This is a genomic window from Sporosarcina gallistercoris, assembly GCF_014836415.1.
GTDB lineage: Bacteria > Bacillota > Bacilli > Bacillales_A > Planococcaceae > Sporosarcina > Sporosarcina gallistercoris.
Map to the genome: position 1 here is coordinate 163,637 of NZ_JACSQY010000004.1, position 46,883 is coordinate 210,519.

Below are 46,883 nucleotides of genomic sequence, written 5' to 3' on the forward strand. Positions count from 1 at the left end.
AGAATGTGGAGTTCTTACTCATTCATTGCATACATCTGGCTAATGCACCACGCAGACCAGCTTCATCTTTAAAGATACTCTCTTTGATACATTTCTCTTTCCCCTTGAAAAGTGGGTGTGTAAAATGACTCGCCACTTCCTTGCGAACAGCAGTGACGAGTAATGGGTGCTTGTTAAATATCCCGCCACCCAACACGAGCGTAGTCGGATCTGCAAATAATAGGATATGATGGATTTCTTTTGCTAACGCAGATATGACCTCGCTCACGATTGATATAGCCCGCTCATCTCCCTCATAATATAAATTCATTATTTCCTTGAACGTTATATTAGGGTCATTAAATGTGACCACACCCTTTTGTTCAGTACCAGATCCAGAAACATACTTTTCAAGCGTTTGACCGTCCGAATCCGTCAACGCGAAACCAATTTCTCCTGCCATGCCATTCCCACGAATGAATTGTCCTTCATTAATCGTACAACAAGAAATTCCTGTACTCAGCGTCAAATAGACAAACGTTCCAGTTGCTGAACCATGTCCGACGTATTCTCCCCATGTCGCCATGTAGACATCATTGTCAATCAGCACCGTTGTATCTGGAAACTCTTCAATCAACTTTTCCTTTACCGGGAAATTCCGCCATGGCAAGTTATTTTGATAGATAGCAATTCCGGAATCCTCTTCAACAATTCCTGGTAGTCCTACCGCAATGGCTTTAATTTCTTTAAAGCTAATTTTATTATCCGAACATATTTTCTCGAAAGATTCCAACAACGAGTAGAATAACTTCTCTCCATCTTCTTTTTCACTTCGAATTTCATGATTTCCGATTAATGCGCTGGTTTCGTCGAATAGCGCGGTTGAGAGTTTGGTGCCACCTATATCAGCTGTAAGAAAATAGTTCATGCAGGACCTCTCCCATCTTTTAAAGCTTTACAACTTGAGTTAGATTTCGCGGTTTGTCAGGATCAAAACCTAAACTGATGGCACGGTGATATGCTATTAGTTGCAAGGCCGGGAGGTAAACTGCATGTCGGTTACGATCATTGATTGTATCGGTCAATCTAATGATTTCATTCGTTTCAAATTTATCTACTACGGGACCTACAACAAGGACATGACCGCCTAAACTTCTAATATCTTTGACAAGTTCTTGATCATATGCTGCTGTTTCTATTTGAGCTAACAGAATTACAGCTGTTGACTCATCTACAATTGAAATAGGTCCGTGTCTAAATTCAAGACTGGAGTAACTTTCGCACTCTGTTTGTGTCATTTCTTTCAATTTCAATGTCGCTTCTTTTGCCAAGCCGTTATATGAACCCGAACCAAGGAAGATGAATCTTTGCTTTGAATGGTCATCAGCTAAAGATTTTACATTATTTTCATCTGACAACGCTTCTTGAACGATTGCTGGAACTCGTTTCAGTTGTTCCAAATCCTCTACAGAATTGGCTTGTTTCGCCGAGTACAATTGCAATGCAAATAACATATTTGTGAAAGATTGGGTCATGACAACACTTTTCTCGGATATATGATCTAGTGCAATCACTTGGTCAGCTAAGTCTTCCATCGGCGTACCTGAATTACAAGTCACCGCAAGCGTCTGGATGTCGCTTTTACCTTTTACATGCTCAAGTGCAAGGATTATTTCAGACGTTGTTCCTGATCGTGAAATCCCAACGATTAAATACTTTTTCCCAGGAACAATTAGAGTAGACTCGTGCAAAAAGAGCTCTGATGCCGGGACTGCTGCTGTAAGTTGACCAGTCACTGACTGATAGATTTTAGCTGCTGAAGATGCTAAATAAAAGGATGTTCCACAACCTGTAAATAGTACTTGATCAACCGAATTCTGATCGAATTTCATTTCCCTCAACAAATCATATGTCCTTTGTAACTGATCCGCCTGACTCTTAATTTCATTATACGTATGCATATATATACCCCATTCTAATTAGATTTTTTCCAATGTGATTTTATTCATCAAAGATTCAACGATTTGTTTCTCGATATAACCTATATCTTCGTGCATGGCGTTAGAAGTTCCACATGCGATTGCCCTTTTATAAGTTGTGAACACGTCTTCTCCCATCGCACAACCGTATACGAAACCACCAACAAACGCATCGCCGCTTCCTACAGTATTCACAGGCTGAATTCCTGGAGCATTAACTTTATAATTACCGGATTTATTCATAATTATTGCACCGCTTTTCCCTAGGGTGAAACACACGTGTTCAATTCCACTTTCAATAAATCTTTTACCAGCTTCTAGCAGGTCCGATTCAGATAACACACTTTTCCCTAGGATACTGGCGATTTCCTCTTCATTTGGCTTAATTGCAAAAGGGATTGCTTTAATTCCTAATGCAAGCGCTGGTCCACTTGAATCGAGAACTGCTTTTGCTCCATTGGCATTAATGATTTCAATCATTTGAGCATACGCATTTTCTGGAACCCCCTTAGGAAGACTTCCAGATAGGACAAACCATTTTACCTCTAGCGACTTAAGGGTTAACCAATGGAGTAGAGAGGACCATTCATCCGTAGATATAACAGGTCCACTTTCGAGTAATTCTGTACCTTTACCATCTTCAAGATTTAAAACTGTTAAACAAACACGACTTTCTTCGGTAATCCGGATCAGCTCATTTGGAATAGAACGAGCATCCAAAAACTGACGAATCACATCACCGTTGTTTCCTCCTGCAAATCCCCCTACGTCCACGTCAGCCCCAGAACTTTTAACTACTTTTGCGACGTTCATACCTTTTCCGCCTGCGTCCTTCACAATAGACGCGATACGATTTACTCCCCCTACACTCAATGATTCTACCTGATAGATTTGATCGATAGCAGCATTCAGAGTAATGGTTGTAATCATGCTTGTAACATCCTAACTTTTTTTTCAACAAGCTTCGTCAATGACTCTCTTGCAGGTAGAAAATACTTTCTTGGATCGTTTTCAGCAGGATGTTCTATAAAATAGGAGCGTAACTGCTCTGCGAATAAATCCTTAAGTTCAGTTGAGAAATTGACTTTGCTTACCCCCAGTCCGATTGCCTTTCTCACACTTTCTTCAGAGACACCTGATGCTCCGTGCATGACTAGTGGAACATTGGTCGCTTGGCGGATTTGATCGAGTAAATCGAATTGCAACTTCGGTTCTTCACGATATGCACCATGGGCAGTTCCAAAAGCAGGAGCAAAAGAGTCTATCCCAGTCTCATGAACAAACCGTCCCGCCATCTCAGGATCTGTGAATACTGATTTCGTTTCATCGACCACGACATCGTCTTCTACTCCTCCTATTGTTCCAAGTTCTGCTTCCACTGGTACGCCGACCGCCTTCGAAACTTCTACAACACGTTTGACAAGTTTAATATTGTCTTCAAAAGGTAATCCTGAACCATCAATCATGACCGATGTATACCCTGCACGAAGACATTCCATGACATGTTTAAGAGACTCTCCATGATCAAGATGAAGGGCTACAGGAACAGAAGACTGCTCCGCTGCCGCATTTGCTAACGCAATTAGATAAGGCATCTCGAAATATTTGTATGTACTTGAAGTTGTCTGCAAAATTACAGGAACACCTGCAGCCTCAGCCCCCGAGATAATAGCTTTCATAATTTCTAAATTATGCACACCGAATGCACCAACAGCATATCGGTTCGCATATGCATCTTCTAAAATTTCTTTCGTTGTGACTAATGTCATAGTATAACCTCTTTTCCGTTAGTGGGTTGTCGGTACAAGTTTAAGCAAAATCTGAGACACATAGTGGAGTCTATGTGCCTTAAACTAAATCCGTATAAAATCTACATCGATCTCCCCGTACGATCGAAATGCAGAATTCTACTGGTGTATCATGTGTATCATAAGCGGTTCTTTCAAGCAGTAACGCCGGTTTGCCGACTTCCGTCTTTAAATACTCGCTCTCCTGTTCACGGATCAATACGGGTTCAAAAGCTTCTTTTGCACGCACTACAGTCACTCCATATCGAGATGCCAATAGTCCATAAAGCGACGTAACCCCGACTTCGAACAAATCTTCTTTGTTCTGTACAATCGATTTTGGCATATAGGACGCTTCTAAGATGATCGGTTCGCCGTCCGCACAACGGACTCGTTTCATCATGACGACGTTCTCATCTGCAGCTAATTGCAATCCCTCAATAACTGCAGCTGGCGGTTCCACCTCATCCACCTCTATTACAATATCACTCGGATTAAATCCTTTTTCTTTCAACACTTGGCTAAAGCTGTAAAATCCACCTAATGATTGTTCGAATTTAGGATGCGATACAAATGTACCTTTTCCTTGTATGCGGAACAGCGTACCTTCCTGCACCATCTCTTCTATTGCTTTTTTAGCAGTATTCCTGCTCACATTGAATACGGTCATTAATTGATTTTCAGAATCGATCTTATCGCCTGGCCGCCATTCTCCCGATTTAATACGTGCATCTAATCGTTGTTTGACTTGATAATATAATGGAATAATACTCCCTTGTTCTAGAGGTTTCATAGTGTTTCATCCTTTTTAAATAGTTCTTATTGTCCAATATATCATCACTTCGATGAAATTCACATCTTTTGCAATTTTCAACTATGATTTTACATATTAGTTTCCAAAAGATGACCTATTAATATAAGCGATTTCTCCATTACAAATTGTCAAACTGACATTTCCATCTTCATCTATTAATGTAAGATCTGCATCTTTCCCTTTTAGAATACTTCCCTTTCGGTCCTCAACTCCAAGACGTTTTGCTTGATTCAGTGAAGTAATTTGAGCTTGTTCTGTAAGTGACAGGCCGAGCCACTTTGCCATATTTTTTCTTGCTTCATTCATAGTAATGATGCTTCCTGCAAGTGATGAGCCATCTTCCAATGTACATTTCCCATTGCTCACTACTACATTGTTTCCGCCTAAGTCATATTTTCCTTCTGACATTCCTTTTGCACGCATCCCATCTGTAATGACTAGAATTCGCTCAATTCCTTTCAAACGAAGAACCAACTTCAACAAATCCGGATGAAAGTGAAAACCGTCTGGAATGACTTCAACGTAAACTTCCTCCCTTAAGAGTGCAGCACCAAGAACGCCTGGTTCTCGATGATGAAGTCCACTCATTCCATTAAATAAGTGCGTTGCATTTGAAATTCCAGCGTCAATCGCGACGTTTGCTTGTTTATAAGTCGCATCTGTATGTCCCATGGATCCGAGAACACCTTGTCTTTGTATCTCCTTAAGAAAACTATGTTCTTCATCAAGTTCCGGTGCAAACGTTACAATTCGTATAACGCCTTTAGCTAAACGTTGCCACTCGGTAAATAGATTAAGATTTGGAGAAATAATACACGATACAGGTTGTGCACCTTTTTGAGTAGAGTTAATGAAAGGTCCTTCAAGATGAATTCCAAGTAATTCCGGGCTAGCTACCTTCTCGTGCTCTTCCATAAATGTTGATATCGTAAGAATCGAATCACGAATTTGTTCAGATGTACCAGTCATCGTAGTTGCAAGATATGAAGTAGTACCTTCTTTCGCAAGAGTACGTGCGATTGTATCGATTGCCTGTGAAGTAGCGTCCATAAAATCTGATCCACCTGCTCCGTGTACATGAATATCAATCATACCTGGGAGTACATGGTGGTCACGACAATCGAACACTCTGATGCGACTATCAATCTTTGGACAAGTACCCATCTGTCCATAGGAGTCAATAATTCCTTCACGTATCAAGAGAAATGCATCTGGCATGATTTCATGTTCAAGTACAATTTCCACGTTGGTCAAACAAATTCCATCCACCTTATACACCTTCTTTCCTAGAACCATTCATCGGATACCGTTTTCTGTTTCAAGAGTTCCATCCATTTCGCCTTTCATCTTAAAAATTTTCGAGGACATCCACGTCAAGAACAAAATCGTGACACTTATCCCGAAAAATGGTAAAAGTCCAGGAATGATCAGGAATACTCGATAGAGCAAATACAAACCAACTATGGAACCTGCTCCTTGTAGAGGGAAGGAAATGGTTAACAATACGGATGTTGAAAAATACCGCGTAAATGGCAGTTCATAGTGTGCAAAAACTTGAAAAATGTTCATGACAATTAATGCATATAAGACCATAATCATGACCATGATTGTTAACATCGCCAAGCCTGCAGTACCTGGCATCGCGGTTACAATCCGGAAGTTAACGACGAGGAAATACCCGATTCCTATTAAGACAAGTCCAATTTTATTGGACGCAATGAATTCTTCTTTGTAAGCTTTCCAGTAAATCTTTACAAGCGTCTTGAGATCCTCTTGACCTCTCAAGCGTTTTCTCATAGTGATGAAAAGTCCTACCGTCGCGGGTGTGATTCCGACAATTACAAGACCCATTATCGTCATCCCTATCCACATTAGTTGTAGAACTGCTAGCATCGTTACGAATTCTACAAATTGATAAAGCTTAGCTTTCCATCCATGTGTGGGCATTTCCTGTCACCTCCCTTAAATGGTAAAGCTCATACAGGCAAGTTTCCTGTACAAGCTTTTCGTGCATTAATTTTCTTTCATTCGATCATATGCACCTTGAGCAATCTCCAAGTATTGGTCGACTCCCATCTTTTCAATAGTCTTCACATAGTCGTCCCATTTACTCAGATCTTGCTTTCCGGTAATGAATGCTGCTGTAGATTCTTCAACGTACGTATTGATATCTGTCATAATTGCACTTACTTGATCATTCTCTTCAACTGTAAAGTTCAAGCCTGGTAAAATATCGTCATCTTTAATGCGGAATGGTTTTACTTTTTCGGCATTCGCTCTAGAATTCTCTTTCGATTCAGCGCCTTGGAAAAATTTCTGCTTAACGATACCTGGGTAGTAACCACCTGGCCAAGTGAGATATTGACTGATAGCCTGATCCATATTCAAACCGTCCGGGTTATCTGTAATCGTATCTAGATACTTGAACTTGCCGTCTGCATCTTCTTCATAAGTGGTTCCTTCGAAGCCCATGAAGAACATTTTTGTTCCTTCATCTCCATAGAAATAGTCCATCCATCGAACCATTGCTTCTGGATTTTCCGCTTTATCCGTGATTACGAACATACCTAGATTTCCAAGACCGTTGGAAACTGTATTGTATGAGCGCTCCCCTGAAGGACCTTCTAGTACAGGCATTCCTACATACCCGTCAAGTTTCAACAACTCAGCTGGATCAATTGAGTTCAACACTCCATAATTACCTTTTGAAGAATCTGCTGTGAACTCTTGTGGAGTTACCGTGAACACATCTTTGTTAATAAGACCTTCACTATATAACTTGTTTAAATACGTCACTAATTCCTTATATTCATCTGTAGTTGGTACAAAACGGAAGTCTTCTGTCCCTTCCTTAAAGTCGAGTGTAATATTCATAGAACCTTGTTTGTTCAGTCCGAAACTTCCTCGCAAGTAAGCTATGAATTCATCAATTCCATAACCTCCACCCCATGCCATCTCGTCTTGTTGACCATTCCCGTTTGGATCATCATTCTTAATCGCTTTCAATAATTCATAAAAGTCTTCTGTTGTTTCAGGTTCTTTCATCCCCAGTTTATCCAACCATTCTTGTTTAACCCATGGCGCTTCAGCACGCAACGCTTCAAACTTCGGGTCATAGATTGTAGGGAATCCATAAATGTTACCATCTGCCATTGTGACCCCTTGTTTAACTGAAGGATATTCGTCCAGTAGCTTTTTAAAGTTCGGTGCGTATTCATCGATATAATCGTTCAGCGGAAGGAAAATTCCTTGTTGACCATATTTGATAAGGTCGGTTTTTGAAAACGCGGAAGCGAAATAGACTTCTGGATAATCTCCACTTGTCAATGTTAAGTTTCGCTTTTCAGCAAGAGCCTCCGTTTGTACTGTTGACCAATCTACTTCGATGTTTGTCATCTTTTCATATTCTTTCCACAGCATAAGATCATTCCAGTCTTGCGAAGCAAAAAACTTTGCCGCAAATCCATCCACTTGAATCTTATCGTCGACAATCGGCATCCCTTCAGCATTCACTTTGTTCGCATTTTCACTACGTTCTGCTGCTTCATCTGACTTCGTACAAGCCCCAAGAATATTTGCCGCAAGCAATAAACTTGCTGCCATTCCCATATACTTTGTTTTCCCCAAGTTCTTTTCCCCCTTATTATCCTTTTAGTGAACCTATCATGACGCCTTTCACGAAGTACTTTTGTAAGAACGGATACAGCATCAACATAGGAAGGTTTGCGACAATAAGAACTGCATATTTCAGTCCTTCTACGCTAAGCTGTTGTGCTAGGAAACTTTCAGAAGTCGTTTGAATCATATCATCCATTTGCCCTTGAATAAGTATCTGTCTTAATATCAGTTGCAATGGGAATTTTTCTTGATCCTGCAAGTAAATCAATGCTTGGAAATAAGAATTCCAATGTCCTACCGAATAGAAAAGCACCATTACCGCAATAACTGGGAAGGACAATGGCAGAACGATATTCCAAAGTATCCGGAAGTTTCCACACCCGTCAATCATGGCAGACTCTTCAAGTTCATGTGGAATGGATTGGAAAAATGTTCTCATAATTATGATATTCCAGACGGCAACCGCATTCGGGATAATCATGACCCAAAATGTATTGAGCATTCCGAGATCCTTAATTAGCAAATAAGTTGGTATTAATCCTCCGCTAAAGAATATAGTGAAGACAATGAACGCCATAATAATTCCACGTCCTTTTAAGTCCCTGCGTGACAATGGGTATGCAGCGAGAATTGTCATAACAACGTTTAAAGCTGTACCTGCCACTGTGTATTTAACAGTGTTGACAAACCCATTGATGATGTCTTTGTTCTTGAACACTTTTTCATAGGCATCTAGCGTAAACTCCTTCGGCCATAACCATAGTTCTCCTGAAATGACATATTGCGGATTACTCACGGAAGCGCTTACCACAAATAGGAGTGGATAAATGACGAGTAAAGCAACAATCGAAAGAAATACATAGTTAAAGATGATGAACGTACGATCTGTTTTAGATTCTCTCACTCATTACGCCTCCTACCATAGACTAGTCTCATTCACTTTTTTTGCTATTTGGTTAACCATGATAAGCAGAATGAAGTTGATAATTGAGTTAAATAGACCAACCGCTGCAGAGAAGCTATACTGGGCTTCCAAAATACCACTTCGGTAAACAAATGTAGAAATAACATCTGAGGTTGACATGTTTAATGAGTTTTGCATGAGATAGACTTTCTCAAATCCAACCGCCATGACCGATCCGGCATTCAGGATGAACAAAATAACGATAGTAGGCATGATTGCAGGAATGTTAATATGGAATATCCGTTGCAACCTAGATGCCCCATCAATCATCGCTGCTTCATGTTGGGCAGGATCGACTGCCGCTAACGCTGCGATATAGATAATAGAACTCCATCCCATTGTTTGCCAAACATCCGAGAATACATACAAACTCTTGAACCAGCCCGGTTCGGAGATGAAGTCAATCGGAGTTCCCCCAAAAACTTGTATGACGTTGTTGACTAGACCATCTGTTTTCAAGAACAGAAGGAGCATACCGACCACAACAACTGTAGAAAGGAAGTGAGGTGCATATATGACTGTTTGCACGAATTTCTTATAACGTAAGCTTTTTACTTCGTTTAATAACAGAGCAAGAATAATTGGAATCGGAAACGAGACTACTAATGTAAATACTCCGATTCCCACCGTATTTTTAATGAGTCGCCAGAAGTAGTAACTGTCAAAGAATCTTTCAAAATGCTTTAGTCCTACCCATGGACTACCGATAATCCCTTTTGAAGCAATAAAGTCTTTGAAAGCGATTTGCAAACCGTACAAAGGAAAATAGTGAAATATTAGGAAGTACAAAATGACAGGAGAAATTAATACGTATAGCTGCCAATTCTTTGTAACAGATTTCCGCCATCTTGCACGTGCCTTCTTTTTTGTTTCTCGACGATATTGTTGTTCATTCACTTTGTCACTCACTTCAAACTTCTCAGCAGCTTCACTGACATTCGCCATACAAACACTCCTTTCCTAATACCGTTGTCAGTTTTCAATCAGACTGGAAGTTTGCGAAACCTCTACAACCCCGCCTCCTGTTCTAATTGATTCGGTAGCTGCACACCCAACTGCAACACTCATTCTTCCTGCAAACGGTGATGTTAATGGTTCTTTGCCTCTAAGTACGAGTTCTACGAAATCTTGTGCAATTTTAGGATCTGCACCTCCATGGCTTCCTTCTTCTGGTTTCATGTCATATGTGACATCACTGAACTCATTCCATGTATTTGTCTTCCGTGTCTTCAAATATACTTTTCCATTTACATCATCGTTTTCAATTCTGCCTTTCGTTCCGATAAACGTATAATTACGCTCATAATCTGGTGTGAAATGGCACTGTAAATACGATGCTTTCACTCCACCCTCAAGTTCCATGATAAGCATGTTGTTGTCTTCTACGTCGACCTCTTTACGGAATGCACATTCGGTAAACGTATGAGGTACATATTCGGGACACGTATCTTTCAATGAACACTCAGGACACGTTAAATCATTTGGCATGTCTCCACCGAAGTAATCCAGTCCGCCTATTGCAGATACTTTTTTCGTGTATTTTCCTGTAATCCAATGGATTACATCGAGATCATGTGAACCTTTCTGCAAAAGAAGAGATGTCGTATTGTCACTGTTTGCGTGCCAATCGTGATAATAGAAGTATCCACCGAAGCCAACAAAATGACGTACCCATACAGTTTTCAGTTCACCAATTGCCCCTGAATCGATAATTCCTTTCATTGTTTGATACATGCTCATATAGCGCATATTGAAACCGACCATCAAATGTTTTCCGGATTTTTTCCAAACTTCAATTATCCGATCGCATCCTTCGACTGTAATGGCAAGCGGCTTTTCGGAATATACATGCTTACCAGCTTCTAGTGCAGCAATGACATGCTCTTCGTGTAAGTAGTCCGGTGATAATACGGCTATCGCATCGATATCCTCTCGAACTAGCAATTCCTTGTAATCCTTCGTCAAAAATATCGGCGATCCCAACCGTTCTTGGAATTTCTGCTGACGTTCCTCGTCTAAATCCGCCAATGCAACAATTTCCGATTCCCCTTCAGGTTTATGCCAGTAAAGGGCTAATCCCCCTCTTAGACCTGCACCGATGACACCAATTCTCAATTTCTCCATATTTACACCCCATTTTTAATATGTATAACTGGACTTTCGGGTATTTCCTATATTCAGGAAAACGTTTTCCTAAAGACTTCACCTAAACCAATCCCCCAGTTTCATGTTGATTGGCGGATCAGTAATGTCGAAGGTAATAACGTTTTAAGATCAAGTTGCAATTCATCTTTAATCTTGTTTAACAAAGTTTTAGCTGCGACAATCCCCATTTCATACTGAGGAATTGAAATCGTCGTTAACGCAGGAACAACGTATCGCGCCATTTCATTATTGTCGATTCCAAGGAAAGCAATGTCTTCCGGGATTTTTAAATCTAGTTCATGAGCCGCTCTCATCCCGGCTATTGCCAACAAATCACTTGCACAGAGGAGAGCAGACGGCCGATCATGTGCTTGACGGTCTAATAAGTTCTTTGTTTTGATATAGGCTTGTTCCATGCACCATCTTGAATCAATGATATAGTCGTTCTTCAATTCCAATCCGAATTCAGATAGCGATTTCTTATAACCTCTAAATCTTTTTTCGCTCTTTAACTCTCCGTCTATTTCACCTCCAATGAATCCGATCCGACGATGTCCTTTTTCAACCAAATGTTCCATCCCTTTATGGACAGCTTCTTCCCGATCATAATCAACTGTTGATATTGAATGATCGCTATAGTTGAAATCCACTCCAACTACAGGAACCAATTTCTTTATTTCTTGAAGGATTTCCTCTTCAACAGCATCGACCAGTAGAACTCCTTCAACTTCTTTCTCACGTATGATGCGATGGAAAACAGCTTCATCTTTTAAATCCGCGTGATTGAGCAATACTAATGTGTAACCTTCTTTTGCGAAGGTTTCGCTGATTCCTTTAAAAATCCTTGAAAAATAAGGATTATCATCTGCAAGTCCCGGACTTGCCAACCACGCGATTCTTCTAGTTCGCTTTACTTTCACTTCAGAGGCGTGTACTAATTGTCGTGCATGCTCATTTGGCGTATAACCTAATTCTTTAACCGCCAGCCATACTCTCTTTTTAATGTCTGCATTCACATTTCTAGTAGGATCATCTTTAATCACTCTAGAAACTGTCGTCACCGATACTCCTACATGTTCTGCAATATCTTTTAATCTCACCATGATATTTCCTCTTTTCATAGAAATCGCTTCCATATAATAATAGAGCATTCAAACTATTAAAAGAAGAAGGAAATCAAAAACAAATACCGACATAGTGTTGTTAGGTTGTAGGTACAAGTTGGATTAAATAAAAAACGTTCTGATTAATCAGAACAATATTACACTCAAAATTATATAGCTCGTTTTCTGAGTTGTCAATATGTTTTTCGAAAATTAAAAGAACAACATTCTTCTTTATATTCAACTAATCCCTTCTAAAATTCAACAAATAAAAAACTCTAAATGTCTGCTCTTCTAAACAAGAAAATTAAGGATTAGCACTATAAATAATGTAGCGAAAAGTATGATTATACCTCTCCCACATCACTAGGCGTCTAAAGTGTCTACTTTTCTTCTTTCAATTTAGTTATAAGAATGAGGCTGGTGAAGCTCAGCATCACCACAAACTCGTTTGACATGATTTTCGTATCAATCACACTTCTTAAGCAACCGCCATCTCCCAAGGCACCCTAATAAAAATTCAATTGGTGAGCGTAGAAACTATAAAATTGTTTATAAATTGACTCAGAACCATAATCTTCTTGAACCACTTGCTTCTTGTGATGGCATCCCCACCGTTATGTAAGATCTCAACATAAACAAAAGTAACGTTCGTGTTGCTGTCATTTGCAAACCATGATCTGAATCCAAAAGAACACTCAACAAACGCTGAACTGCATACAAAAACTCTCCTACGGCAATTAAGCGCAGGAGAGTTTTTGAGTTCACAGGAAAAGTGCCATGGATAAGCTGTCATAATACCGTTCGCCATCGAACGAGTCTTTGTAGAATACCCCTTCTTGCTTAAATCCAAGTTTTTCATAAAGCGCAACTGCCCGTTCATTATCTGCACGGGTGATGAGCGTAATTTTTTCAGTTTGACCATTTTCTTTAGCCCAGTCGATCAATGCGTTCATCAGCAAGCGGCCAAGCCCTTTTCCCGCGTGCGATTGGCGAATGACAATCCCGAGTGTCCCTACGTGAAGGAATCTGCGTTTCGAACTCGAATCAATCGTACCGATCCCGACAATTTCCTCCCCGTCCAGCATAAGGAGCATACAAGTTCCCTTGGATTGTTTCATATCTTCAATGGATTTCGCCAATCCCTTTGCAGTTTGAGGGTATTCATCCCGACCGAATGACAGGTAATCCGTCTCTCCGCCGACCACATTGTAAAACTCGACAATGAGCGATGCGTCTTCTTGTTTTGCATCTCGTATCGTAATCTTCTCAATTGCGTTTGTTAAAAAGTCTTGCATGGTGTTCACTCCTTCCGCTACCTAGTATACCTCAAAAACTCTTCTTTTCTCCGCTTTCCAGCTGGAGTGGAACCGGACACAAAACGTTCAGCAATCACAATGTCGTTCGATGGTAGACTTGAAAGTAAGGAGTGGATCATTGTGAAGGAACAGCATACAGAACTTTTCCAGAAAGCAGTCGATTTCATTGACCGCTGTTACGCGGAATTGGGATTCTCTGCAGACCAACAACAACAGCGACTGCAAGACATTGAAAACGAAATCAAGGAAAGCGGCACCTATACGCATACCATGGAAGAACTGTCTCACGGAGCAAAAATGGCATGGCGCAACAGCAATCGGTGCATCGGCCGTCTTCTTTGGGAAACGCTTGAAGTGTTTGATAGACGAGACGTCACTTCGGCTGACGGTGCTTTTGAAGCGTTGCAGGACCATATCCGCTACGCAACGAATGATGGCGATATCCGATCTGCCATTACCGTCTTCCCGCCACGAAAAGAGGGAAGAGATCCGATCCGTATCTGGAATCATCAGCTGATCCGTTATGCTGGATATGAAATGGATGGAACGATTATCGGTGACTCCGCTAACGTTGCTATGACAAAAAAGTGCGAGTCCCTCGGCTGGCAAGGGGCTCACACTTCTTTTGACGTCCTCCCACTAGTTATTCAAGAAGATGGACAACCTGAGCAATTATACAAAATTCCGGATAGCTTAGTGAAAGAAGTACCGATCAGCCATCCGGACATCCAGGGAATCGAGACGCTCGGCATCAAATGGCATGCCGTCCCGATTATTTCTGACATGCTGCTTGAAATTGGCGGCATCGACTATCCGATGGCACCTTTCAACGGCTGGTATATGGGAACTGAAATCGGAGCGAGGAACCTCGCTGATGAAGACCGATATAATTTGCTGCCTGCGATAGCAAAACAGATGGGGCTTGCAACGAACTCGAACCGGTCGCTCTGGATCGACAAGGCACTCGTCGAACTGAATATCGCCGTCCTGCATTCTTATCACCAAGCGGGTGTTACACTCGTCGATCATCATACAGCCGCCAAACAATTCAAGGCGTTCGAGAAAAAGGAGAACAACGCCGGACGTCCCGTCACCGGGAACTGGACCTGGCTCATTCCGCCCGTCTCTCCGGCCACAACGCACATTTTCCATAAGCCGTATCGGAATGACATCGTGACACCGAATTTCTTTCATCAGCCGAGCCCTCAGGATGGAGAATAGAAAACACTTCCTCCTGCACTTGAGCACAAAACTTTCGAGCTTCTAAATTTTTTCGTGAATGGTTGGTTGAAATAAAAAGGTGACTGGTTCTAAGACCTTGAAATCGCTTATGAACCGGTCACCTGAATTTTATGAAGGCCGAACTCATCCTTTTAAACTGAATTCCGCATTTACACTTGTACTAACTCACTAGCATGGGTAACTAGATTGCGTCCAGCATCTTTGGAAGCATAAAGCGCATAATCTGCATTGGATTGTAAAGAGCGCTCTGTATCTCCTGGCAAAAACGTCGCTGCCCCTATACTTACCGTCATACTGGGCACTCCCCAGTTTGCCCCTTCTACACGGACACGTATTTTTTCCGCGATTTTCAGAGCATCGGCCTGATCCGTATCCGGTAAGATCAATGCAAATTCTTCTCCTCCATAACGGGCAGCGATATCTTCTTTTCTGCACTCCTCTTCCAGTAATCGTCCCATCTGTTGTAAGACTTTATCGCCCACCATATGACCGTAGTTATCGTTGATGCTCTTGAAGAAATCGATATCGATCAGCAACAGAGAGAGTGATTGCAATTCACCTGAGTACGCAGCGATAGATGAAGTCAGTTTCTCCTGTAAGCTGCGTCTATTCCAAAGACCGGTCAACCCATCCGTTTCGGCTAACTTCTGTAACTTTTCGTTAAGATCCAACAGCTCTTTCTGCTTGGACTCCAATTCTTGTCGCAGCATATCCAGCTCGGCAATTTGCTTTTTCTTCATACGGTTGCGATCATCTGTTTCCTTCTTAGCAGCAAGAAGTACCTGTTCGTACTCATAACGCTCTTTCATTGGAAAACAGATGCAATCGTTAAACACCACCCCGTCACGCTCATTTCTGGAAGCGTTGAGTAGGATAGGAATTTCCTGTCCAGCCTTGGTCTCCAGTGAAATATACATCGCTTCCACTTTTCCTTGAATCCGGATCATCGGAAAAAAGTAGAGCTGGTAAAAGGACTGGCTTGCAAGTGTCAAAATCAGGTTAATGTGCTGTCCCTGTATTTCCTGACGGTGGTAATCGAGTAAATCGAGTAACGTCCCATTGATTTCCAGGATAGTACCGTGATCATCCAGTGATAGATATCCGCATGGAGCAAAGTCCAGTTTCTCATCCATTTGAAATGCTCCCTTTTTCGACAGCTGCCAAATAATCGTAAATTAATCGAATGCTCTCTTCCGGGTGACTCATATGCGGACAATGCCCCGTGGCATCCATTAAACGAAATGTACTTTCCGGCAGGGCCCGGTGCAAATATCTCCCAACTTCGATCGGAGCAAGCGAATCATTGGAGCACTGCAGAATGAGTGACGGAACTGTAACTTGCTTTAACTCTTCCCGGTTATCGGAGAAAAAAGTTGCTTTAGCAAATTGTTTTGCGACAGTCGGATCCGTCGAACAAAAGCTTTCCTCCAATTCTTGTGAAAGCTCCGGCCTATCCTCGTTTTTCATGACAATCTGCGAGAGATAATTCGCCCAGCCGATGTAGTTCATATCCATCATCCCGATCAACGCTTCCAGATCCTCTTTCTCAAATCCTCCGCTATAATGAGGAGGATCATTTAAATAACATGCTGACGGACCAAGCATGATGAGACGTTCAAAGCGTTCAGGCTCTTGAATGGAGGCCAATATGCCGATCATGCTGCCAACCGAGTGTCCTACAAAAATCGCCTCTTTCAACTCCAGCGCATCGCATATATCGAGTACATCTTGTGCGTATCCATCAAGATCCTTGTACCTGTTCGGACTGTATGCACTGTAATCCGATTTTCCAGAACCGACGTAGTCAAATAAAATGACACGGTAATATTCTTCGAAGGCCGGTGCCACCAATCTCCACATATTCTGATCGCATCCAAAACCGGGCGCAAAGATCATAGCCTTTGTGCCCTTTCCTGTAACGTTCACGTTATTACGGATAAGGGTATTTTGATTCATAAACAAGCCTCCACAACTCTTCTATCTATGTTATTCCGGTCTTTTGATAGACAATCCACATCACCGTATATAGTTCAATATTACTAATATTAATTATATAGTAAACCTTCCCTGCTTTCAATTATGGTGAATTTCATAGAGGTCAAACTTAATCACCCGCTAAAATAATCCTTTCCGCAATCATTGGACTCATTCATTTCCTATTCTTTAAATCTAAAAGCCGACTTGCGAATTCCATCGTCATAAGGAATTGGCAGGCCGGCTTTCAACGGGTGTGCTTAAAACTTCATTTTGTAAATTAATATCTTATTGAACCGACACAGGAGATTGCTCCTCCATTGCAAGGACTGATCGCTCAACTATTGGTTGACTCGAATTCATCAAGCAAGACACGGACTTCATCTGTCGACTCCGTGTACATCAGTTGGTTTCTCAATTCACCTGCTCCTCTAATCCCTTTCACATAGATCTTAAAGAATCGGCGAAGCGGTTTGAATGGCAGCTCCTCGATTTCCTTGGAATATTTATCGTGGAGATCCAGATGAAGTCTTAAGAGGTCCATTAGCTCTTTACTAGTGTGCTCTCTTGGCTCTTTTTCAAAGGCATATGGATTTTTAAAGATCCCTCGCCCAATCATCACGCCGTCTACACCATACTTCTCGACGAGTTCCAATCCCATTTGACGATCCAGGATATCGCCATTGATGGTCAACAATGTATCAGGTGCGATTTCATCGCGCAGCTGCTTAATTTCCGGGATTAGTTCCCAGTGCGCTTCGAAATTACTCATTTCTTTTCTTGTCCGAAGGTGAATCGATAAATTGGCGATGTCTTGCTTCAATACATGTGTCAGCCAGCCGCGCCACTCGTCTATATCCGTATAGCCCAGTCTTGTTTTCACACTGACTGGCAGCCCTCCTGCTTTTGCAGCTTGGATAATATCCGCTGCGTTATCAGGATAATTGATCAGCCCGCTGCCTCTTCCTTTCGAAGCTACATTCGGAACAGGGCAGCCCATGTTAATATCGACGCCTTTGAATCCTTGTTCCGCCATTCCAATACTCATATCCCGGAAGTGCTCGGGCTTATTCCCCCATATATGAGCCACCATAGGCTGTTCGTCTTCTGTAAACGTCAAACGCCCGCGAACACTGAAGATCCCCTCCGGATGACAATAACTCTCCGTATTTGTGAACTCAGTAAAAAATACATCAGGTCTTGCTGCTTCCGCCACGACATGGCGAAACACTACATTCGTGACATCTTCCATTGGTGCTAATATAAAAAACGGCCGTGGTAATTCACGCCAGAAATTCTCTTGCATATTCAATTTCCAATCCTCTCATTATGGGATGCCAGGTCAGCCCTGCACCCGAAAAATTTCTTGTTATACGTATGTGGGAACTCATAAAAATCAAACAAATCGAAAGAGAAACCCGTTCTCTGCCCAGAATTCGTTCTTTTCCATTTTACATGAGTAACGTGTATGTGAAAAGAGGAGAAGCTTGCTCTTGCTTATACAAAAAGCCTGCTCAGCAAATTCCATGATTTTTGAAATTCGCTAGCAAGCTTTTATGGAGTTTGGGTACTGTGTGCATAAAGGAACTTCACACGTAACTTTCTTATAAGACTTCCTGAAAATGAATCGAACAATTGCGGCCACTGGCTTTGGCTTGGTAAAGCGCCTGATCAGCACTATTTAAAATAGTGCTTTCTGTATCAGATTCCGAGAATGTAGACACCCCGATACTGACTGTTAATCGATCGATCGTTTCCCATTTCGTATTTTCCACTACTTTGTTGAGCCTACGAGCCTGTTCAATTGCCTCTTCTGCATCTGTCTGTGGAAGAATGACTACAAACTCTTCCCCACCTAAACGAGCTACCCGATCTTCAGACCGTACTTCTTCCGTTAATACTTCCGCCAACTGAATCAGGACGCTATCGCCAACTAGATGGCCATAAGTGTCATTCACCTTTTTGAAATGGTCAATATCCACCATCAATAACGAAAACACAGTTCCTTTTCTAGAATACCGCTCCATATGACGTTCCAATTCCTCCTGGAAAAAGCGGCGATTCGGGATGGCCGTCAGTTTATCGGTATTGGATAGTTTGAGGAGTTCATCATTCATCTTCAATATTTCGTCTTGCTTTCTTTCGATTTCCAAATAGATCTTTTCCAATTGAGCAAAGGCTTCTTCTCGATCTTTATACGCCTTTTCTGTCGTTTTTTGAAGCGAACGCAGCTCCATTTCATAATCGATCCGTTGTTTCATCTGGATGAACATACAATCGATAACCGGAACCCCGTCCTGCATATACCGCCTCGCATTCATCAGAAACGGGACAGATTCACCAGCTGAATTCGTAAGATTGATGTAAAACTCTTCCACCGTTCCGTGCAGCTGTATTGTCGGAACAAAATAAGTATGGACGAACATCCGATTGACCTTCGTTAAAAAAGTTTCAATATGCTTGCCGATAACCTCTTCTTCCCGGTATCCCATCCAGGAGAGATAACGATTATTCACTTCAGTGATACAGCCGTTATGATCAATACTTATTAATCCGCATGGTGCCTCTTTAAGCCGTTCTTCCACTACGAGTCATCCTCTTCACCGTTATTTTACTAAAAACTCTTGAATCAGTTTCAACGTTTCCTGTGGCTGGCTAATGTGAGGATAGTGGCCTTTGACCTCCATAATGCGCAGCGTGCTTGATGGTAAATGGGCATGTAAATATTCGCCTACTTCAATCGGTACAATACTATCATCTGAGCATTGAATAATAAGTGTTGGAATGCTCATCGATGCTAAACTACCGCGGTGATCTGACAAGAACGTCATTTCGGCAAATTCCCGTGCAATTTGAGGATCCGTCGAAACAAAGCTCTTCTCCACGTCCTTTGTTACTTCGGGATTTTCCGTGGGATCTGTCACGATAGGTGCTAAGTAGCTTGCCCAACCCGCGAAATTCATTTCCATCATTGTCAACAGATCAGAAATGTCACTTTGTTCAAATCCTCCAATATAGCCGGTTGGTTCGTTTAAATAACAGGGTGAAGGACCAATCATTACGAACTTGTTGAAGCATTCCGGTCTTTCGATTGCGGCGAGCATGCCAATCATTGAACTGACAGAATGTCCGACGAAGTGGATTTCCCGCAAATCCAACTCATCGATGATTTCCAAGATGTCTTGCTTATAGCCATGTGCCGTACTATATTTTTCTGTTTGATAAGCGGAGAGGTCCGAATTCCCTGCTCCTACATAATCGAACAAGACTACGCGATACTGCTCCGCCAAAGCTGGCGCGATATACTGCCACATGCTCTGGTCGCATCCGAATCCATGGGCTAACATGATTGTTTGTTCACCTTGTCCCATTACTGTCACGTGATTACGCTGCTGAATGCTGTTCATATCGATTCGCTCCTTCTGATTATCTCTATCTTCATTATAGATATAAATGAAGACTGCGGATAGCAATTGTAGTCTCTTGACGTTACAAGGCTCCACTCTACTACCTATATCGTCACTTTCATCAGCATTTCATGTATCATGTATAATCTATTTGTGTTCGATTCTAACATATCCGTCACAAATTCCATACTTATTCTATCAAGTTCGTTGTCAGTTCTTTTTGAGGTTCGTGATGACAAAATCCCGCCAGCCGATTCCACTGTTTCAGGAATCGACTGGCGGGATTTAGTTATGGTTGCGTAACCATCCTTAACTTCTATTCGCTACAGGATTAAGCTGCAGGGTTTACTTCAAGCTCGACTTTAATTTTGATGTCTTTCCCAACGAGTACGCCGCCTGTTTCAAGAGTTGTATTCCAAGTTAGACCGAACTCTTCTCGGTTGATCTTCGCTTCCGCTTCGAAACCATACACTTCATTCCCCCATGGATCGAGTCCTTTACCGCCAAACTCCACGTCAAAGGTTACCGCTTTCGTAACGCCTTTAATCGTTAAGTCGCCTGTTACTTTGTAATCCTCACCATCTTTTACAATAGCAGTGGATTGGAATGTGATGTCAGAGAAATTCTCCACATCAAAGAAATCGGCTGATTTCAAATGATTATCCCGATCTGTTGAATGTGTATTGATACTTGCGACATCGAAATTGAAAGCAATGTTTGCAGTCGTAAGATCCGTTAAGTCAGCCGCTTCAACTGTTGCCGTGTACTCGTCAAACTGGCCTTTCACTTTGGATACCATCATATGTTTCACTTCAAAACCTACTGTTGAGTGCGCTTGATCTACTGTCCATTTTGTCATTTGAAATTCCTCCATTTTATATATAATTCTATTGAAGCTAATTTTTGTTCCGAGCCTATTCATTTAAATCCTATTACTTATAAAGATTGTTCATACCACGCTTTTGCGGCTTTCACTTCCTCCATTGTCAGCTGATGTCCTGCGTGCTCCCAATGGATTTCGACTGATGCTCCTGCCTCTTCTAGCAGTTTCTGCAACTCGACCGATTCTTCTTTAGGACAAATCGGGTCGTTTGCTCCGGCCCCGATCCATACGTCAATCCCGGTTAGATCCGGCATTGGGATATCACGCAGCGGCACCATCGGATGATGCAGAATCGCTCCCTTTAGGGCATCGGCATAGTGGAATAGCAGACTGGCTGCTATATTAGCGCCATTTGAATAGCCGATGGCGATTACATTTAACGGATCGAATTGATAGTCTTTGGCCGCTTGTGCTAAGAAGTCTTTCAGCTCTTTCGTCCGAAAAACTAGATCTTCTTCGTCAAATACGCCTTCTGCTAACCGTTTAAAGAAACGTGGCATGCCGTTTTCCAGTACGTTCCCCCGCACACTGAGTACGGACGCTTCAGGGTCTACGATTTCCGCCAATGACAGCAAGTCTTGCTCCGTGCCGCCTGTGCCATGCAGCAATAGAAATACTGGTTTTTCTTCATTCGTCCCTCTTCTGAATATGTGCTGCATTATCGGGATCCCCCCTTCTATAGGTACTCTTTTTCTATATTCAGCGTGCTGCGTACGGTCTCGATAGGTCGTACAATGGCTTCGATCTGTTCGCGTTTCCCTTCCAAAAATGGAGGAAGCGACAACATTTCACCTACAGTTTCATAAGGTTCATCCCCCATGAATCCAGGTCCGTCCGTTGCCCACTCAAAAAGAATTCCAGGCGCTACACGAGCATATAAGGATTCAAAGAAAAATCGATCTACATAACCTGAATTGTTTAGACCGAATGATTGCAAGCGGTCAATCCATTCGTTCAGCACATTCGTATCCTCCACCCGGAAAGCAGTGTGGTGGACTGTGCCGAAACCTTGACGTCCATCCGGAAGAGAGGTGTTGTGCTCCACCATCACTTGCGCTCCGTTTCCGCCTTCCCCCACTTCGAACAAATGCAGGGAACCTTCCGCCGCGACTTCTTTGAACAGCATGACTTTTTCAAGCACTTCTTTAAAGTAGTCGAACTGTGCAATCCGAATGTGGATCGGCCCTAATCCCGTAATCGCAAATTCAAGTGGCACAGGACCGTGCTGCCAAGGAGTACCCGATGCGACGCCTGTGTTGTGCTCATCTGAAATCAGCATATAGTGCTGATCGTCGAAATCAGTGAACGAAATGGTTTTTTTGCCGAATACTTCTTGGATCCCTGTATGGGCTACTTCATATTTTTCAAAGCGTTTTATCCAATAATCCAGTGCAGCATCTGTCGGGACACGAAAAGCAGTTTTGTAAATCTCATTCGTGCCATGAGTCCCTTTCTGAATGCCCGGAAAATCGAAAAACGTCATATCCGTGCCGGCTGACCCTGTATCGTCTGCAAAGAAAAGGTGATACGTCCGGATATCATCCTGATTCACCGTTTTCTTGACTAACCGCATACCTAACGTGTATGTGAAAAACTCATAATTCTTTTCGGCACTGCTCGTAATCGCTGTCACGTGGTGAATCCCTTTCAAGCCGTTCATGCTGTTCTCCCCCTTCTTACTCTGCGATAATATCTTGAATTCAAGATATATGTGTAAAAAATAATTAGCTTGAACTTGCAAGCTAGTTTTCTTAGTCATCTATTCATGTATCTATCATTGCTCGCCACTTCCGTGGAAAAGCAGATCATTCAACGTATTTACGTTTCTACTTGCTGTCGGAGAATGAATTACCTTGAATTCAAAGTAATTGTACCACGTCATTTTTTTGCGGTCAATGAGTTTGTTTGATTTGGTTAAGTAGATGAGTTTGGAAAAGTGCCTTATAACACAAAAATGCCTACTCCGGGAATTAGGAATGGGCATTTTTCAAGTGTAGATACCTGGCTTAGTGAAAGGCACCTATGATATAAAAATTCTTATGCTTGTTTAACTAATGATAGGTGTTCTACCAAACAACTGCCTCCATCGCTAACTAATTGAATATCACAACCTTAGAAGTTAAAGCGCGCTACTTGTTCCCCTTCGATAATGAGACCATCGATTTCCCGAAAACCCAATTTTTCATATAAATGCCTGGCTATCTGATTTTCCGGTTCATAAGATAATGAAATCGTCTGTTGGGAGCTTTCTTTTCGGGAACGGATATCGTTAATCACCAGTTGAACGGCTTGCTTCCCATACCCATTCCCCTGATGTTTTTGGTCAATCATCATCCGGTAAATCCAGTAATCATTGTCTTCCTCGTCAATCCCGTACAATGTAAAACCGATCATTTCATCTTCATGATAGATTCCTTGTGCTAGAAAACCCTCAAGGAAGTTCAACTGTGCCAAGGAAACTGCATTGGGTGCAACAAAACACTCCTGATCTTCATGAACGCGAAGTGAGATGGCTTCAATCCAGTTATCTTTTGTAATCGGTGCTAAATGCATCATGATTCACTCCCCTGTCCCTTCTTTTAGCTTATGCTCTATTAAAGCGTACACACTTGCCGATTCACTAGTTTTTCTTCAAACCCACGATACTACTGCCCCACTGCCCAGGACTTCATCAACTGATGTTGAGGATGGGAAGGGTTCTCCATCGCCTTAAGAAATTCACAGACCCCCAGCTTTCCTCCATAATCCTATTCACTCTACAAGTACAATCTTCAAATCACCGACCCCGACGTCAATCTTCATATCAATCACAACATCACTATGTGCATACGCATCATTCACATAGATGCCTTTCCCATTAGAAGTGAAGCCTTTTGCCTCTAGGTCGGTAATCCCTTTTGAAACGTTCAGTTTGACACCGGTGTCTGCTGGCACCAGAATCGTCGCATCGCCGACTCCAAGATCGATGTCGGCATTGAAGCTATCTTTCCAGTCACCGCTTAAATCGATGGTTGCATCGCTCACACCTGCATCGATTGATAGTTCCTTGAGTCGGATGCCTGACAGGTCTAGAGACGAGTCAGAGACGCCCATCTCAATATCCAAATTGACCGGTATCTCATTTGTCAGCTCGAGTTCCCAATCGTTCCGTACGTTCCCTAATCCTGCAAGAATTTTTCCTTTTTGCTTAATGACAGCGGTGCCGACTGTTCCTTTTGTCTTGTATGAAACAGTTGGTTTCAATTTTTCCTTGTTCGTGTCGATTGTCCCGTTGATCCATCCATCGGCACCATCCGCTATAGATAGGTCTCCATAGCCAAAATGGATGCTGGCGTTGAGCGATTTCACATCATCCTTTTCAATCAAAATGTCATTGACACTTTCACGCGAGAAAAAAACATTATATCCCCAAACCCCGATACCACCTAGTATGCTCCCTATTATTACTGTCACTAGAAGCTTCCGCATCTAGAACACCCCTTTCCCTTTGACTTTATCATATCCGTTTCCCTGCATAAATTGACCAATCTTTTGCATGAAGTTCAAATCAGTCTTAAGTCTGAGTATAGAGAGATCGGGTTGAGCCGAGAAACGGGAGGGTGATTCCGGAAACGAGCGGGTTCGGGTTCGGAACGGGCGGGTGGTCCTGGGAAACGAGCGGGTTCGGACGCGGAACGGGCGGGTAGTCCCGGGAAACGAGCGGGTTCGGACGCGGAACGGGCGGGTAGTCCTGGGAAACGAGCGGGTTCGGATGCGGAACGGGCGGGTGGTCCCGGGAAACGAGCGGGTTGCCCACTTATAGGTTTGTCTTACAAAGGCAGCTATCACTAAGATCAAGCAAATTTTGAATATCCTTTATTGTTTCATGTACATACTTACGATACGGTTCGCCTAAATGTAGTTAGTTTCCACTTTCTAAATATATATATCCTTACCAGCGATCATCGCTATTTTCACCTAGACAACGTATAATAAGAGGGGCAGAAGAAGAATTCATTTTTCCTCTAGTTAAAAAAAGAGGTGCATTTACTTGAAACAGTTTGAAACAACATTACCTGAGCAGTATGATACATTAAAAAAACAGGCCAATTATACGTCTAGCTGGCGAGATCGTTTAGACGCAGTCGAAATGTTATCGGCTTATCAACATGAAAAAGTCATAGATTTATTAAAAAATCGTATGCAACATGATACTGTCAACAAGGTGCAAGTAGCAGCCTACGAAGCACTTGTGGCGTTTGGCGAGGACGTTGAGAAGCCATCACCTGCACGTTTTGATATTATCAAAAACACAGACAAAATTTTCCTGAGAGTGAAAAAAAGCTTGCCGGAGGACCATACAGTGGCAGACTTTGCGGATAAACTAAAACGGATGCGGTTAGATGTCTTTGATGCATACGAAGGCGACAAAGGCGAAGAGTTCATGGACTGGTTAGAAGAACGTTGGGCGAAACTGTAATCAGTAGTTTTGCGATTTATAAAGGAAAGCCATTCTCTCCGTTTGTGGAGGGAATGGCTTTTTCTTCTCATTCAACTCGATCCATCGAAACGACGAGTAACTTGTATGATTTCTTTGTTCATCTAACAATTAGTGACTATCATCTCTCATTCAAATTTGCCGTCTCGGTAATCTTGGTACGCTTGAACAATTTCTTCATCTGAATTCATAACAAATGGGCCGCGCGCGACGACTTTTTCGCCAATTGGTTGTCCAGCATATAAAAGAACACGCAGTTTTTCTGTTGCATGAATGGTCACTTCAGTCTGTTCTGTATCCGCTGTGCCTTCGAGCCAGAGGACTTGCCCTTCTTTGCCAACTGTTTGGTCTTTTCCAAACTCACCTTGACCCTCTATTATATAAAGGAATCCGTTATAACTTCCTGGTAGGTCTTGCGTAATCGTCTCACCTGCATCGACAAGACACTCGACCATCGTAACAGGTACGTGATTTTCCGTAGCAGCGGTTACATTCCTTGAAGAACCAGAGAACACACGGATGGTTGCCCCCTCTTCCTGACGAATCGGCATATCCTGTGCACGCATATTTTGATAGCGCGGCTCAGTCATTTTTTTATCGTTCGGCAGATTGATCCATAATTGCAAGGAACGAACGGTGTCACCAACAGCCGGATCTTCTGTATGAAGGATTCCTCTTCCCGCAGTCATCCACTGGACATCCCCAGGCAGTAATTCTCCGCCTCCGGTTTTATTATCCGAATGCTCTAGCTTGCCTTCAATAACATATGTCACTGTTTCTATACCACGATGTGGGTGCATACCAAATGTCCCACGTTCAAAAAAGTCTTCCGCCATCAATAGGAAAGGGTCCACGTCCGCCCAATTACCTGGTTCAATAACCAATCCAGCTTTATGTGTCGGCGAATTTTCTTGAAACACTACAGTTTTTACACTTCTAATGCCTCTTCTTACTACATTTTCTTCACTCAATGTAAATCCCCCTTATTGTTTTGAAGACCTTATTTTTTCGCATCATAGTATTAGTATGAAACAAATCATCCTATTTAGTAAGTACGCACTTTTATGTGGCATAGTATACAAATAGATACTATCGGAAATCCTTAGGAAAATTGTAATTGAATCATGCAGAGTGGATATAGCATTAGGAATCATGGCGGATTTAGTTCAGGTCAAAGGCAGTCCACGCAGTAAGAACTTGGAGTGCCTGGGAACGGAACGATAGCGTTTGTTTCTACAATCACGGAATTTTGAGAACCCGTTAGTATGTGTTATACCAACACTTCATTCTAGTTAGTTATTATCATAATGCACTAAGCCGTAGTTCATAAAAATACTGAACAGCTGGATGCTTCGACTTCACCTGCTCGGTCATGTTTAAAATTCGTTTTTTTCCAACCCGCCTGTCCATCAAAGCGAGAATATTCAACAGGATATCATCGCTTTCTATGCTCTCCTCTATAGGGGTGGATAAAAACTTATTAGCTACAACGACAAAATTGGATTTACTTAAGGTGGACTGCGCTGACAGAAGCTCCTTTGCACAAACTGAAGATTTTCTCCCCCTTGCAATCACTTCCAAACGATCCTCAGGAACCATCCCCTTGGTTTCTTTCCTAATCGCTTCAATTTCCTCATTGCTGATTGGAATTTGTATATTTGAATCGTTCTTAATTTCCAGCTCCGTTTGATACCACTTAATGGAGGTGCTTGTATCATTCATATTCAATACATTCTTTTTATCTACCGCAATATAACAATTTCCTGCTTTATCCGGTAAATACCGGTAGCTGCTTGCACGGTATTCAACCCTACCCGTTAATGCAGGACTGAGAAAGCTCTCCAGATTTTTCTTCAGTTTGCTCCAGCTCATGTAATTCTCCTTAATTTTTATAGTTTAAATATTCATTGAGGCAGTGGTTCTATTCTCCATACTACTATAATTATCACATCGATCGTACGCCATACAAAGTTTAGATGTGACTTGAATTTCTGATCTATTGATAATAGTTAACGAATGAAACACTAACTTGTCTAACTTCATGTTACCCAAGAAATGAAAAAGAAGCTTCTCAAAAGTTTGCACAACTCATGAGAGGCTTCGATAACTTCCTCCCCAACATGCCTCGCTTCTTTGACGCTGTATTTTCAGCTGTATTGAGACCTGTGAGTACTTGCGCAAGAAATTATTTTACTTGTTTCAACAATCATGGATGTTTAAACATTCGTGATTGTTTGTTGCATATGTACCCCCACATTCTTTCCACTTACACAAAACGACGAGCAAATACCCTTTTTCTGCACAAAAACCTTTTAGTCACGAGTTAAAAGCTTTACTAGGCAATTCAATACACTTCTCAACTAATAGGAGTATAATAATTTATAAGAGATATCCATAATTTAGATACCTCAAAATATAAGTGAATGAGGAGTGGCTTTATTATGAAAGCAGCTGTATGGTACGGGGAAAAAGATATTAGAATTGAAGAAAAAGAGTTGAAAGCGTTAAAAGAAAATGAAGTAACGGTGCGCGTGGCGTGGGCTGGTATTTGTGGTAGTGATCTACATGAATATCAAGAAGGGCCTGTCTTTGTGCCGACCGAGAAAGCAGATCCATTAACAGGCGAAATAGCACCTTTAATCATGGGACATGAATTCGCGGGCGTTATTGAAAAAGTCGGCACACAAGTAACCAAGTTTAAAGTAGGTGATCGCGTTGCTATCAATCCTACAATAACATACGGCAATAAACCAGAAGATGTAGATGCTTATGACGGCTTCAGTTTTATTGGCTTACACGGAGATGGTGGATTTACAAGTTTCGCAAATGCTCCAGAACACAATGTTTACCTTTTACCAGAAACATTAAGCTTACAAGACGGCGCATTAATAGAACCAATGGCAGTCGCTGTACAAGCTGTTAAGGAAGGTCAACTTCAATTCGGAGATACTGTAGCTATTTTTGGTGCAGGGCCAATCGGATTATTAACTGTAATTGCTGCAAAAGCTGCTGGCGCAAGTAAAATCATCGTGTTGGATTTATCAGAAACACGTCTTGAAAAAGCAAAAGAATTAGGTGCAACACATATCGTTAACTCGGGTAACAGCAATGCAGTAGAAGCTATTCGTGCAATTGTCCCAGAAGGTGTAGATGTAGCATTTGAAGTTGCGGGTGTTGCACCAACATTTACCGACGCAATCGGTGCAACAAAAGCACGTGGTATGATGGTCATTGTATCCATCTTTGCAAGACCAATTGAATGGAATCCAATCCAATTGACAAACACCGGAGTTAAAATCACATCATCCATTGCCTATACACCAACTACATTCCAACAAACTGTGGACTTAATGGGCACAGGTCAATTACAACCGCAAGGAATTATCACATCTCAAATTCAATTGGATGATATCGTCGAAAAAGGATTCGAAGCTTTAACAATTGATAAAACACAAGCGAAAATTCTTGTTGAATTGAGCGGAGAAAAATAATCGGAAAATAAAACACGTCTATCAATCAACTTGCATAAATAACAGGCAAGCAAAGGTTGAACCCCCATTTTCAATTGTCTATTTCCTGTTTACTTTCTACAAAATAGTCAAGAAATCGTTGTCGAGAAACGGGAGTGTTTAGAATTGACTTTGTCATTTCTAAACACTCTTTTTGGCAATAAAACTCAATTGTGATTATGCGGATAGCAGTGTTAAAAAAACTTAGAGTGAGGAACAAATTAATAAAAAAGAGTCGGTTTCCCATCGAATGGAGAGTACCTGCACACGAAAATATTGTGTTTGTTCTAACAACACCGGATATTTAAACATTCGTGATTGTTTGTTGTACAGGTACCCCCATAATAAATTAGACACGCGTCAATTTTGAATAACTTCTATATATTATTCCTAGTTACAGGGACACTGGCTTTGAGTCCATTATTAATTAAAAACTATAAACGAGTAACTTATTGGATTTTGTTAGTATTATTGTAGTTTATGTTTTTGGTTATAACTTTTTCGTCCATTTTAATAATGTTTAGAATTATTCCTGATGTACAAATGTCAATGATATAATGTATACCTCAAATCTAATTACGCTGGATTATTATAATGAAGAAAGCAGTAGAATGTCAGATTACCAGACATTCTACTGCTCTTTTGTTTCTTATTTATCGGCTTATGGTTCAAGATTAATTAATCCACTATCGAGGACAATTCTGGAATAAGGACTGTGCCGCTAAAGGGCCAAATTGCTGTCCTAATTTCACTTGACGATTCAAAAAGGAGATGTTATAAGATGTTTCAGAATAAATATTCTAATTACAAAAAGTACTTTTGGAAAAGATTTATTATCTTGTTTATTCCAATTTTCACTATCGATGTGATTTCCGAGCCTTATATATCTAATAACCCCTTTTTTGAACTTGAAGATTATGGAGCTTTTATATTCTTTTCATTATGTTACGCTCTTGTTTTGGGTGGAATATCAGCCTTCATCGTTTCATTTACTTGGAGACTAAAACTATCAAAACAGTAGTTCATACGTTTAAAAAATGTTTTAATTAACCGCTGTAATTATTTGATAAGCGATTATGATTATACCGTAATCGGGCCATTTTAATATATTAGATGGTAACTATGAAAATAAATTTACCCCCCCAAACACTTTAGGTTATTTTACTCCGAGTAGTAAATTACACTGATGAAGGAGATCTAGTTATTCATGACTTAAACTATTCCAACTATAAGATAACCTCGACAATCGATAGAAGAGCTGATGAATTAAAGAAACGCCGCCTGTGCAACGTACAATCCGGACACGATTTGGAATTGCTTTGGAGTTGGGTCTTACACAGACGACTTGTATTGAAGGAATCGTTACAGTAGCATCCGCAAATGCGATTCAAAGTTTACGCCGGCCTCTGTTGGAATCCGCTCTTCAGATGTAGACTGGATTGCGGCAGTTAAAAACTTCTCTGCAAGCTCCATGGTCTCTACGGGATTCTGACCGCGCATCAACCCGCCCATCATGACAGAGGCAAACAGATCACCCGTTCCGGAATAACTCTTTCCGTTATATTCTTGAAGTCTGTGATACGAGCTGGCGCCGTCGATGTATAGGTTACCGACGAGTCTTGTTCCTGAATGGGCAGGTGGATTCAAACCGGTAATGATGACTTTGGCGTTAGTGTCTGACTGCAGCTGCCGGCCAGCGTCTTCAAGGGTAGCTACATAATCCTCAACCGTGCGATACGTTTGCAGTTTGTCATACGAGAGACCTGTCAATAAACAACATTCTGTCACATTCGGTGTAATGACATCTGCACGCTTTACCAGTTCCTCCATATAGCCCGTCAACTCTCCAGTAAACACATCATACATCTGTCCCCTGTCACCCATTACCGGATCCACGAGAAGCGTTGTCTCTTCCTGATAGAATGTATGTAAAAAAGAAAAAATATTTTCAATCTGCTCTTTTCCTGTCACAAACCCCGTATGAATCCCATCGAACGTAGCGCCCATCTTGTGCCACTCGTCTGTGAAATGAGTCATCTTCTCGGTTAAATCTTCACAAAAATAGCTCGGATACTCTGTCTGGGACGTTAAAATGGCAGTCGGCAGAGGCACTGCCTGCACCCCCATGACCGATAACACCGGGATGGCCGCTGTAAGCGAGCACTTTCCAAAGGAAGACATATCCTGGATGATCGCAACTTTTTTCAATAAATCCCCCACCTAACTCTTCGATACATTCATTTCTCCAATCGTACCATAAGAAAGGGAAACCACGTATACCGCAAATCTCAATTTCCTCCTCTTCCCACTGACCTCTAACACTTTAATCAAACTGACACTTTTATGATGGTCAGTCATTCAGTAAAATAAGAATTATCAACATTCGATAACGCGAGGAGATGGTTCCCCATGCAAACGGCACAACGCCATACATTAACCCACATGCGCACGAACACGATGGATTTAGTGCTGACAGCTATCCTGTCGACCATTGTATTACTGTCCACAGTCTTCATTAACATCAAGCTCCCCATCGGACAAGGCGGCCTCATCCATTTAGGGACAGCAGCGCTTTTCACCGTTGCCATTCTATTCGGCCCTAAAAAGGGAGCGCTTGCTGGAGCGATCGGGATGGGCATGTTCGATATTTTTGGCGGCTGGATGATCTGGGCGCCCACGACAATCATCGCGCGTGCCTTGCAAGGCTACATCGTCGGAAAAATCGCATGGTCGAATGGCCAACGAGGAGAAAACACCCTACTCAACATCCTGGCAGCCGTTGCATCCATACCGGTTATGCTCGCCGTGTACTACATCGGGCAAGCCATCATGTACAACAATTGGGCGGCACCCCTCGCATCCATCCCAGGAGACCTCATTCAATGCGGGGTCGGGTTGCTGATTGCCATCCCGCTGTCCGTCGCTTTGAAAAAAACTCCCTTCTTCCGGAAGAAATTTTAATGGAAAAAGCAGCAAAGACAAGCCACTGGCTCTCTTTGCTGCTTTTTTTCAGGTACCTGTGCATAAAACATTCATGAGTGTTTTATGCACAGGTACTTTTCACTTAATCGTAATGACAATTTTGCCTTTTGCATGATGTGTTGCACTTAAATCGTGTGCTTCACGCAATCCTTTTTCTGTTAACGGGAATGTATGACCGATATGTGGTTTAACTTTTCCTTTTTCCATCAGTTCCCCAAGTTCTGCGAGTTGTTTCCCATTCGGATTCAGCCATAATGATTTCGCGGTAATGCCATTCGCTTTTGCTTTCTCAGCATTTGGCTCACCTGCGATTGAAACGAGACGACCACCTTTTTTCACGACGTCTAAGCTCTTCTCTAAAATTTCACCGCCCATAGTATCCACTACCAAGTCAACGTCCTTTACAACATCTGCAAAATCAGTGCTTTTATAATCAATGAATTCATCCACACCGAGCTCTTTCAAAAACGCTTCATTTTTACTGCTTGCCGTAGAAAAAACGGTTGCTCCAAAGCTTTTGGCAATCTGTATGGCATAGCTGCCCACACCACCAGATCCCACATGGATGAGAACCTTATCTCCTTTTTTCACTTGTCCAAAGTCTACAAGACATTGCCAAGCCGTCAAACCTGCCAACGGAACGGAGGCTGCTTCTTCAAAGCTAAGATGATCTGGCTTTAACGCCACTAAGTCTTCGTCGACCGCCACATACTCGCTGTATGTTCCATTTTCCATGGCAGGACGCGCGAATACAGCATCCCCCTTTTTGAACTGAGTGACCTTACTTCCGACTTCACTGACGATCCCCGCTGCATCCCAACCTAAAATCAACGGAAATTCAAAAGGCATCGCGTCTTTCATATAGCCCTCCCGTACTTTCCAGTCAATCGGATTAATTGAAGTGGCATGCATTTCAATTAATACTTGCTGATCTTGTATCTCCGGTTTAGGAAGGTCTTTCTCTACCAACTGTTCCGAACCGCCATATTGCTCAATTACGATTGCTTTCATTTCAGACACACTCCTTCTGATTATTACTCTTAAATGATTTTGTAACATGTACTTCCCATAATCTATACCCTGGATCACTTGTCTCAATCGGGGAGGCGAATGATTTACGGCTTTTGCCTGGTAAGATTCGAACATTGTTAGGGATTGTTTTGGAGTTGTGTCTTTCGCAGGCAGACATTTGATGGAATGGGATTGTAGGAAAATATTAGTTCCGATCATAATCATACAGATGATACTACATTCAGTTTTGTAAACAAAGTGATTTCGTTCCTTATTAATCCCACTTTTTTAATCAGGAAGATCGCAATAGTAAAGTGTAGTGTAGACAGATGCAGTGGCTGAACACGTACGGTAAATTGTCAGCATGGCAGGTTGCTCATTTCTTAATGTTTTAAGGAATAGTCACACTATATCTGACTTAACAATAATACGCAGTTCTCCTTTACTTTATATGCTGCACATTTCAACTTTCCGTGTTTTTCTGATACGGCCAGCTCTGACTCTAAGACGCAGGTCATCAGCACTCCATAGAAGAAAAAATTAAAGTTAGATTTCGAGAGATTGATCTCTCTTTATCTGGCTAGACTACTATAAAACTAGTAGTGAAGATATTAGTTCATCTAAATCTCGACTCATTACTTGGCTTATATTCTTGAAATAAAAAAGAAAATCTAAGCTGAATGAGTGCTCAATAGAAGTCTGACATATGTAAAGCCGAGCGTTTATAGATTGAAAATGAATTTAAAAGGTGAATGCTATAGTCAATCTGCAGGAAAAATTATTAACAAAATTACAGCACAAGTAATTTATGAACTAAATGAACAGTATGTAGTCTTGGATTTAGTTCATGTCAAAGACATCCCAAGCAGTAAGAATTACTTCTTAGTGATAGAACTTTCCATCTATAGAAAAGAGACACCCTCAAAGGAGTGCCTTTAGTTTTCTTTCTTATTCTTCAATGAGTACATGATTCCATTCTTATAATGTAAAATAGATCTAGTAAAACCTTTTAAAATTAAGCAATTTTCTTTTTACGTTTACGGGCCAAAAACAAAATCCCACCAACTGTTGGAATACCAATTGCACTCGTTGTTACTAAAGTGTTACGTTTCTTTCTGTCAATTTCTTCTTGAATCTTCTGCCCTTTCAAGAACAGTTTATCGTGTAAAGCAATCGCATCTTCGTTAACCTTATATTTCTTAGGGATAGTGTATTCTTCGTTTTCTTTTCCTAGTTCAATTGATTTAGTTTTAATCTCTGCAGCAATATCATTGCTGTCGTAACCTTCTTTAATCCATTCTGAAAAGTATTCTTTACCTTCATAAGGAGAGTTTTCAAACTTCATGTGTTTAAAAGCATAATTATAGCCTTCTTCTACCACTTCTTCTTTTCGTTTTTGAAGACCACTCTCATATCCTTGTTTAAAGGCTTCTACGTAAATACCTTTTTTAATATCTGCATTTATTGCTAACTCTTTTACTTCATAGCCTAATGCATGCCCTTCCTTTTTGTACTTCGCTACTTCATTTTTATCTCGCTCATCTTCTCCTGCTTTGTGTCCCTTTTCATATTCAGGTTTCAGTATATTAGTTTGAAAAATAGATGGGATAACTATTTCATCTTGCGATAATCCTTGTTTATAGCCATTATCATAGCTATCTTTTTTACCTTTAGTTAATTGCCACGAAGAAGTAAATGCTTCTATATAGGAACTTTTATAAAGTTCTGAGCTACCTGAAGCGTATGTAAAATCATTGATTTTTTTCCCATCTACGAATGAGTTGATACCATCTTTTTCTCCCTGTTCAGTTCCAGCTTTTTTATCTTTTGTATCTTGCTCTTCTTTGTTGATTTTAGCAAGTCCATCTTCAAGTCCCTTTTGGTATCCAGCTGACCAGCCTTCAACATAGTCCGCATTAGAATTGTCAGAACTCTGTACAGATTTATCTTTCTTATACCCCTTTTTCTGTCCAAGATCATAACCAGCTTGATAACCACTGTCATAGTAAATCTTTGGGTTGTAAGCTGGTTTTGCAGGTGCTGTTTTAGCTGGTACTGTTTTTGTACTTCCTCCACCATTATGGTAATGATAGCCAGTGCATAAACCTTTTGAGATAGATTTCTGACTACAATTATGTCCTCCGCTACTATCCGTTCGTCCCGGATGCGCCTCAGCTTTATTTTGCAAAGAAAATACAAGTACAATTACTAGTAAATAAGTCCACTTCTTCATATAATATCCCCTCCAAGGTACATATTACCACTTTCCGGAACAATATGGGTCTAGGAATATTAAATTCTCATGTTTTTCTTTTTCTATGAGTAAAACCTTGCTGTAACTTACTTAACAGGAGACTCCACATTCTAATAAAAGTAATAAGTTCAGTTTCTGACTTCCAAACTTCGCTAACAAGTATTGATTAACCTTGAACTCAAAATCTCTCGTTAATCACTTTACATGCTTTCATATGAATAACTACTATACTGTTTTCATAGAAGCCTTTTCGCTCCTTATCTTTATTCCTAGATCGATGACAAGCGATTTAGTAGCTGTCACAATGGAATGTTCAGTCACTGTCATTTCCTTATCATATCCATTCGTTTTCATAGTCGTGCTCTGTTCGTGTAGCAGGCTTCTATGTATCAGTATTAATTGTATCGGTAATAGCGGGGATGTCCCCCTCACCTTTCTAGACGCTCCAAATGGCTCTCTGATACATTCCTGACATACACTGACCTCTATATATCAAACTCACTTACAAGTACGTCTTGTGTCATCTCTGTGATTATAAGTTGGCACACTCAGCACTGACAACTTCTCACTACACCTGCAATATCAACTCTCGGTAGTTTGAAGATTTTATGTATTGATTTGAAAACTTCTAAACACATTATGGTTGTCAATGAATGAAGTGAATCCAGTCCTATGATAAGCTGACAATGCTTCCTACACATAAAAAAAGAATAGCTACATGGCTACTCTCCCTTTGTCTTTTTCAGTTCTGCATAGAAACTCGCTTTCGGTATGCCATTTAGTTTTATAATGTCAGACACACTCATACCATTCTCTTTCCTGTTCTCATACTGCTGTATAGCTTTCTGCATTGTTTTAGATGATTATATAGCTTTTCGTCCCATGTGTTTGCCTTGTGCTTTTACTCGTTCTCTACCTTCACTTGTACACTCAACAATCAAATCCCTTTCAAATTGTGCAAAGGAACCTAAAATATTGAACATGAGAGTTCCAATACTATTCTTTTCTTCGTTAGATTCGAATGTTATATTTCAGGTACCTGTGCAACAAACTTTCATTTTTGTTCTAACATACCTATTTTTTCACCACATATAAGCACTATCATCAAAGCATTGATTATGTATAGAATATCCTTATCCATCACGAAAACCGTTGATCGAAGCGGAAGGTGGCGACTCCTGCGGAATAAGCGAAGCGCGAAGACCCCGCAGGAGCGAAGCGACGAGGAGGCTGAGGGCGAGCCCGCGGAAAGCGCCCACCTGCAGCGCAGATCAACAACCGTCTACTCCACCTCGTTTTTATCCAAACAAAAAACGCCAACTCCATCTTCCGGAGTTGACGTTTTCTATTTCAGACAGCTGACTTACATCATGCCGCCCATGCCACCCATTCCGCCCATATCAGGCATACCGCCACCTGCTGGCTCTGGAATGTTTGCTACTACTGCTTCAGTCGATAAGAACATCGCTGCAACAGATGCTGCGTTTTGTAGTGCGGAACGTGTTACCTTAGTTGGATCCACGATACCGGCTTGGACCATGTTGACCCACTCGCCGTTTGCTGCGTTGAAGCCGATGCCGACTTCTTCGCGCTTGAGGCGATCTACGACGATTGAACCTTCAAGACCCGCGTTTGTTGCGATTTGACGTACTGGCTCTTCGAGTGCACGGAGGACGATTTTCACGCCAGTTGCGACGTCGCCTTCTACGCCTTCAAGCAATGTTTCTACTTTTTTATAAACGTTTACGAGCGCTGTACCACCACCAGAGACAATACCTTCTTCGACTGCTGCACGTGTCGAGTTAAGAGCGTCTTCGATGCGAAGTTTGCGTTCTTTCAATTCAGTTTCAGTAGCTGCTCCGACTTTGATGACTGCCACGCCGCCAGCAAGTTTCGCTAGACGCTCTTGGAGTTTCTCTTTGTCGAACTCAGAAGTGGTCTCTTCCAATTGTGCACGGATTTGACCTACGCGAGCTGAGATTGTGTCTGCATCGCCAGTTCCTTCTACAATTGTTGTATTGTCTTTCGTTACAACGACTTTAGAAGCGCGTCCGAGTTGTGAGATATCTGTGGATTTCAGGTCAAGACCGATATCTTCAGTAATCACTTCTCCACCTGTTAGGATGGCGATATCTTCAAGCATCGCTTTACGACGATCTCCGAATCCAGGCGCTTTAACTGCAACTGCGTTGAACGTACCGCGTAGCTTGTTCACAACAAGTGTTGCGAGTGCTTCGCCTTCTACGTCTTCAGCGATCATCAACAACGGCTTCCCTTGTTGTACAACCTGCTCAAGCACTGGAAGGATTTCTTGGATGTTATTGATCTTCTTATCTGTGATCAAGATATATGGATTGTCGAGAACCGCTTCCATCTTATCCGTATCTGTCGCCATGTATGCAGACGCATATCCACGGTCGAATTGCATACCTTCAACTACGTCTAACTCTGTTGTGAAGCCTTTGGATTCTTCAAGTGTGATGACGCCGTCGTTACCAACGCGCTCCATCGCTTCAGCAATCAGGTTACCGACTTCTTCGTCGCCTGAAGAGATTGCCGCAACTTGTGCAATTTCCTGCTTGCTTGAGATTTCATCGGAAATGCTCTTCAGCTCAGTAACTGCTGTTGCAACTGCTGATTCGATCCCTTTACGGATGCCGACAGGGTTAGCACCAGCTGTCACGTTCTTCAAGCCTTCACGGATCATTGCTTGAGCAAGAACGGTTGCAGTAGTTGTTCCGTCACCAGCGATTTCGTTTGTTTTTGAAGCCACTTCAGCAACAAGTTTCGCACCCATGTTTTCGAATGCATCTTCAAGTTCGATTTCTTTAGCAATCGTTACTCCGTCATTCGTGATGAGTGGTGAACCGAAACTTTTTTCGAGAACGACGTTACGTCCTTTAGGTCCAAGTGTTACTTTTACAGCATCTGCTAATGTATCGACACCACGCAACATTGCGCTGCGTGCATCTTCGTTGAATTTGATTTCTTTCGCCATAATGAATGAGTCCCTCCTGTTTTTGGTTTGAATGTCAAAGTGATGCGGATCCTTAAATAGTCGCTAGGATATCGCTCTCACGTAATATTAGATAGTCGTTGCCTTCATATTTAACTTCAGTACCTGCATATTTTGAGAAGATGATGCGGTCGCCTTCTTTTACTTCAAGCTCGACGCGCTGGCCGTTTTCGAGAACTCGGCCTGTACCGACTGCAATGACTTTACCTTCTTGCGGCTTTTCTTTTGCGGAATCTGGCAATACGATGCCGCTTGAAGTCTTCTCTTCCACTTCGATTAGTTCAATTACAATACGATCACCTAATGGTTTCAACAAATGAAACACCCTCCTCTAACGGTTCTTCTTTTTATTTTTATTTAGCACTCACTAAACAGGAGTGCTAATACATTACTTATCATAATAAATTGACGAATGAATTGCAAGCAAAACAAATCGCTCGTCCGTACTCTTTGCGCTTCTTTTCTAAAACCGATACACTTATTCATACATAGAAGGAAAGGAACGATTTTTTTGAAGCAAAAAACGATGAAACCATGGATGCTCTATTTAACCATCCTTCTTTTATACATCGCCATGCAATTTGGTACATTGCCGATAGCCCAAGGAATGATTAAGTTATTTTCTGAAAATGGATACGAAACAAAAGAAGCCGCATTTCAAGGGACGGCTTGGGGTTTGTTTGTCGCTAATATTTTAGCAATCATCGCCTTCTATCTCGTCATCCGAACAGATAAGAAATTTTGGACAGTCTTCAAAGGTAAAAAAGCACCGATTTCAAAATCTATTTTATGGGGTGTTCTCGGTTTCTTCTTAGCACTTGGCGGGCAAATGATTGCAGGATACATTGAGCAAGCCTTCGGTATTACAAATGGCTCAGACAATACAGCACGACTCACCCAAGTGGCTGAAGTCGCACCGATCTTAATTGTCTGTATCGTTCTTTTCGCACCGATCTTAGAAGAAATCGTATTTCGCCGCGTTATTTTCGGTGGTATCTATACTAAAACCAACTTCTGGATTGCGACTCTTGCAAGCGCGCTCATCTTTGCAGCCGTACACAATGAACTTGAGCACATTCTCGTCTATCTAATGCCCGGTCTTGTATTTTCCTACATCTACTACAAAACTAAGCGTATTTGGACACCTATGATTGCACACATGCTCATGAATGGATTTGTCATGATTGTCACATTGAACAAGGACAAAATCCTGGAGCTTCAAAAACTCCAAGAGTCTGTAATCACATTGTTCCAGCATCTATGGTGAATGTATCGAGACTGTTCGATCTAAAAAAAAAGACTTGCTGAACCGGATACCGGTCAGCAAGTCTTTTTCAATTTAGGATTCCTGATTCTTCATCCGTGCATTCACTTCATCAATCTGCCGCTGCTGTTCAGCCTTCGCCTCTGCAAACAACCTCAGCCGTTCAGCCTCTTCTTCTTCAACCCGACGCTTCTCTTCCGCTTTCAAGAACTTGCGGTATCCGATGCGGGCAATTACAATACTGATTTCGTAAAGCAAGAACAACGGAACCGTCACAAACAAATGCGACACTAAATCAGGCGGTGTAATGAACGCCGCTATGACGAAGAGGACAAAGTACGCAATTTTGCGGTATTTGGCCAGCACACTTGGATTCAAGAACCCGAGCCTCGATAGGAATAATAAGACGACCGGGAGCTGGAACACAAATCCGAACGGTAATAGAATCTGGAACAAGAATGAAAAGTACTGATTAATGCCGATCGTTTGCGTAATTCCTAAATCAGCTGACAACGTCTCCATAAATGTAATCACATACGGGAGCAATACAAAATAGGAAAACGAAATGCCGCCTAGAAATAGCAGAAATGCAAACGGGATGTAACTGAGCGTCACCCGTCGTTCAGTCTCCAGCAGTCCCGGTGAAACGAACGCCCAAAATTGGTACATGATAATCGGCAGAATGATAACGATTCCGATGAAGACGACCACTTTTAAGTAAATGGCAATCGGATCGATCACGTTGAATGCATTCAGCGGTAAATCCGCAGCCGGACCGTTCGATTGTAAAAATTTAATAAGTGGCTTTGCCAGTAAAAAACCGCCAATGACTGAAATTGCAAAGAAAACGACGATGGTAATCAGCCGTTTTCGAATTTCTTCTATATGCTCAATAATGGTTAGCGTACGTTCTTCCATTACACAGACATCCTAACTTATTGCACTTCTTTTTTATCTTCAACTTTTTTAACGTCTGTTTTAGCGTCATCGTCTTCAACAAGACCCTTTGTCGCATTTTTGAATTCGCGTAGTGAAGAACCGAATGCTTTGCCGATCTCAGGCAACTTTTTCGGTCCGAAAATGAGTAGGGCAATGACAGCAATAATAAGTAAACTTCCGATACCTGGTGACATTTCGGACACCTCCCTCTGAATATGTCTATTCTACACCATATCGCATGAAATGACTATTCGTGCAACCCTATAAATGTGAATCTTTTACGTCATTTTTTATGAAGTAAATAAGAGATTGCAGTTCTACAGATAAGTCAATTGTATGGACTCTGATTGATGGAGGAACCGTCAGCCGGATCGTCGTGAAATTGAGAATCCCTTTAACTCCCACCTCTGCAAGGCGATCTGTCACTTGCTGGGCAGCTCGGGAAGGTACCGTCAAGATGACCAAGTCAATTCCAAGTTCCGTTAACTTCTCTTCAATCATATCAGGGTGGTATACAGGAATATCCGAGACGACATTCCCTTCATGAGGTGCTTTCGGGTCAAACGCAATGACAATGCGTGTATTAAGATTCTTATGGAAATTGTATTTCATGAATGCATGTCCAAGACTCCCGACACCAATCAGCGCAACGTCTGTGGCTTCATCTTGGTCAAGTGTTTTCCTGAAAAAGCTGACGAGATAATCCACATCGTACCCGTACCCTTTACGGCCAAGCGCACCAAAGTGCGAAAAATCACGACGTATCGTCGCTGCATCGATCTTCATCGCCTCGCTCAGTTCGCTCGAAGAAACACGTTTCTTCCCGCTATTCGCGAAATTCTGTAAAAACCGATAGTACAACGGCAAGCGTTTGGACGTTGCCTGGGGAATTTTAACCGTTTCTTCAGCCATCGTAAACCTCCTGCTGCTGTATCGAATCGCTTCTATCGTACAGGAGAAGCGTTCTGTTGTAAAGCCGGTGTTTGCACCCATCCTCCCATTCCAGTAAACTGAAGGAGAATGAAAATAGAGGTGAAACGATGATAATCTTGCAAGTGAACGGTGTTACGAAATCGTTTTCAGGCACTGATATATTGGAAAATGTAAAATTGGAAGTGCAACATCGTGATCGAGTTGCACTCGTGGGCCGAAACGGCGCTGGGAAATCCACGCTGCTGAAAATCATTGCTGGCGAATCCTCTGCGGATACAGGGGATATCATTGTTCCGAAAGGCGTCCGTATCGGGTATCTCGAGCAGCATAGCGGACTGGAAACCGAATTGTCGGTGTGGGATGAAATGATGACGGTCTTCGAACCGCTTCAAGCGATGGAACGACGCCTCCGCGGATTGGAAGCGCAAATGGCGGATCCCGATGTCTACGGGGATCCTGCAGTTTCAGAACGCATTATGAGTGAATACGATTCGCTTCAAGTCGAATTTAAAGATCTTGGAGGCTACCAATACGAATCGGACACCCGCTCGATTTTGCACGGAATGCGTTTTTATCCTGATGACTATGAAAAACCCGTCGATTTACTATCAGGTGGTCAGAAGACACGTCTTGCCTTAGCAAAAATGCTGCTCAGTAAACCGGATCTTCTTATTTTGGATGAACCGACGAACCATCTGGACATAGAAACATTGGGTTGGTTAGAGAATTATTTGAAATCCTACGAAGGCGCACTGCTCATCGTATCGCATGACCGATACTTCCTCGACCAAGTCGTGACATTGGTGTATGAAGTGTCGCGACGCAAAGTCTCACGCTTCACAGGCAACTATAGTGCGTATTTGGATGAGAAAGCGAAGAACTACGAAAAAGACCGAAAACTGTTCGAAAAAGAGTCGAGTGAAAAAGCGAAACTCGAGGATTTCATCCAAAAGAATATTGCCCGTGCCTCAACAAGTAAGATGGCGAAAAGCCGTCGCAAACAATTGGAACGGACAGACTGGATGGACGCCCCTGATGGCGATGAAAAATCAGCCAACTTCTCTTTCACGATCGATCGTCCGAGTGGAAATGATGTGCTGGCAGTCGAAAAAGCTGCTGTTGGCTACAATGGAAATCCTGTTTCTACAAATATCGACATGCGTGTCTACAAACAGGACCGCATCGCAATTCTAGGTCCGAACGGGGTCGGTAAATCCACGTTGCTGAAAACAATTGTCCGCAGGCAAGAATTGCTGGCTGGTGAAATTCGGTATGGCACCAATGTCCAGTTCGGTTATTACGACCAAAACCAGGCGACACTTATCGGTTCAGGTACCGTACTGCAAGAAATCTGGGATGACTGGCCGCTCATGAACGAAAAAGATATCCGCACCTTACTTGGTCGCTTCCTCTTTACAGGAGATGATGTCGGGAAGCCGGTTCAATCTCTTTCAGGCGGAGAAAAAGCCAGATTGTCTCTAGCAAAGCTGATGCTTGAAAAGTCCAATACACTTATCCTCGATGAGCCGACGAACCATTTGGATCTCGATAGCAAAGAAGTACTCGAAAACGCACTGGATGACTTCCCTGGAACGATTCTATTTGTTTCTCACGACCGTTATTTCATTAATCGGATTGCAACTAAAGTATTCGATTTAAGCGCAAACGGAGCTGTGGAATACTTAGGCGATTATGATTACTTTGTCGAAAAGAAAATCGAACAAGCAGAGCTTCTTGCTGAATCTCTTGCTGCAAAACAGTCTGCATCCGTTACAAAAATCCGTCCACAAGAAGTAGATAAAGAACGACAAAAAGCAGAACGTCGTCTTAAACGCGCAATTGAACAAGCGGAACTGAAGATGGCAGAGCTGGATGAGCAAATCGCATCTCTTCAAAATGAGCTGATCATGCCCGATTTTGCGGATGATCATGTGAAACTGATGGAATTGCAAGCGGACATCGATTCCCTGCAAGAGGCGCACGATGCACAAGCGGAAGAATGGCTCATGATGCAAGAAGAACTAGAAACCGTTTAATCACTCAAAAAGCAGCGGATCACTCCGCTGCTTTTTGTTGCGTTGAGAGGAATCACTGACTCTATCCAAAAAGAGTAATACGTGTTAAACTCTAAAATCCGCCACCAGTCAACAGATGTCTGTCTCAATTCGACATGCTTACATTTTCATTTTCCACAATCTTATCCACAATGATAATACCGGTTTCATCGCTATTCACAAAGTTATCAACGTTGTCCACAATAATCATCTTTTTAATCCACAAAGTTATCCAACCAAGTAACGTAACTTATCAACCTCACTCCACCTTATGCACATGTTATCCACAAATTGTGCATAAGTACGAATGTTCTCTATTGACAAACACAATTTGATAGATATCAAAAAAACATGGAATTCGTCTGAATTTGACGAATTCCATGTGAATAATATCCTATTAATGATTCCATGATACAAGTTGCATGCCGGGTCTTCCGTTCATGGATAACTCGCCTTGAACTCCACTTAAAAACATTTGTGTACCTGCAGCAGCAATCATTGCGGCATTATCTGTACACAACGCAATAGGTGGTACACTGAACGGAATATTCTCTTTCGCAAATGACGATTCCAACGAATTTCTCAGACCTTTGTTCGCAGAAACCCCACCTGCCGCAATCACTTGCTTCACTTCAAATTCTTTCGCAGCTCGCAGTGCTTTCACTGTTAAGACTTCTACCACACTTTCTTGGAACCCTGCAGCAATAGCCTCCGCATTTAGCGTACCGCCCTTTTGTTCCAAGTTATGTTTGTAATTAATGACCGATGATTTCAATCCGCTAAAACTGAAGTCATAAGAATCCGGCTCGAGCCATGCTCTCGGGAAGTCTATTGCAGAGTCACTTGCCAGAGCCAGCTGATCGACGTGCGGACCACCCGGGTAAGGAAGCCCTAATACGCGTGCCACTTTATCATACGCTTCACCTGCAGCATCATCTCTCGTCTCACCAATAAGCTCAAACGAACCATGCTCGCGCATAATCACCATTTCGGTATGTCCGCCAGAAACAATCAATGCAAGAAGAGGAAACTCCATCGGTTGGACTAGTTGATTGGCATAGATATGTCCTGCAATATGATGCACCCCAATAATCGGTAGTGAGTTCGCAAATGCAAATGCCTTTGCTGCACTGATCCCAATCAGAAGTGCTCCTACCAGACCCGGACCTTCCGTAACAGCCACAGCATCCAACTCATCCGGAGCTAACCCTGCGTCCTCGAGTGCTTTCTCGATGACCCGGGTAATTTCCTCCACATGATGCCTCGATGCAATTTCAGGTACAACGCCTCCAAAACGCTTTTGACTCTCGATTTGTGAAGCGACTACGTTGGAAATAATCTCACTTCCATTTTTCACGACAGACGCTGCAGTTTCATCGCAACTTGTTTCAATCCCTAAAATATAGACGTCTTTTTTCATGATAACTCCACCCACATGACGAGCGCATCTTCATGGTCGTCAGAATAATAGTTTTTCCTGATTCCACCTTCTTGAAATCCAAGCTTACGATACAAATTCTTCGCCGTTTCATTGCTCACACGAACTTCCAGGGACATAGCTACCACTCCGTTACTGCGACACAGGTCCATCGCTTGCCGCATCAGTGCTTCCCCGATGCCAGACCCTTGCCGATGCTTCCGTACAGCAACATTTGTAATATGACATTCATCGAGTACGACCCACATCCCTACGTGTCCAACCACTTCATCCCCGCATTCAGCTACGATATACGTGGCATATTCGTTCCCTGTCAGCTCATGGGCAAACACTTCCGCGGACCACGGTGTTGTAAAAACTTCCGTTTCAGTCGCTACTACTTGTTCAATGTCCTCCGCTGCCATTTGACGATAAACAATCGAGTCAATCATGGGACTTCACCTGTTTTTGCTCTTTCATCCAATTCGCTTCAGCTTCTGGAATCCGACGATAATTCGGAACAAATTGATGGATGTCGCTTGCAGGAATGCGTTGTTCAGCCAAACTGATCAACTGTGAAGCTCTTGGGAGTTGCTGAGGAAACGGAGCAAATATAGCCTGGTCACCCAACCTCGCACTAATAGCGGCTTTGTGAATTTCTACATCCGTGCCGATAAATAGAACAGGTTGATCGATACAAGCAACATCCTCCAAAAACTGTTCGAGAGCCCCGTGACGATCTTCCCAGATACGATGCAATCGTTCACCTTTTGACTTGTAAAGACCACAATAGACATTTTCTCGTCGTGCATCAAACAATGGACAAATAACTCCTTCAAATGGAACGCCATTCGCCGCAATAACTTCCAAGCTGGAAACACCGACTAATGGGATTTTCAACGTCCATGCCAGTGTTTTCGCAAGCGTCACACCAATTCGAACGCCTGTATAAGATCCAGGGCCTTCCGAAACGGCAATCGCCTCCAAATCAGCAGGTCGCAAGCTTGCTTCACTTAATAGACGTTCTATTGCAGGCATCGCCTGAATGGAATGGGTTTGCGCAAATGTCGACGTTTGCTCACACAAAATCCGGCCGTCTTTTACGAGTGCCACAGACAAAGGTGAATTTGCTGTATCAATACCTAACCAAATCATTGAGTCATCGCCTCACAAATCTTTATAAAATGATTTCCCTTGGGTTCCAGTTCTATCATACGAGCCGTATCGCCTGTCCGTATAATCCGGATAGCAAGACGGTTCTCAGGTAAATCCTCTTCAATAAACTGCGCCCACTCTACTATTGAAATGGCATCGCCGTAAAACAATTCATCAAAGCCTAAATCCTCTTCGCTATCTTCCAAGCGATAGACATCCAAATGGTTCAGAGGATAGGTGCCTTCATATTGCTTAATAATCGTAAACGTCGGGCTGCTGACAGTACGTTGCACTCCAAGCCCTTTAGCGAGCGCTTGAGTGAATGTGGTCTTCCCCGCTCCCAAATCACCTTCAAGCGTGACTACGTCCGGAGGAGAAAGAAGTTGTGACAAGCGTTCTGCAAGGTGCAACGTTTCTTCAAGTGAGGATACATGTAGTTGTTTCTTCATAAGATAATCCGTTCCTTTTTATGTGATGTGTTCAGTGTACCGGAAAATGTGTAAAACCGCATCAAGTACGCACGATAACTATAAAAAAACCGACCCAGGGAATATCCCCGAATCGGTTTGGAAGTTTAAATTAAATGGCGGTCCCGACCGGGATCGAACCGGCGATCTCCTGCGTGACAGGCAGGCATGTTAACCGCTACACCACGGGA

General features: G+C 42.1%; 45 protein-coding genes. 7 read left to right on the forward strand and 38 right to left on the reverse strand.

Annotated elements, in window-relative coordinates; all coding sequences use genetic code 11:
• Window positions 1-22: 22 nt before the first annotated feature.
• The 13 genes from H9659_RS07765 to H9659_RS07825 all read right to left on the reverse strand — a co-directional run bounded on the left by H9659_RS07765 (window position 23) and on the right by H9659_RS07825 (window position 13,687).
• On the reverse strand, window positions 23-907 hold the full coding sequence (locus H9659_RS07765) for an ROK family protein (protein ID WP_191689368.1): 885 nt from the start codon (window positions 905-907) through the stop codon (window positions 23-25).
• 19 nt (window positions 908-926) lie between these two features.
• A complete protein-coding gene (locus H9659_RS07770) occupies window positions 927-1,940 on the reverse strand; it encodes an SIS domain-containing protein (RefSeq protein WP_191689369.1) in 1,014 nt (337 codons plus the stop codon).
• Window positions 1,941-1,958: 18 nt separating this feature from the next.
• Window positions 1,959-2,888, reverse strand: a complete 930-nt coding sequence (locus H9659_RS07775) for a 1-phosphofructokinase family hexose kinase (RefSeq protein ID WP_191689370.1) — start codon at window positions 2,886-2,888, stop codon at window positions 1,959-1,961.
• Window positions 2,885-3,727 (reverse strand): class II fructose-bisphosphate aldolase, encoded by an 843-nt coding sequence (locus H9659_RS07780; protein WP_191689371.1) that lies wholly within the window; start codon window positions 3,725-3,727, stop codon window positions 2,885-2,887. Before H9659_RS07780 ends, H9659_RS07775 begins: the two co-directional genes overlap by 4 nt.
• Before the next feature lie 79 nt (window positions 3,728-3,806).
• Window positions 3,807-4,538, reverse strand: coding sequence for a GntR family transcriptional regulator (locus H9659_RS07785; protein ID WP_191689372.1), 732 nt, complete (start codon window positions 4,536-4,538; stop codon window positions 3,807-3,809).
• Window positions 4,539-4,634: 96 nt separating this feature from the next.
• Window positions 4,635-5,828, reverse strand: coding sequence for an N-acetylglucosamine-6-phosphate deacetylase (gene nagA, locus H9659_RS07790; protein ID WP_191689373.1), 1,194 nt, complete (start codon window positions 5,826-5,828; stop codon window positions 4,635-4,637).
• 27 nt (window positions 5,829-5,855) lie between these two features.
• Window positions 5,856-6,506: a YesL family protein gene (locus tag H9659_RS07795; protein WP_191689374.1), complete on the reverse strand. Its 651-nt coding sequence runs from the start codon at window positions 6,504-6,506 to the stop codon at window positions 5,856-5,858.
• A 66-nt stretch (window positions 6,507-6,572) separates the two neighbouring features.
• On the reverse strand, window positions 6,573-8,186 hold the full coding sequence (locus H9659_RS07800) for an extracellular solute-binding protein (RefSeq protein WP_225217720.1): 1,614 nt from the start codon (window positions 8,184-8,186) through the stop codon (window positions 6,573-6,575).
• 16 nt (window positions 8,187-8,202) lie between these two features.
• Window positions 8,203-9,081 (reverse strand): carbohydrate ABC transporter permease, encoded by an 879-nt coding sequence (locus tag H9659_RS07805; RefSeq protein WP_191689375.1) that lies wholly within the window; start codon window positions 9,079-9,081, stop codon window positions 8,203-8,205.
• Between the two features lie 12 nt (window positions 9,082-9,093).
• On the reverse strand, window positions 9,094-10,086 hold the full coding sequence (locus tag H9659_RS07810; RefSeq protein ID WP_191689376.1) for an ABC transporter permease: 993 nt from the start codon (window positions 10,084-10,086) through the stop codon (window positions 9,094-9,096).
• Between the two features lie 27 nt (window positions 10,087-10,113).
• Window positions 10,114-11,265 (reverse strand): Gfo/Idh/MocA family protein, encoded by a 1,152-nt coding sequence (locus H9659_RS07815; RefSeq protein WP_191689377.1) that lies wholly within the window; start codon window positions 11,263-11,265, stop codon window positions 10,114-10,116.
• A 101-nt stretch (window positions 11,266-11,366) separates the two neighbouring features.
• On the reverse strand, window positions 11,367-12,389 hold the full coding sequence (locus H9659_RS07820; RefSeq protein WP_191689378.1) for a LacI family DNA-binding transcriptional regulator: 1,023 nt from the start codon (window positions 12,387-12,389) through the stop codon (window positions 11,367-11,369).
• A 764-nt stretch (window positions 12,390-13,153) separates the two neighbouring features.
• Window positions 13,154-13,687 (reverse strand): GNAT family N-acetyltransferase, encoded by a 534-nt coding sequence (locus tag H9659_RS07825; RefSeq protein WP_191689379.1) that lies wholly within the window; start codon window positions 13,685-13,687, stop codon window positions 13,154-13,156.
• A 99-nt stretch (window positions 13,688-13,786) separates the two neighbouring features.
• Between H9659_RS07825 and H9659_RS07830 the strand changes: the two genes are divergently transcribed.
• Complete coding sequence (locus H9659_RS07830) at window positions 13,787-14,929, forward strand: nitric oxide synthase oxygenase (protein WP_191689418.1); 1,143 nt, start codon at window positions 13,787-13,789, stop codon at window positions 14,927-14,929.
• Between the two features lie 170 nt (window positions 14,930-15,099).
• Here H9659_RS07830 and H9659_RS07835 read toward each other — a convergent pair whose 3' ends face one another.
• From H9659_RS07835 to H9659_RS07880, 10 genes are all read right to left on the reverse strand, one after another.
• Window positions 15,100-16,083 carry a sensor domain-containing diguanylate cyclase gene (locus H9659_RS07835; RefSeq protein ID WP_191689380.1) on the reverse strand — a complete coding sequence of 328 codons (984 nt, stop codon included), beginning with the start codon at window positions 16,081-16,083 and terminating at the stop codon, window positions 15,100-15,102.
• A complete protein-coding gene (locus H9659_RS07840; RefSeq protein WP_191689381.1) occupies window positions 16,076-16,906 on the reverse strand; it encodes an alpha/beta fold hydrolase in 831 nt (276 codons plus the stop codon). The genes H9659_RS07835 and H9659_RS07840 overlap by 8 nt, the downstream gene beginning before the upstream one ends.
• Before the next feature lie 355 nt (window positions 16,907-17,261).
• Complete coding sequence (locus H9659_RS07845) at window positions 17,262-18,230, reverse strand: tRNA dihydrouridine synthase (protein ID WP_191689419.1); 969 nt, start codon at window positions 18,228-18,230, stop codon at window positions 17,262-17,264.
• A 298-nt stretch (window positions 18,231-18,528) separates the two neighbouring features.
• Window positions 18,529-19,509: a sensor domain-containing diguanylate cyclase gene (locus tag H9659_RS15650; protein ID WP_191689382.1), complete on the reverse strand. Its 981-nt coding sequence runs from the start codon at window positions 19,507-19,509 to the stop codon at window positions 18,529-18,531.
• A gap of 21 nt (window positions 19,510-19,530) precedes the next feature.
• Entirely contained in the window at window positions 19,531-20,331 is an 801-nt protein-coding gene (locus H9659_RS07855) for an alpha/beta fold hydrolase (RefSeq protein WP_191689383.1), read from the reverse strand.
• A gap of 331 nt (window positions 20,332-20,662) precedes the next feature.
• Window positions 20,663-21,190 carry a YceI family protein gene (locus H9659_RS07860; protein ID WP_191689384.1) on the reverse strand — a complete coding sequence of 176 codons (528 nt, stop codon included), beginning with the start codon at window positions 21,188-21,190 and terminating at the stop codon, window positions 20,663-20,665.
• 77 nt (window positions 21,191-21,267) lie between these two features.
• Entirely contained in the window at window positions 21,268-21,876 is a 609-nt protein-coding gene (locus H9659_RS07865; RefSeq protein WP_191689420.1) for an alpha/beta hydrolase, read from the reverse strand.
• 14 nt (window positions 21,877-21,890) lie between these two features.
• Window positions 21,891-22,874, reverse strand: a complete 984-nt coding sequence (locus tag H9659_RS07870; RefSeq protein ID WP_191689385.1) for a ring-cleaving dioxygenase — start codon at window positions 22,872-22,874, stop codon at window positions 21,891-21,893.
• A gap of 452 nt (window positions 22,875-23,326) precedes the next feature.
• Window positions 23,327-23,770 (reverse strand): GNAT family N-acetyltransferase, encoded by a 444-nt coding sequence (locus H9659_RS07875; protein ID WP_191689386.1) that lies wholly within the window; start codon window positions 23,768-23,770, stop codon window positions 23,327-23,329.
• 195 nt (window positions 23,771-23,965) lie between these two features.
• Entirely contained in the window at window positions 23,966-24,682 is a 717-nt protein-coding gene (locus H9659_RS07880; protein WP_191689387.1) for a toast rack family protein, read from the reverse strand.
• 562 nt (window positions 24,683-25,244) lie between these two features.
• On the opposite strand from H9659_RS07880, the gene H9659_RS07885 reads away from it, so the two are divergent.
• Window positions 25,245-25,673, forward strand: coding sequence for a HEAT repeat domain-containing protein (locus tag H9659_RS07885; RefSeq protein WP_191689388.1), 429 nt, complete (start codon window positions 25,245-25,247; stop codon window positions 25,671-25,673).
• 146 nt (window positions 25,674-25,819) lie between these two features.
• Here the strand turns inward: H9659_RS07885 and H9659_RS07890 are convergent, their stop codons facing one another.
• Complete coding sequence (locus H9659_RS07890; RefSeq protein ID WP_191689389.1) at window positions 25,820-26,662, reverse strand: pirin family protein; 843 nt, start codon at window positions 26,660-26,662, stop codon at window positions 25,820-25,822.
• A 331-nt stretch (window positions 26,663-26,993) separates the two neighbouring features.
• Window positions 26,994-27,563, reverse strand: coding sequence for an SF0329 family protein (locus H9659_RS07895; protein ID WP_191689390.1), 570 nt, complete (start codon window positions 27,561-27,563; stop codon window positions 26,994-26,996).
• 569 nt (window positions 27,564-28,132) lie between these two features.
• Between H9659_RS07895 and H9659_RS07900 the strand changes: the two genes are divergently transcribed.
• Together H9659_RS07900 and H9659_RS07905 are read left to right on the forward strand one after the other, a co-directional pair.
• Window positions 28,133-29,182 (forward strand): 2,3-butanediol dehydrogenase, encoded by a 1,050-nt coding sequence (locus H9659_RS07900; protein WP_191689391.1) that lies wholly within the window; start codon window positions 28,133-28,135, stop codon window positions 29,180-29,182.
• Window positions 29,183-30,358: 1,176 nt separating this feature from the next.
• Window positions 30,359-30,571 (forward strand): DUF4362 domain-containing protein, encoded by a 213-nt coding sequence (locus H9659_RS07905; RefSeq protein ID WP_191689421.1) that lies wholly within the window; start codon window positions 30,359-30,361, stop codon window positions 30,569-30,571.
• Here H9659_RS07905 and H9659_RS07910 read toward each other — a convergent pair.
• A complete protein-coding gene (locus H9659_RS07910) occupies window positions 30,563-31,408 on the reverse strand; it encodes a pyridoxamine kinase (protein ID WP_191689392.1) in 846 nt (281 codons plus the stop codon). The two genes, H9659_RS07905 and H9659_RS07910, sit on opposite strands and share 9 nt — an antisense overlap.
• Window positions 31,409-31,609: 201 nt before the next feature.
• On the opposite strand from H9659_RS07910, the gene H9659_RS07915 reads away from it, so the two are divergent.
• A complete protein-coding gene (locus tag H9659_RS07915) occupies window positions 31,610-32,161 on the forward strand; it encodes an ECF transporter S component (RefSeq protein ID WP_191689393.1) in 552 nt (183 codons plus the stop codon).
• Between the two features lie 99 nt (window positions 32,162-32,260).
• Here the strand turns inward: H9659_RS07915 and H9659_RS07920 are convergent, their stop codons facing one another.
• The 5 genes from H9659_RS07920 to groES all read right to left on the reverse strand — a co-directional run bounded on the left by H9659_RS07920 (window position 32,261) and on the right by groES (window position 38,779).
• Window positions 32,261-33,193 carry an NADP-dependent oxidoreductase gene (locus tag H9659_RS07920; RefSeq protein WP_191689394.1) on the reverse strand — a complete coding sequence of 311 codons (933 nt, stop codon included), beginning with the start codon at window positions 33,191-33,193 and terminating at the stop codon, window positions 32,261-32,263.
• Window positions 33,194-34,208: 1,015 nt separating this feature from the next.
• The gene (locus H9659_RS07925) at window positions 34,209-35,426 is read right to left on the reverse strand and encodes a YHYH domain-containing protein (protein WP_191689395.1); all 1,218 of its coding nucleotides are present in this window, start codon (window positions 35,424-35,426) and stop codon (window positions 34,209-34,211) included.
• An 884-nt stretch (window positions 35,427-36,310) separates the two neighbouring features.
• Window positions 36,311-36,475, reverse strand: coding sequence for a recombinase family protein (locus H9659_RS07930; protein WP_318240707.1), 165 nt, complete (start codon window positions 36,473-36,475; stop codon window positions 36,311-36,313).
• 335 nt (window positions 36,476-36,810) lie between these two features.
• Window positions 36,811-38,445, reverse strand: a complete 1,635-nt coding sequence (gene groL / locus H9659_RS07935; RefSeq protein WP_191689397.1) for a chaperonin GroEL — start codon at window positions 38,443-38,445, stop codon at window positions 36,811-36,813.
• A 52-nt stretch (window positions 38,446-38,497) separates the two neighbouring features.
• Window positions 38,498-38,779, reverse strand: a complete 282-nt coding sequence (gene groES / locus H9659_RS07940; protein WP_025782799.1) for a co-chaperone GroES — start codon at window positions 38,777-38,779, stop codon at window positions 38,498-38,500.
• 195 nt (window positions 38,780-38,974) lie between these two features.
• On the opposite strand from groES, the gene H9659_RS07945 reads away from it, so the two are divergent.
• A complete protein-coding gene (locus H9659_RS07945; protein ID WP_225217722.1) occupies window positions 38,975-39,730 on the forward strand; it encodes a CPBP family intramembrane glutamic endopeptidase in 756 nt (251 codons plus the stop codon).
• 72 nt (window positions 39,731-39,802) lie between these two features.
• Here the strand turns inward: H9659_RS07945 and tatC are convergent, their stop codons facing one another.
• From tatC to H9659_RS07960, 3 genes are all read right to left on the reverse strand, one after another.
• Window positions 39,803-40,645: a twin-arginine translocase subunit TatC gene (gene tatC / locus H9659_RS07950; protein WP_191689398.1), complete on the reverse strand. Its 843-nt coding sequence runs from the start codon at window positions 40,643-40,645 to the stop codon at window positions 39,803-39,805.
• A 17-nt stretch (window positions 40,646-40,662) separates the two neighbouring features.
• Window positions 40,663-40,860, reverse strand: a complete 198-nt coding sequence (locus tag H9659_RS07955) for a twin-arginine translocase TatA/TatE family subunit (protein WP_039043679.1) — start codon at window positions 40,858-40,860, stop codon at window positions 40,663-40,665.
• A 67-nt stretch (window positions 40,861-40,927) separates the two neighbouring features.
• A complete protein-coding gene (locus H9659_RS07960; protein ID WP_191689399.1) occupies window positions 40,928-41,578 on the reverse strand; it encodes a redox-sensing transcriptional repressor Rex in 651 nt (216 codons plus the stop codon).
• A 128-nt stretch (window positions 41,579-41,706) separates the two neighbouring features.
• Here H9659_RS07960 and H9659_RS07965 point away from each other — a divergent pair, with 128 nt between their 5' ends.
• On the forward strand, window positions 41,707-43,635 hold the full coding sequence (locus H9659_RS07965; RefSeq protein WP_191689400.1) for an ABC-F family ATP-binding cassette domain-containing protein: 1,929 nt from the start codon (window positions 41,707-41,709) through the stop codon (window positions 43,633-43,635).
• A gap of 415 nt (window positions 43,636-44,050) precedes the next feature.
• On the opposite strand, the gene tsaD is transcribed toward H9659_RS07965, so the two are convergent.
• From tsaD to tsaE, 4 genes are read right to left on the reverse strand one after another with little or no spacing between them, the layout of a single operon-like run.
• Window positions 44,051-45,073, reverse strand: a complete 1,023-nt coding sequence (gene tsaD, locus H9659_RS07970; RefSeq protein WP_191689401.1) for a tRNA (adenosine(37)-N6)-threonylcarbamoyltransferase complex transferase subunit TsaD — start codon at window positions 45,071-45,073, stop codon at window positions 44,051-44,053.
• Window positions 45,070-45,522, reverse strand: coding sequence for a ribosomal protein S18-alanine N-acetyltransferase (gene rimI / locus H9659_RS07975; RefSeq protein WP_191689402.1), 453 nt, complete (start codon window positions 45,520-45,522; stop codon window positions 45,070-45,072). The genes tsaD and rimI overlap by 4 nt, the downstream gene beginning before the upstream one ends.
• Window positions 45,515-46,225, reverse strand: coding sequence for a tRNA (adenosine(37)-N6)-threonylcarbamoyltransferase complex dimerization subunit type 1 TsaB (gene tsaB, locus H9659_RS07980; RefSeq protein ID WP_191689403.1), 711 nt, complete (start codon window positions 46,223-46,225; stop codon window positions 45,515-45,517). The genes rimI and tsaB overlap by 8 nt, the downstream gene beginning before the upstream one ends.
• A complete protein-coding gene (gene tsaE, locus H9659_RS07985; RefSeq protein WP_191689404.1) occupies window positions 46,222-46,674 on the reverse strand; it encodes a tRNA (adenosine(37)-N6)-threonylcarbamoyltransferase complex ATPase subunit type 1 TsaE in 453 nt (150 codons plus the stop codon). Before tsaE ends, tsaB begins: the two co-directional genes overlap by 4 nt.
• Window positions 46,675-46,883: the final 209 nt, after the last annotated feature.

Excerpts from the sequence above, each read along its gene's own strand:
- H9659_RS07765 (WP_191689368.1), bottom strand. The coding sequence starts at position 907 with ATGAACTATTTTCTTACAGCTGATATAGGTGGCACCAAACTCTCAACC.
- H9659_RS07770 (WP_191689369.1), bottom strand. The coding sequence starts at position 1,940 with ATGCATACGTATAATGAAATTAAGAGTCAGGCGGATCAGTTACAAAGG.
- H9659_RS07775 (WP_191689370.1), bottom strand. The coding sequence starts at position 2,888 with ATGATTACAACCATTACTCTGAATGCTGCTATCGATCAAATCTATCAG.
- H9659_RS07780 (WP_191689371.1), bottom strand. The coding sequence starts at position 3,727 with ATGACATTAGTCACAACGAAAGAAATTTTAGAAGATGCATATGCGAAC.
- H9659_RS07785 (WP_191689372.1), bottom strand. The coding sequence starts at position 4,538 with ATGAAACCTCTAGAACAAGGGAGTATTATTCCATTATATTATCAAGTC.
- H9659_RS07795 (WP_191689374.1), bottom strand. The coding sequence starts at position 6,506 with ATGCCCACACATGGATGGAAAGCTAAGCTTTATCAATTTGTAGAATTC.
- H9659_RS07810 (WP_191689376.1), bottom strand. The coding sequence starts at position 10,086 with ATGGCGAATGTCAGTGAAGCTGCTGAGAAGTTTGAAGTGAGTGACAAA.
- H9659_RS07815 (WP_191689377.1), bottom strand. The coding sequence starts at position 11,265 with ATGGAGAAATTGAGAATTGGTGTCATCGGTGCAGGTCTAAGAGGGGGA.
- H9659_RS07820 (WP_191689378.1), bottom strand. The coding sequence starts at position 12,389 with ATGGTGAGATTAAAAGATATTGCAGAACATGTAGGAGTATCGGTGACG.
- H9659_RS07825 (WP_191689379.1), bottom strand. The coding sequence starts at position 13,687 with ATGCAAGACTTTTTAACAAACGCAATTGAGAAGATTACGATACGAGAT.
- H9659_RS07830 (WP_191689418.1), top strand. The coding sequence starts at position 13,787 with ATGTCGTTCGATGGTAGACTTGAAAGTAAGGAGTGGATCATTGTGAAG.
- H9659_RS07835 (WP_191689380.1), bottom strand. The coding sequence starts at position 16,083 with ATGGATGAGAAACTGGACTTTGCTCCATGCGGATATCTATCACTGGAT.
- H9659_RS07840 (WP_191689381.1), bottom strand. The coding sequence starts at position 16,906 with ATGAATCAAAATACCCTTATCCGTAATAACGTGAACGTTACAGGAAAG.
- H9659_RS07845 (WP_191689419.1), bottom strand. The coding sequence starts at position 18,230 with ATGCAAGAGAATTTCTGGCGTGAATTACCACGGCCGTTTTTTATATTA.
- H9659_RS07855 (WP_191689383.1), bottom strand. The coding sequence starts at position 20,331 with ATGAACAGCATTCAGCAGCGTAATCACGTGACAGTAATGGGACAAGGT.
- H9659_RS07860 (WP_191689384.1), bottom strand. The coding sequence starts at position 21,190 with ATGACAAAATGGACAGTAGATCAAGCGCACTCAACAGTAGGTTTTGAA.
- H9659_RS07870 (WP_191689385.1), bottom strand. The coding sequence starts at position 22,874 with ATGAACGGCTTGAAAGGGATTCACCACGTGACAGCGATTACGAGCAGT.
- H9659_RS07875 (WP_191689386.1), bottom strand. The coding sequence starts at position 23,770 with ATGATGCATTTAGCACCGATTACAAAAGATAACTGGATTGAAGCCATC.
- H9659_RS07880 (WP_191689387.1), bottom strand. The coding sequence starts at position 24,682 with ATGCGGAAGCTTCTAGTGACAGTAATAATAGGGAGCATACTAGGTGGT.
- H9659_RS07895 (WP_191689390.1), bottom strand. The coding sequence starts at position 27,563 with ATGAGCTGGAGCAAACTGAAGAAAAATCTGGAGAGCTTTCTCAGTCCT.
- H9659_RS07900 (WP_191689391.1), top strand. The coding sequence starts at position 28,133 with ATGAAAGCAGCTGTATGGTACGGGGAAAAAGATATTAGAATTGAAGAA.
- H9659_RS07915 (WP_191689393.1), top strand. The coding sequence starts at position 31,610 with ATGCAAACGGCACAACGCCATACATTAACCCACATGCGCACGAACACG.
- H9659_RS07920 (WP_191689394.1), bottom strand. The coding sequence starts at position 33,193 with ATGAAAGCAATCGTAATTGAGCAATATGGCGGTTCGGAACAGTTGGTA.
- H9659_RS07925 (WP_191689395.1), bottom strand. The coding sequence starts at position 35,426 with ATGAAGAAGTGGACTTATTTACTAGTAATTGTACTTGTATTTTCTTTG.
- groL (WP_191689397.1), bottom strand. The coding sequence starts at position 38,445 with ATGGCGAAAGAAATCAAATTCAACGAAGATGCACGCAGCGCAATGTTG.
- tatC (WP_191689398.1), bottom strand. The coding sequence starts at position 40,645 with ATGGAAGAACGTACGCTAACCATTATTGAGCATATAGAAGAAATTCGA.
- H9659_RS07955 (WP_039043679.1), bottom strand. The coding sequence starts at position 40,860 with ATGTCACCAGGTATCGGAAGTTTACTTATTATTGCTGTCATTGCCCTA.
- H9659_RS07960 (WP_191689399.1), bottom strand. The coding sequence starts at position 41,578 with ATGGCTGAAGAAACGGTTAAAATTCCCCAGGCAACGTCCAAACGCTTG.
- H9659_RS07965 (WP_191689400.1), top strand. The coding sequence starts at position 41,707 with ATGATAATCTTGCAAGTGAACGGTGTTACGAAATCGTTTTCAGGCACT.
- tsaD (WP_191689401.1), bottom strand. The coding sequence starts at position 45,073 with ATGAAAAAAGACGTCTATATTTTAGGGATTGAAACAAGTTGCGATGAA.
- rimI (WP_191689402.1), bottom strand. The coding sequence starts at position 45,522 with ATGATTGACTCGATTGTTTATCGTCAAATGGCAGCGGAGGACATTGAA.
- tsaB (WP_191689403.1), bottom strand. The coding sequence starts at position 46,225 with ATGATTTGGTTAGGTATTGATACAGCAAATTCACCTTTGTCTGTGGCA.
- tsaE (WP_191689404.1), bottom strand. The coding sequence starts at position 46,674 with ATGAAGAAACAACTACATGTATCCTCACTTGAAGAAACGTTGCACCTT.